Consider the following 56,647-nt stretch of genomic DNA (forward strand, 5'->3'; position numbering starts at 1 on the left):
TCCGTCTGGTACACGGCACACACCAACCGTGCCTCCGACGCGCCGTACGTCGTCAACCACGCCGACGGCTCCGCCACGGTGCGCGTCGACCAACGTGAACGTGGCGGGCAGTGGGTGTCGTTGGGCAGCTACGCGTTCACGGCCGGCCGGCCGGCCACCGTCGAACTCTCCGACGCGGCCGACGGATACGTCGTCGCCGACGCCGTACGGCTCATCACGTAAAGGACGATGGGGAACGGCCGCCCGACGGAATTGCAGGCCGCGCGCCGTAGCCCCGGGGCGGACGGCTCGTTGCACAGGCCATGACCCAGTCTGCCGAGAACGAGCCCATCCTCCGGGGTCCCGGGCGTGACCTGCTGGACCTGCCCGGGGTCCCGGGACTGTCGCACCTGCTGGACGAACGGGTCCCCGCCGCGTCCGAAGAGGCGCGGGAGCGGATCCTGGCGCAGCGGCGATGACAGGGGACCGCCCTCGGGTGTTCGACTTCCACGTCCGGCTCGCGCCGGCACCCGCCGCGTCCGACCGCCTTCTGGAGTTGCTGGACGCGTGCGGCATCGACCGTGCGGTGGCGTGCGCCGGCGGCACCATGCCGCCGGCTCAGCTCTCCCGGTTCCTGGTGGAGGGCGGGCACATCGAGACGGACGCGGACAACGACGCCGTCCTCAAGGCCTGTTCGGAATCGGGTGGGCGCCTCGTCCCGTTCTTCTTCGCCAACCCGCGTCGTTCGGCGGACGTCTACCGCGAGCGGGCGGCCGAGTTCCGCGGGGTGGAGATCTCGCCGGCGGTGCACGGGGTGCCGTTGGACGACCCTCGCACCGCCCGGCTTGCCGAGGTGGCACGGGATGCGGGCCACAGCGTATACACGGTCTGCCTGGACCGGCCCGGCAGCCGGGTGGCCGACCTGGTCGCGCTCGCCTCGGCCCATCCGGAGGTCACCTTCGTTCTGGGGCACGCGGGCATCGGAAGTCTCGACCTGTACGCGGTCGAGTTGATCGGCCGCCAGGAGAACGTGCTGCTGGAGACCTCGGGCGGGTACACCTGTGTGACCCGTGCCGCGGTGGAGCGGCTGGGCGCGGACCGGGTGCTCTTCGGGTCCGAGGCCCCCCTTCAGCACCCCGAGGTGGAGCTGGCCAAGCTGCGGTACGCGGGGATCGGTGACGACGACCGGCAGCGGATCGCATGGCGGAACGCCTGCCGGCTGCTGGGAATGGAGTGGTGATGGCGGCCCGGACGAGCGCGGTAGGCCGCGCGGAACCACGGCCGGGGGCCCCGCGGCCGACGGGTGGGGACAGCCGGATCGCGGTGGTGGGCGCCGGGATCGCCGGCCTCACCCTGGCTCTCGCCCTCGGCAGGGCCGGCAACCGCTGCGAGGTCTACGAACAGGCGGGGCAGCTTCGCGAGCTGGGCGCAGGGGTGCAGATCGCGCCCAACGCGGCACGGCTGCTGCGGCGCCTGGGGCTCGGCCGGCGATTGGACGCGATGGCCGTACGGGCGCAGGCCGTGGAGATGCGGCGCTGGGACGACAGCCGGCTGCTCAGCCGGAGCGAGCTGGGCGCCGCGTGCGAAGCCCGTTACGGTGCCCCGTATTACCTGGTGCACCGGGCGGACCTGCACCGGGCGCTGCTGTCCGAGGTCGAGGCAGATCAGCTGCACCTGGGCAGCAGATGTGTGCGCGTGGAGGAGTACGACGACGGCGTACGGCTGCACTTCGCGGACGGCTCGGCCCACGAGGCCGATGTGGTGGTGGGGGCCGACGGCATCCGTTCGGTGGTGCGCGAGGCGCTCGCCACGGACCGGCCGCGCTTCTCCGGCCAGTCCATGTACCGAGGCCTGGTGCCGGCCGAGGAACTGCCCTTCCTGCTGGACGAGCCGAAGGTCCGCCTCTGGTTCGGGCCCGGACAGCACTGCGTCTGCTACCCGGTGGCCGCCGGCAAGTGGATCAGCGTCGGAGCCACCGCCCCGGCGGGCGACCGAGCGCCCGAATCCTGGACGGCCGAGGGGCGGACCACGGAACTCCTGCGCATCTACCGGGGTTGGCACGAGGAAGTGGGCCGGGTGCTGGGGGCGCTGCGAGCCGTCGGCCGCTGGGCCCTGCATGACCGCGACCCTTTGCCTCGCTGGTGCGGCGGCAGGATCGTGGTGGCCGGGGACTCGGCCCACCCGATGCTCCCCTTCATGGCACAGGGCGCCAATCAGGCGATCGAGGACGCGGTGGTGCTTGCCGGCTGCCTGGCCGGGGCCGGTCCGCGGGACGTCCAGGCCGCGCTGGCCCGGTACGAGCGGCTCCGCAAGCCGCGCACCGACCGCATCCAACGGATGTCGCGGGCGAACGCACGGACCTTCCACCTCGGCGACGGGAAGCGGCAGCACGAGCGCGATCTCTCACTGGACCGCCGGCGCCACAACGATCAGGAGTGGCTGTACGGCTACGACGCCGGGGTGCTCGATGAGTGAGGGGGCGCGAAGACGGGGAAACGCCGAGCGGCGTCCTCTCGGCGTTTCCCCTGTCAGGTCTCGCTCTGGGCGATTTCCACGTACTCGATGATGGCGCCGCCCGGATAGCGCACGGTCAGGCTCCGGCCGACCGGATTCTCAGCGGGTCCGTCGACGATCTCCCCTCCGTGCAGGTCGGTGATGCGCAGGGCTCTGTCCATCGAGTCGGTGATCGAGGTGGCGTGGGTGCCTCGGCAGACGGAGAGCGCTTCCTCGGAGCCGGTGAGGAGCAGGTAGTTGCCTACTCTGACGATCTCCACGCCGCGATGGCTGACGCGCGGCCGCGGCTGTTCTCCCGTGAGATCGACGAACATCGGCAGGGCGGTGTCGATGTCGTCGACATATACACGGGCGAGTGTTTCGGATACCGGCATGGAACGTCTCCTCCTGGATTTCTTCCGCGTTCTGTCGGTGCGCCGGGGGAGTGCCGGTCAGACGCGGCTGCCCCGGCCTGCGCTCGTGTGCAGATAGACGGGCTTGAGCAGGCCCTCCTGTTCGGGTTGGCGATCGAGGGTCATCGTCGTGCCCGGCGGGACCACGCTGATGCGGGAGCGCATGCCGAGCCGTGCGGAGATCTCCGTGCTCAGGGCATCGGTCCGCTGCCGGAGGGCGGCTGTTCCGCGGTCCGTCGACTCCAGAGCGAGTGTCAGCTGATCACGGTCGACCTCGCCGGACCAGAACACCGGCCCGCAGCCGCGCAGTGAGCCGTAGACGACATCCTCGACATCGATCGGGAACAGCCTCCGCGTACCGACCATGAACGCGTCCGATGCCCTTCCATGGACCAGCATTTCGGGCCGGCCGGTGTCGCACGGGCAGGTCGGGTCGGTCACGGTCACGATGTCGCCCATGCGGTAGCGCACGATCGGCATGGCGCGGCGGTGGTACGAGGTGACGACCAGTTCGCCCGTGCCACGGGGCGAGCACTGCCCGCTCTCGGTATCCAGGACCTCGAAGAGGAAGTGGTCCGACCAGAGGTGGAGGGTGCCGTACGCGCAGGCGCCGCCCAGCGTCGTGGTCTCGGTGGAGCCGTAGTCCGGGAACAGGGCGATGGACCACAGCTCTTCCAGGAACCGCTTCTTCGCGGGGCTGAGCAGTTCGCCGTTGACCACCGCCGCTCTCAAGTCCGGGAAGTCCTGCGCCGGGTCGAGGCCCGTTTCAAGAGCGCGGCGAGCGGCGAGTATCAGCATCACGGGCATGGCGTAGATGACCGTTGCCCGGTAGTCGCGCAGGAGACGCAGCACCCGGCCGAACGGCATCAGCTCGGTGCGGCTGCCTGCCGGGATCACCGTGGCACCGGCTCGTCTGGCGGCTCCGTGCATCTGGTGGGCCGTGGTGAGCATCGAGTAGGGCGTTTTGACCAGGACCACATCCCGCTCGGTGAGACCGACGCCGTTGAGGAGCATCCGCCCCAGCCACTCGTCGATGTCCCCTTCGGTGAAGTACGTCGGGGTGGGTTCCCCGGTCGTTCCGCTGGACTCGTGGACTACGGCCACCTCGCTCCGGGCGACGGCGAGCAGGCCGTCGGGGTAGGCGCGGCGCAGGTCGTCCTTCGTGGTGAACGGAATGCGGGAGAAGAGGCTGTCCGACCAGGATGTGGGGTCGATTCCCGCGGCCCGGTACTTGTCCCGCAGATACGGTGAGTGGTGATGCGCGTGATTCACGATGGCGGCCAGCGGACCGTGTTCGGTCATGCGCGGTTCCTCCTCTTGCGTGGGTGCGGCAACCGAGGTGTGCTGGACGCGGATCGGGACATCACTGTTCAATGATCAGCTCATCCACTTTGACCCCGACGTGGCGGCCGGAGTCCTGAGTGAAACCGAAGACCCTGTCACCGGGCTGGAGCTCGGTGATGTTGCGGGGCTTGGAGTCGGTTCCGAAGATCCGCACATGCCAGTCCTCCTGCATGATCGTGATGATCTCGGTGCCGTCGTCGGCGCGCGCGATGATCTCCAGCATCGGACGTCGCTCGATCTTGACGCGGCCGACGGTGACGGGACGGGCCGTTCCGTCGGTCCTGACCGCGAGCACCTCCATGCCGGCCCGCAGATCGGACAGGTACCAGGTGCGGTTGTCCGGTGCGAGGACGTACATGTGCAACGCGCCCGCGTTGACCCGGAACGGACGTGTGGGCATGTAGGGCAGCGCGTGCGTCTCGCTGGTGGCGAGAACACCGCCGCTGGAGAAGCAGCCGAGCAGCACGCCCTCGTCGAGCCCCAGGTATGAGGTGAAGTCGAGGCAGGCGCGATCGCCCATGCCGGCGTGCCGTGTCTCGACGACGGTGAGCTGCTGCAGCCGCTGGCTGTGCGTGCGCTGTGCGGCGACGAGTACCTCGTGCAGACGGTGCACTGCGGCGAGATCGTCGCCTTCGACGAGTACACCGTCGGCTCCGATCTCCAGGACGCCGAAGACCACGTGTGCCTCCGCGCTGTCCCGCACACCCATGACGGTCTGGCAGCCGCGGTTCTGCGCGTCCGCCAGGACGATCTCCAACGGGATCTTCGTCGAGTCCTTGAACGTCACGACCAAGAGGTCGACCAGGCCGGTCAGTTGTACGGCCAGTTCCAATGACGCCGGGTCGACGACGTCGACCGACGCGCCCGTACGGATCCCGATACGGGACTTGTTCTCGATGAACCAGTTGCCGGCGACCGTGTCCGCGTCCAGCACGAGGACGTCGTAGGCCTTGCCGATCCGGTCGAGTTCTTCCTGCGACGGGACACCGGCGAACAGCTTGACCTTCTGCAGGCCCTGGGGGACCAGCGCCAGTTGCTCTTCGTCGACGACCACGCCGCCGCCGGAGTGCAGCCGCTGTACGGCGTCGAGGATCTCCGCGCCGCCGGGCCGCCCGGTGGCCCTCCGCAGATCGTGCCAGGTGAACTTCCTGCCGCGGGGCAGAGGGGCTGGTACGGACGGAGGCGCCGGTGCCGCGGCCGGAGCAGCGGCCGGGACGGTCTTCTTGGGTTGTGCCTTGACCAGCCGGCCGTTCTTGGCACGCTTGGGATCGCTTCCGATCACATCGGTCGTCATGTCTGCCTTCTCTTCGACGGGCGGGATGAGACTGTCGTCGTGCCGCTCAGACGACCGCGGAGGGGGTGTCCGACATCAGGCATTCCTGGTAGGAGCTGTAGGCGCGGTCCACGGAGTGGCTGTCATGGATGAGCCTGCCGAGATGGCGGGTGAGGACGGCCGGGTCGGGCGACGTGAAGATGTTCCGGCCCATGGACACGCCCGCGGCGCCCGCGCCGAGCGCTTCGGAGACGAGGGTGAAGAGCTTGCGGACATCACCGTGTGCGGCTCCGCCCGCGATCACGACCGGGACCGGGCAGCCGTCGACCACCGACGCGAACGTGTCGGGGTTCCCGGTGTAAGGGCACTTGACCAGGTCGGCGCCGAGTTCGGCGGCCATCCGGGCGGCGTGGCTCAGTTTCCCGGGATGGAGCTGGTCCTCCGGCGAGCTGCGGACGTAGACCATCGCGAGCAGGGGAATGCCCCACAGCGCACATTCCCCGGCAGTCCTGGCGGTGTCCACCAGCTGCTCCGGCTCGGTCTCCGTACCGAGATTGATGTGCACGCTCACCGCGTCCGCGCCCAGCCGCACCGCCTCGGCGACGGAGCACACGGCCACCTTGCGGTTGATGTGCCCGCCCAGCGATGTCGAGGCGCTCATATGCACGATCAGCGCTGTATCCGGCCGCAGTCGGTGTTGCACCGCGGACACCAGACCCTTGTGCAACACGACGGCGTCGGCGCCCCCGGCAGAGATCCGCTCCACCGTTCCCGCGATGTCCCGGAGACCCGCGACCGGACCGTCGCTCACGCCATGGTCCAGGGGGACTATCAGGCATCGTCCGGCTTCGGACAGCAGGCGACGCATACGCAGACTCTTCCCACCGGTCAAAGCTGCTTCCTTCACATAGGGCGTGGCCTCAAGACGTCAGCTCGTGGGTTTGGTGACTGTTTCTCATGGTGCGAGGCGACCTGCGGTCGATGATGCGATTTCCTGCGGGGGTGGTTCACCGGAGCCGGGGAACTACCCCCGCGTCGCAGGAGTCTCTGCGCGCTGGCGTCGTCGGGGGTTCAACGAGCGACCGGTGACGGCGTCACGCACGGCTTCCTGGGACGGTGCGGGGAAGCCGGACGTCGTCGAGGCCGTACGGATGCCGGCGCAATGGTCCGGATCACGTCTTGCCCGGGGCAGCCGCCCGGCAGCAGACAGAGGTTGGGCCCAGATGCCGGGCAGCAAGAGCGGCTCGACCGACAGGCGCTCGTCGCAAGCCGGCCGGACGTCGTCCTCCACGTCCCCAAGGACACCATGGGATACGAAGCCGACGAGGACCTTCTCGCGCTCCTCGGCGCCGGAATCAACGTCATCACCGGATGGGGAACGTACCGGGACCTGAACCACCGCGGAGCCGCCGCGTCGTTCACAGAGCACGCCGAACGCGGTGGAGCGTCGTTCTTCGTCACCGGACTCAACCCGGACTTCGCCCTGGAGCGCTATCTGCAATCCCCCACGGGCCTCTGCTCACGGATCGCCCACATCCTGGTCCGAGAGCACTTCGTGCTGAACGGGGCGGAGAAGACCACATTGGAGTTCCCCGGCATGGGCCAGCCCGTCGACCAGCCATTGAACGCGGGTGCACGACGCTTGGTCGAGGAGTATTTCGCGCCATCTCTACGCATATCCGCGAGTGTTCTGGGACACCCGCTGGAGCAGCTACAGACGACCGCAACGAGCAGCACAGCAGATCACGACATCAAGCTCCCCGAACACATCGTGAAAGCCGGGACGCGCGCCGGGGCCGCGATCCGGCTGGACGGTCGCAGCGGCGGCAAGCCCTTTCTGCGCCTTCGAAGCCAACTACTGCCTCAAAGCCGAGGGCTCCGCCGGCGACGCCATGGGCGGCCGGGAGATCGAGATCAAGGGCGAGCCGTCCTTGCGTTCCACGGTCACAATTGAGCTGTCGCATCTTTACGACGGACAGGTAGCAACCATGCTGCGGGCCATACCGTACGTAGTCGACGCCCCGCCGGGAGTTCTGGAAAGCCCGGTTCCCGAGATCCGCTATACCGCGGATTTCCTCGAATAATCGGTATGGCCTCTGTACGGGCGGAGCGCACGGTGCACTTGGGGAGCTCACTCACCGACTCGCGACCGAGTGGCTCACCGGGCGGTACCGCCGCTGGCCGTCTGAAGCTGGGTCCCGCCCCCTGCGCGGCTGCGATCTTCTGCTCGTCGTACGCGCTCAGTATCCGCATCACGGTGGCGGAGGACGGATGCGGGCGTCCGTCGGCCGGACGGTGCATGAGGGGGTGGCCCCGTCGTCAGCGAGGTGTCCGCGGGCGCGGTCGCGGGGGTGTTCGACGTCCACAACGCGCCAGCGTCGACCCCGGACGCCGGTGAGGGGCGGGCCGTGAGGCGTGCCGCAACGATGGGGCGTGGTCCGGTCCGAGGGCTTCGCTCACCCTGGACGCCGGCCCCGAGTTCACCGGGGAGAACTCCGCGCGGGACAGGGCCGGATGCGGCGGTTCGTAAAGATTCTGCGGGTGAACGCCTACGTCTTTCATCGTCTGTACTGGGGATGGCGGCAGGTGCGAGGTTAAGCAATAGTCATGGCTGATCCTTTTGCACTGAGTCCCGTGAACCTTTCCAAGACATCCGGGGTGCCTCGCAGAGACCGGCCGGTAGGACCAGGCGCCTGGAGGCGTGCCGTCGGTCCCCGGCGGCTGGCCTTGTGGGCTGCCTGGTGGTCGGGGCGTTCCAGGGGTTCTGGGGGTGCCCGTCGGTGATCCGCCGGCGCGGTATATGGGGGTGTGGGGGCTGTGGTGTCACAGGGATGCGGCTTGCTCTGTCAGGAGTGCCACGTCGGGGTGGGTGCTGTAGGGGCGCAGTACCTGACGCATGGTGGTGAGGGAGGCGGTGGCACGGGTTGATCGCAATCCGGGGTAGTCGCCGAGGAACCGTTTCCAGGCGGTGATGGATTCTTCGAGGTTTCCCTGGAGGAGTTGTGATTCGGCCAGGAGGGCTGTGGTCAGTGCCCTGGCCCGGCGTGCCTGCGGTGCTCGGGTGCGCAGAGAGGCGTTGAAGGCCCGGTCGGCCGCCAACCAGCTCGCACAGTCCTTCCCGCGGCTGCTCAAGGCCAACGGACTCAGGTTGCACGTGACCGACCTGGACGCCGTGGTCGGCACGAAGATTCACGATCTGTCGCCCTACTTCGAGGTGATGGGGCCGCGCGGGACGATCCTTGAGCCTGCCTGGCCCGGCGAGATGCTGACGGACTACTGGACCAAGAAGGACTGACGACTCAGGACTCGGCAGGCATCTCCAGCCGTTCGGCGGGTGCGCAGGGACAGTGCGGTCGGTCCAGCGCACGCCGGGGTGAGATTCCCGGGAACCGGCCCGGCACCAGGCCCCGCTCGCCAGGATGGTGCGGGTGACGGCCATCTCCTCAGACCTCTGGCATCACTACGGCCGCACCCGCGCCGAGCAAGACCGCGCGGTCCCGGGACATTCCGCTGTATCTGGAGCCAGGACAGCGGCCCCGGCCCGGAAGTTCTGGGTGACCTGTCGGGGCGGGTCGTCGGTGACCTCGGCACCGGGGGCCGCCCGGCACGCCGCTCATCTCGCCGTCCATCACGAGCCCGCGCAGGTCATCGCAGTCGATGCCCCGGGCGCGCAGTACGAGAGCGCCACCGGGCTGTACGGCCACCTCACGCCGCGCCTGCGCCTCGTGCGGTCCGGCGCCGTAGAGCACCCGCACGTGACGGTCGATACTTACGACATGCTCTACCGGGTCGTCGGCGCGCTCGACTTCAGCGGCCTGCGCGGGCTTCTGTCGGCGGTGGTCTCCGTGCGACACGGCCCATCGTTGAGCAGCAAGAGCGGGAGCGTGGACCCGGACCTCGATCAACTGAGATATCTCCACGAAACGTCGGCAGCCGCCGCTCCATCTCGTGAAGTCACCGGTACGCGGTCGTGCGGGTCGGCATCCCTGCTTCGCGCCTGCACGAAGGCGCAGGTGAGGTCTTATCCCCCTCGTCACGGACTGGCGGGTGCATCCGGTCCGGTGGTCGTTGACGGGCTGGAGGAGTGCTCTGGGCTCGCTGCGAGTGTCGCTGTCCGGGCGGCCACGGTGTGTGGGTTGTCAGATGATGGTCGGCATTCCAATGTTGGAGACGCGCTGACTAGGGCGTCGCGGTGTGCCTATGTTCAATGCCTGGGTGTCGAGTTGGACTGGTGAAGGGGCGGGGCGGGTGTGAAGAGGGTGGCAGCGGGGGACGGGCCGTCCTTGGGAAACGTGGGTGAGGTGGGGCGGTATGCGGTGCTGTCTATGGGTTTTGCGTTGACGCGCACCGAGGACGGTGATTCGCCAAGGCTCGGCCTGGACCTTCTGGAGAAAGCCCCCGATCACGCTCTGAGGGTTGCGGAGGCTCTGGGGGAATTTCGGTACGTTCCGTACTCGACTGTGGTTCCCGGCAGGGCGGCCGACTACGGGGACGTGGTCGAGCGGGCCGTGGTCGCCGAGGACGTCGATGTGCTGGTCGTGCATATCGTCGGCCACGGTGAGGTGGCCGAGGGCAGCAGCGAGAAGTTATACGTCCTGGACGGCAATGGACAACGTCTGAGCCGGCCGGTGGGAGCCTGGATCGACCGGATCGAGGACCATCCGGAGCAGCATCGGCCGGTGACGCTGTTCGTCCTCGACGTCTGTTACGCCGGTGAGGTGGCTGTGACGTCCTGGCACGCGCGGATGGACGTCGCCAACCGGAGGGCGTGGGTGCTGGCGGCCACCGGTCCCAAGGACCCGGCGTTCGGCTATCGGCTAAGCCGGGCTCTGGTGAGCGTTCTGGGGAAGTACCGCAATGGCGAGGTGCGCTTCGACCCCTCGGTGCGGTACATCCCTCCCGGCACGGTGTGGCGGGAGATCGAACGTATGGTTACCGAGTTGGCCGCTCAGGACGGAGGTCTGCCGCAGACCATCCTCACCAGCCTCGTTCCTGGCCATGCGGACCTCTCCCATCTCCCCTTCTTCCCCAACCCCTCCTTCGATCCCGCCCACAGAACGGGTGGCGGCACCGTTGCCGGGCTGCCCGGCGAGATCGGCCGGCTGGCGGACTGGGCGGCGGACCCGCAGCACTTCATGCTGCGCGCCGGTGGCACCGAGCCGGTGGACCGCGATCGGGACGAGGGCTACTTCTCCGGTCGCGCCGAGGAACTGCACGACCTGTCCGGCTGGCTCGACGACGAAGCGGCCGCACCGGGGGTACGCGTCGTCACCGGCAAGCCCGGTGCTGGGAAGTCTGCTCTGCTGGGCGTCCTGGTCTGCGCCGCACACCCGGCACTGCGCCGGCATACCAAGCATTTGTGGCGTGCTCTGGGCGATCGGGCCCCAGGAGAGAACGAGCGGATAGTGGTGGTCCATGCACGCCGTCTGAGCGTCGAGCAGATCGTCGCTTCGCTCGCCCGCCAGTTACGACCCATCAGTGATCCCGAGAGTCGGCTGTCCGTACATTCCGCCTCTTCCGAGCCTGCCGCGGAGCATGAAGGGTCCGCCGCGAATCCGGTGGATCATCTGCTGGGCCTGCTGCCCTGTGACGGACGCCCGGTCACCGTGATCGTCGACGCCTTGGATGAGGCGGTCCGCCCCAAGGACATCACCACCGTGCTTGTGCTCCCGCTGGCGCGGCGTGCGCAGACGCCGGGAAGCAGGCTGCGGTTGCTCGTCGGCACACGTGACGACGAGCGGTTCCACAGCCTCCTGGCCCTCGCTCGTGACGGTGGCGTGTGCACGGACCTCAGTGCCGTCCCGCCGGAATCGGTCTGCCGGGACGTTACCGAGTACGTCAGCAGGCTCCTTGCGGCTGACGGCCCCTACGCCCTTGGTGTGAGGCGAGCGGCCCGCGAGGCTCTGGCGCGGGCCATCGCCGGGAGGTTGACCGGACCAGGCGAAGGGGACAGTTCGGCCGGGGACACCGGGGGCCTCCAGTGGGGGGAGTTTCTGACCGCGGGTCTCTATGTGCACTACGTCCTGGCTGCCGAGGAGCCGCGCGATACCCCGGAAGCGGCCGCCGAACTGGGCCGGGCCGTCCCCCGCAGCCTGCCCGAACTCATGGAACTGGACCTTCGGCGCCACACCGGCCAGCCCCTCCTGCGTGCTGTGCTGACGGCTCTCGCCTTCGCCCAGGGCCGGGGGATGCCCGAACGCGTCCTCGCCTACACCGCCGCGGCCTTCACCACCGTCCTCACAGACGACGGCCCCCTCGCCCTCCAGGACATTTACGCGATCCTGGACCAAGAGGCGCGCTTCTACCTGCGCCGCGACGTGGACAAGGACGGCACCACGCTCTACCGGCTCTTCCACGAAGGACTCGCCGAATGGCTCCGGCACAACCCGCCCCGTAGTCAGCCACCGCGACAGAACTGCCCCGTCATCGGCGGGGTGGTACTCCGGCCTGCAGAAGGGGGAATCGTAGACTGTGGTGCGCCCCATGACGGTGCCGGTCAGAAGCCGTGGCATATCCGCGCTGCGGAACGACTCTACGAGCAGTTCCTGAACAGTGTGCCCCTCGACGGTGCGGGCCGGAGGCTGTGGCATCTGGCCGCCCCCTACCTGTGGCGACACACCGCCCAGCATGCTCTCGCCGCCGGGCGTCTGGACGACCTCCTCCAGGACAGTGACTTCCTGGTGCACGCGGATGCGTACGCCCTGGCGGACGCCCTGTCCCATGCCGGTTCGGAGCAGGCCAGACTCAACGCCGCCGTGTACCGGGCGTCCTGGGGCGTCCACCACACTCTGCCGCCCGCCACGCGCCGTCCGATCCTGGCCCTGGACGCGGCACGCTTCCGAAACCAGCGACTGCAGGCCGATCTGCTCGGCGACGCCGACTGGCACGTGCGATGGGCGACCGGAAGCCAGGTCTCGACAGCACTGGTCCGTACTCTCGTCGTCCACACCGGCTCGGTCCTTTCGGTGACAGTGGCGGAGCTGGAGGGACGGCCTCACGCCATCACCGTCGACAGCGCGGGGTGGGTGCGGGTGTGGGACCTGACGACCGGAATCCAGACCCGCCAACTCACCGACGACACCGGCCGGGTGAATTCGGTGGCGGTGGCGGAGTTGGAGGGTCGGCCTCACGCCATCACCGCTGGCGACGACGGGTGGGTGCGGGTGTGGGACCTGACGACCGGAATCCAGACCCGCCAACTCACTGGCCACACCGGCCGGGTGAATTCGGTGGCGGTGGCGGAGTTGGAGGGTCGGCCCCACGCCATCACCGCTGGCGACGACGGATGGGCGCGGGTGTGGGACCTGGCCACCGGAAACCAGACCCACCAACTCACCGACGACATCGAGTGGTACACCGGGGTCACTTCGGCGGTGTTGGCGGAGCTGGACGGCCGACCCCACGCCATCACCGTGAACACCGTAGGGTGGGTGCTGGTGTGGGACCTGACCACCGGAGCCGAGCCCCGCCTTCTCACCAGCCGGGTTGCTTCCGTGGTGATGGTGGAGTCGGAGGGCCGCCCTCACGCCATCACCGCCGGCTTCGAAGGGGCGGTGTGCGTGTGGGACCTGACGGCTGGAATCCAGACCCGCCAACTCACTGGCCATACCGACCGGGTGAATTCGGTGGCGGTGGTGAAGTTGGAGGGCCGGGCTCACGCCCTCACGGCCGACCGCGAGGGGTGGGTGCGGGTGTGGGATCTGACGACTGGAATCCAGACTGGCCAACTCACCAGCCACACTGACCGGGTGAATTCGGTGGCGGTGGCGGAGCTGGAGGGTCGGCCTCACGCCCTCACGGCCGGCCGTGAGGGGTGGGTGCGGGTGTGGGATCTGACGACTGGAATCCAGACTGGCCAACTCACCAGCCACACTGACCGGGTGAATTCGGTGGCGGTGGCGGAGCTGGAGGGTCGGCCTCACGCCATCACTGCCGGCGACGACGGGTCGGTGCGGGTGTGGGACCTGGCCACCGGAATCCAGACCCGCTGCCTGACCGGCGCGGGCATTGCGGTGGCGGTGGCGGAGTTGGAGGGTCGGCCTCATGCCCTCACGGCCGGCCGTGAGGGGTGGGTGCGGGTGTGGGATCTGACGACTGGAATCCAGACCCGCCAACTCGCTGGCCACACCGGCCGGGTGAATTCGGTGGCGGTGGCGATGCTGGAGGGTCGGCCCCACGCCATCAGCGCCGGGTACGACGGGTCGGTGCGGGTGTGGGACCTGGCCACCGGAATCCAGACCCGCTGCCTGACCGGCGTGGGCATTGCGGTGGCGGTGGCGGAGTTGGACGGCCGACCCCACGCTGTGACCGCCAGCAGCAACGGGCCGGTGCGGGTGTGGGATCTGACGACCGGAGGTCAGACTCGCCAACTCACTGGCCACACCGGCATGGTCCTTTCGGTGGCGGTGGCGATGCTGGAGGGTCGGCCTCACGCCATCAGCGCCGGGTACGACGGGTCGGTGCGGGTGTGGGACCTGACCACCGGAATCCAGACCGACCGACTCACTGGCCACACCAGCTGGGTCAATTCGGTGGCGGTGGCCGAGCTGAAGGACCGACCCCACGCCATCACGGCCGGGAACGACCGGTCGGTGCGCGTGTGGGACCTCACCACGGGAGCCTGTCTCACCATGTATCACCTCTCTGCCGAAACGAGCGCCGTGACCGTCACCGCCGACGGCACCGTCGTTCTCGGTGTCGGCCACGACGTGGTCGCCCTCAGCCTCGCCCCTCTCGCCCGGAGGCTCCTATGACCAGCCCCGCCGCTGCCCCCCTTCGTATCGTCGCTGTACACGGCGTGGGCAACAGCTTCGGCCCTGAGGTGTCCGGGACCCGCCTCGAAGAGTTGCGCACGCTCAAGGCCCGCGCCTGGACACGGCAACTGACCAGCGGTCTCGGCGTCGCCGTAAACCGGTTCGATCTAGACTTCGCGTACTACGCGGACAAGCTGGTTGCTGGTCCGGTAGCCCAGGGGACAGAGAACCCCGACCTCCTGGACGACCCACTGGCACAGGAGATGCTCACGGCATGGGCGCGGGAGCTGGGGGTCCCCGAGGAGGTGTCGCAGGGCCACGCCACCGTGCCCCTGCGCGGACTGGCATCCTGGGTGGCCCGCAGGTTCGACCTCGCCGAAGGACCCTTGCGCGTCTTCATCCGGCTGCTGTTCCGCGAGGTAGCCGCCTACCTGCGCACCGCGGACGCCCCGGAACGCGCAGCGGCGCGCGACGAAGTGGCCAGGCGGATAGCCCGGCACAAGCCGAGCATCGTGATCGCGCACTCGCTGGGCTCCGTCGTCGCCTACGAAGCCCTGCACGCCCACACGGAACTGCAACCCGAACTGTTCCTCACGCTGGGCTCGCCCCTGGCACTGCCCCGCGCCGTCTTCGAACGCCTCATCCCCGCACCGCAGGGCGCCGGCCAGACACGGCGGGGAACCCGCCTGCCCAGCGGAACACGATGGGTCAACATCGCCGACCCCGGTGACCCCGTGGCCATCCCGCCCCAACTGGGAAGATTCTTCGACGGGATCGCCCTGGACCACACCACCGTCATCAACCCCCTGTTCGGCTTCCACCACGCCGAGAACTACCTACGGTCCGCGACCACCGCCGCCACCATCGCCCCCTACCTCGAACTATGACCCGCCACCGCGCCTGGGTCGTGCGATCTGCCACGGCCGGGGCCAGACCAGGCGCTCGACCTTCAGGCTGAACCGGCTGATCGAAGAGTCCATGCGGCGTTGGGAGGCGCCGGTGGGCGACACGGAGGAAGACTTAGCGAGACCTCGGCCCGGAAATGCCCCGGAACTGCTGGTCAGAGCTGGGATACCAGTAGGAGTTATCGGGATCAGGGGAGCATCTCGACATACCGCTCAGCGGTGCGCTGCGAAGGGCGCCTGGCGGGCATATTTCCTGGTCAGGCGCCCTTCTCTTGCGCCTAGAAGAAGCCCAGCTTCTTCGGCGAATACGACACCAGGAGGTTCTTCGTCTGCTGATAGTGGTCCAGCATCATCCGGTGGTTCTCGCGCCCGATCCCCGACTGCTTGTAGCCGCCGAACGCGGCATGCGCCGGGTAGGCGTGGTAGCAGTTCGTCCAGACCCTGCCCGCCTGGATCGAACGGCCCGCCCGGTAGGCGGTGTTCATGTCCCGCGTCCAGACGCCCGCGCCGAGTCCGTACAGGGTGTCGTTCGCCGTCTTGATCGCGTCGTCGAAGTCGCTGAAGGACGTCACCGCGAGGACCGGGCCGAAGATCTCCTCCTGGAAGATGCGCATGCGGTTGTGGCCCTCGAAGATCGTGGGCTGGACGTAGTAGCCGCCGGCCAGTTCGCCGCCGTGGTCGATCCGCTCACCACCCGTCAGGACCTTGGCGCCCTCCTGGCGGCCGATGTCCAGATACGACAGGATCTTCTCCAGCTGGTCGTTGGACGCCTGCGCGCCGACCATCGTGTCGGTGTCCAGCGGGTGGCCCGGCACGATCGCCTCCGTGCGGGCCACGCCCGCCTCCAGGAACTCGCTGTAGTGGCCGTCCTGGATCAGCGCGCGTGACGGACACGTGCACACCTCGCCCTGGTTGAGGGCGAACATCGTGAAGCCTTCGAGTGCCTTGTCGCGGAAGTCGTCATCCGCGGCCCAGACGTCGTCGAAGAAGAGGTTCGGGCTCTTGCCGCCGAGTTCCAGGGTGACGGGCTTGATGTTCTCGGAGGCGTACTGCATGATCAGCCGCCCGGTCGTGGTCTCGCCGGTGAACGCGACCTTCGCCACGCGCGGGCTGGAGGCCAGTGGCTTGCCGGCCTCGACGCCGAAGCCGTTGACGATATTGACCACGCCCGGCGGCAGCAGATCGGCGATCAGGCTCATCCAGAGATGGATGGAGGCCGGGGTCTGCTCCGCGGGCTTCAGCACGACGGCGTTCCCGGCGGCCAGCGCGGGCGCCAGCTTCCAGGTCGCCATCAGGATCGGGAAGTTCCACGGGATGATCTGGGCCACCACCCCGAGCGGCTCATGGAAGTGGTACGCGACGGTGTCGTCGTCCAGCTCGCTGAGCGTGCCCTCCTGGGCGCGCAGCGCCCCCGCGAAGTAGCGGAAGTGGTCGATGGCGAGCGGGATGTCGGCCGCGAGGGTCTCCCGGACCGGTTTGCCGTTCTCCCAGCTCTCCGCGACCGCCAGTTCCTCCAGATGCTCCTCCATCCGGTGGGCGATCCGGTTGAGGATATTGGCGCGGTCCGACGCCGAGGTCTTCGCCCAGCCGGGGGCCGCGCCGTGCGCCGCGTCCAGGGCGCGTTCGACATCGTCCGCCGTGCCACGGGCGATCTCGGTGAAGGGGCGGCCATTGACCGGGCTGGGGTTCTCGAAGTACTGGCCACGGGCGGGCGGTACGTACTCCCCGCCGATCCAGTGGTCGTAGCGGGACTTGTACGAGACGATCGCGCCCTCGCTGCCGGGCGCTGCGTAACGGGTCATCTCTGTGGCCTCCCGGATTCCGCGCCGCCCGCCGTTGGACGGCGCCCACGCCCGACCCTAGGGAGCCGGAGGTTGCGACGACGTTGCACCGCCGACGTGCTCATCCATTCAGTGGCGGATCCCGTCGGTTCAGTGGAACTCGTGGGTGCGGTGCCATCCGTCTGTCCGGCGTGTTCCGCCTCTCTCTCACACTCCGCGTCGACCTCGCCCGGCGCCCCCTTCGGTGCCCGTGCGGTGATCTCCCGGCCGGCCGCGGCCCGTAGGTCACCTCCGCTGCCACGTGTCGAGTTCCCGTACCCGCGCGAGCGCGGCCGGCCGCTGCTGTACGGGGAGTACGGAGGCGAGCGTCCGCCATACCGGAAGGTCGTCCTCGCCCCAGGGGCTGTACGCCCAGTCGGCCAGCAGCCCCGGGTCGCCCCGGGCGATCAGCGCGGCCCGCAGCTGGTCCGCGAGCCGTCGGCGCAGCCGTATCACCGTGGGTGCCCGCGAGGCGGGCAGGAGCGGTCCGGCGTACGCGCTCATCGCGGAGGTCACGGCGCCGGAGGCCAGCCGCCGGGTCACCGTGTCGTAGTCCGACTCGACGGGCGCGGCCAGCCGGTAGGGCCGTGAACGCAGCAGCCCGGGGCCGAGCAGCCCGCGCAGCCGGGAGAGTTCCGCGCGCAGCGTGACCGGCGTGACCGACTCGTCCTCGTACAGCTCGACGAGCAGTTCGTCCCCCGCGATGCCCTCGGGGCGGCGCGCGAGCAGCGTCAGGATCTCGCTGTGCCGGGGGCTCAGCCGCAGCTTGCGGCCGGCCGCCACCAGCAGCGCCTCGTCACGTCCCAGCGCCGTCAGCCGTACGGCCCCGGCGTCGGGCGGCGGCGCGAGCAGCGCGAGCTGCGATTCGGCGGCCCGCGCCACCGCGCCCATGAACGCCAGACTGTGCGGATGGGCCAGCGGGTCACCACCCGTGATGTCCACGGCGCCCAGCAGCCGCCCGCTGTACGGATCGTGGACGGGCGCCGCCGCGCAGGTCCACGGGTGCGCTGGCCGCTGGAAGTGCTCGGCCGCGAAGACCTGAACGGGCCGGTCCACGGCGATGGCGGTGCCCGGCGCGTTCGTGCCGGTCACGGCCTCCGACCAGCGGGCCCCCGGCACGAAGTTCATCCGGTCCGCGAGCAGCCGGGTCGCGCGGTGCCCCTCGACCCAGAGCAGTCGGCCGTGCGCGTCGCACACCGCCATCAGATGCTCGCCGTCCATGGCGTAGGCGCCCATCAGCTCACGGAAGAGCGGCATCACGCGGGCCAGCGGATGGGCGTCGCGGTACGCGGCGAGCTCGTCGTCGGACAACTCCACCCGGGCCGTGCCCTCCAAGCTGACCCGAGCGCGCGCGGACCGCCGCCAGGACGCCGCCACCACCGACCGCACCGGGTGCTCGACCCGCCCCGCGGTCGCGTACGACTCGTACGCGCGGCGCAGCGCCCCCCGGCGCTTCACCGGGTCGGCGCCCGCTTCCAGAGCCACCCAGGTGTCGGTCAACGCGGCCTCCCCGGTCGGACGTCACCGGACGTGACCATCGTCGCCCCGGCGGCCCGGCCGGGCAAGCGTCCCGCCGGGCAACCGTCCTGCCGGGCAGCCAGCCGCGCCGTACGGACCGCCTCATGCCTCCATGAGCGCGTCCACCGTGTGGGCGTCCTCGGCGAGAGCGTCCGCCAGGGCCGCCGCGGGATCGGGGCCGCCCGGACCGGCCGGAGCCCACCGGCCCCGCTCCTTGCGGTACGGCCACCAGCGCCCGTCGCGGCCGTACCGCAGCTGCGCCGACGCCTCGGCCACGGTCCAGCGCCCGCCGCCGCCCGCCCGCAGTCGCGGCCGGTCCCCGTCCTCCCAGGCCGCGTCGAGCACCGCCGTGGCCCGTGCGAGGGCCTCGGGCTCCGGGGTCCAGGCGTCCTCCAGTACGGCGAGGGCCGCCGCGCCGCCGTACCGCCAGGCACGTATCGCGAGGTCCAGCTCCACCGGCCGCCGGCCGGAGCCCGCGGCGAGCCGCGCGACCAGCCGCCGGTCGGACGTCGTCGCGGCCAGCCGTACCGCGTCCTGCGCAGGCGTCAACTCCGGCTCCCCCGGCTGCTGTTCATGGCCGGGCTGAAGTGCTTCCGACAGCAGCCGCAGCGCCCGCGCCGCCGCGTCGGCGGCGAGGAACTCCAGGGCGTCCGCCTCGACCCCGGCCGGCGGCGCGACCTCTGTGTCCAGGGCCGGGGGCTGTCCCGGCTCCGGCGGCAGCGGCGGGGGAGCGGGCAGCGGAGGCAGCAGGTCGCGTGCCGCGAAGGCGGCCACGGCCGGTACGCCCACCTCCTCGTCGCCCCCGGCGCCGTCGTCGCGCGTACCGTCCCCGGGCTCCTCCTTCGTACGGGCGGCGCGCGCGACGCTGCGCACCTGAAGCTCGTCCAGCAGCCGGCGCTCGCTCCTGCCCCGCATCAGCAGCAGGACGAACGGATCCTGGTCCAGCAGCCTGGCCATCTGGTAGCAGAGCGCGGCGGAGTGCGGGCAGTGGTCCCAGGCGTCGCAGTCGCACTCCGGCTCCAGATCGCCTATACCGGGGAGGAGTTCGACCCCGGCGCCCGCGGCGTCCTCCACCAGATGCGGCGGCATCTCGCGGTCGAGCAGCGCCGCGATATGGCCCGCGCGGTCGACGGCCATGTCCAGGAAGCGGTCCCACTCCTCCTCGCTCAGCTGCTGCAACAGCACATCGCTGCGCTGGGCGGTGCCGTCCCGGTCCTGGACGACCGCCGTGATCCGTCCCGGCCGTACGGACACCGCGCCGACGGCGCCCTCGCGGGCGTGCCTGCGCCCCCGCTTCAGCTGCTCGCCGTCGAGCGCGGTGTCCTCCAGGGCCTTCAGCCACGCCTGGCCCCACCAGGTCCGCGCGAAGGCCCGGCCCCCGGCGGGCGCCAGGGCGGCGAAGGTGCGCTCGTCGCCGTCCGGCGAACCGCCCACGGAGCTGTCCATCGGGCCCTCCACCGCGCTGTCCATCGCGTCGTCCATCGCGCCGTCCTCGGAACCGCCGTCGTACATACCGCTCATCGGGCGCTCCCTCGCAGCTCCACCAGATCCGCCAGCTCGGCGTCGGTCAGTTCGGTCAGTGCCGCCTCGCCGGAGCCCAGTACGGCGTCGGCCAGCCCCTGTTTACGCGCCAGCATCCCGGCGATCCGGTCCTCGATCGTGCCCTCGGTGATCATCCGGTGCACCTGTACGGGCCGGAGCTGCCCGATGCGGTAGGCGCGGTCCGTCGCCTGCGCCTCGACGGCGGGATTCCACCAGCGGTCGAAGTGCACGACATGCTCGGCGCGGGTCAGATTGAGCCCGGTGCCCGCCGCCTTCAGCGACAGCAGGAAGACCGGCACCTCACCGTCCTGGAAGCGGTCCACCATCGCCTCGCGCTCGGCGATCGGCGTACCGCCGTGCAGCAACTGGGCCGGCACACCGCGCTCCGCCAGATGCCGCTCCAGCAGCCGCGCCATCTGAACGTACTGGGTGAAGACCAGCACGCTCGCGTCCTCCGCGAGGATCGTGTCGAGCAGTTCGTCCAGCAGCTCCAGCTTCCCGGAGCGGCCGGTGAGACGGGGCCGCTCCTCCTTCAGATACTGCGCCGGGTGATTGCAGATCTGCTTGAGCGCGGTGAGCAGTGTGACGACGAGCCCGCGGCGTTCCATGCCGTCCGCCTCCGCGATCGCGGCGAGGGTCTCCCGTACCACCGCTTCGTACAGCCCTGCCTGTTCCCTGGTGAGAGAGACCGCGCGGTCGGTCTCGGTCTTGGGCGGCAGCTCGGGCGCGATGCCCGGGTCGGACTTCCGGCGGCGCAGGAGGAACGGGCGGACCAGCGCGGCGAGGCGTTCGGCCGCCGCCGGGTCGTTGCCGCTCTCGACGGACTCCGCGTAGCGGGTACGGAACGTGCCGAGGCGGCCGAGGAGCCCGGGGGTCGTCCAGTCGAGGATCGCCCACAGCTCGGAGAGGTTGTTCTCCACGGGGGTGCCGGAGAGGGCGACCCGCGCCCTGGCACCGATGGTGCGCAGCTGCCGGGCGGTCGCGGAGTACGGGTTCTTGACGTGCTGCGCCTCGTCGGCCACGACCATGCCCCAGTCCGTCCCGCCGAGTCTCGCCGCGTCCAGCCGCATGGTGCCGTAGGTGGTGAGGACGAACTCGCCGTCCACCAGGCCCTCCAGGCTGCGCGAGGCGCCGTGGAAGCGGCGCACCGGCGTGCCGGGGCCGAACCGTTCGATCTCCCGCTGCCAGTTGCCCATCAGGGACGCCGGGCAGACGACCAGGGTCGGGCCGGCCGCCGACCGTTCGGCCTGCCGGTGCAGATGGAGCGCGATCAGCGTGATCGTCTTGCCGAGCCCCATGTCGTCGGCGAGACAGCCGCCGAGTCCCAGCGAGGTCATGCGGTGCAGCCAGTTGAGCCCGCGGAGCTGGTAGTCGCGGAGCGTCGCGGCGAGCGCGGCCGGCTGCGCGATCTCCTGTTCCACGCGTTCCGGATCGGCGAGCCGGTCGCGCAGGGTGGCGAGCCAGCCCGTCGCCCGTACCTCGACCCGGCTGCCCTCGACCTCGGTGGAGCCGGTCAGTACGGCTTCGAGCGCGTCGACCGGAGTGAGCTTGCGGTCCTGGCTCTCGCGGGCGCGGCGGACCTCCGCCGGGTCGATCAGGACCCACTGGTCACGGAGCCGGACGACGGGACGGCTCGCCTCGGCGAGTTGGTCGAGTTCGGCGCGGGAGAGCCGCTGATCGCCCAGCGCGAAGTGCCAGTTGAAGGAGAGGAGGGCATCGGCCGACAGGAAGGCGGGCAGATCCGTCGCCTGTCGTGGCGATCCATCGGTTGCGGCTGTGCCGGACCCGGTCTCTTCGTCCGCCGGGCCGATGACGGCGCGGGCCGTCAGCGTGCGCGCCAGCTCTCTGGGCCAGTGCACCTGGACGCCGGTCGCGGCGAGCGCCCCGGCCGCCTCGCCCAGCAGTTCGGTGACCTCCTCGTCCGCCAGCTCGATGGCGTCCGGCACGGCGGCCGAGAGCAGCGGGGTGAGGGGCGGCCAGGCGCGGGCCGCGCGGCGCAGCGCGAGCAGGGCGTCCATCCGGGCGCGCGGGCCGAAGGCCGCCGCCGAACCCGACCACACGTCGGTGGCGTCGGAGACCACCGAGGGGTCGCTGACGCTGTGCATCTGGAGGACGGCGCGGAAGACGGAACCGGGCGTGCCCGACGCGCCGGCCAGGCCCGGCAGCTCGACGCGCAGCGAGAGCCGTACCCCCGCGTCATGCCCCGCCGCCACATCCGTGGCCCAGTCACGCAGTTCGGGAAAGCGCCGGGGCGCGGTGGCGGCGAAGGCGGGTCCCGCCGCGACGAGCGTGGCGGCCGGTGTGCGCGGCAGCCCGTCGACGACCGCGTCGAGGAAATCCCTCAACAGCCTCTCGGGCCGGGGGAGAAGGACCGTATCCGTCCGGTCGGCGGCCGGGTCCGCCGCGGCGCCGAGCGGTACGGCGTGCGCGCTGGGCGGCATGGAGGCGGCCAGCGCGCGGATCCGCTCCAGATCCTCGGCGGCCAGCGGTCCGGCCCGCCACGCGTCGTGATCCGTACCGGTCAGGCCGGGCAACAGCAGTCCACGGGCGGCGAGTTGCAGAGCCAGGAGCGCCGCCGTACCCCAGAAGGCCGCCGACGGCGACGCGTTCGCCGAGGCGCGCGCCCTGGTCAGCGCGGGGAGAGCGGTGCCTACGGGCGTCAACAGCGCCCTGACCATGAGAAGGTTGCCCTCGGTGTCGACGACGGCCAGTTCCTCCAGGGAGCCCGGCGCGGACGGCGGCTCCGCGCCGTCGGGCTGCCAGAACGCGATCCGTCCGGTGCGAGCCGGATCCGCGGGGAGAAAGACGGTGGAACAGGGGGCGAGTTCGGCGGTCCGGGAGAGCGTTGCCGCGGGGAGCCTGTGCACAGCGAAGACGCATTCCTCAAGTTTGACTAATGCGAGTCGGAGCCGCCGAGGGTACCTCACCGCGAAGCCACGCGGGGACGGCGCCGCGGTGACCTGACTCACTCCCACGACACCCCCGGGTGTAGCCAGCACCACCTCCACACCCCGGACAGCACCCACTGTTTCCGGGTGGTGGCCTCATGGCTGCCCGGTATCACGCACCCCTACGTTTCAGGAGGGCCGGCGCAGTCCGCGCGGCCCTCTCTCCTCGCCCACCTCGGCCTACAGACCGGAGACCGACATGCCCCAAGCCGCCGCCATCCCCGTCGCGGAGCCCATACCCGACCCCGCAGTCGGCCGCGCCGGCGGCAGCGACTTCGCCCCCCTCCTGCGTACGGTCAGGGAGCAGGGTCTCCTGGAACGCCGGGGCGCCTGGTACGCCCGGGGCATCACCGTCAACTTCCTCTTCCTGGCCGCGATCGTCGCCGGAATGGTGCTCCTCGGCCCCTCCTGGTGGACGCTGCTCCTCGCGCCGCCGCTGGCCGTCGTATCGGCGCGCATGGCGTTCGTCGGCCATGACGCGGGACATGCCCAGATCACCTCCGACCGGGGCAGGGGCCGCTTCATCCAGCTCGTCCACGCCAATCTGATGCTCGGTATGAGCCAGGAGTGGTGGAACGACAAGCACAACCGGCATCACGCCAACCCCAACCACATCGACAAGGACCCGGATGTCGCCGCGGACATCCTCGTCTTCACCCAGCACCAGACCGCGGGCCGCACCGGACTGCGCCGCTGGCTCACCCGGTACCAGGCCTGGCTGTTCTTCCCGCTGACCACGCTGGAGGGCATCGCCCTCAAGGTGTACGGCTTCCAGGCCGTCTTCTCCCGCGGCGACGACCGGATGCCCGCCCGCCGGCGGGTGACCGAGGGAGCGCTGCTCGCCGCCCATGTCGTGGCGTACGTGACCCTGTTGCTGACCACGATGACCGTCGGCCAGGCCCTTGTCTTCGCGCTGATCAACCAGATGCTCCTCGGTCTCCATCTGGGCATGGCCTTCGCGCCCAACCACAAGGGCATGGAGATGCCCGACCCGGAGAACAGCGAGGGCTGGGGCCATCTCCGCCGTCAGGTCCTGACCTCGCGGAACGTCCGCGGCGGACTTCTGACCGACTGGTTCCTCGGCGGTCTGAACTATCAGATCGAGCACCATCTCTTCCCCAGCATGCCGCGCCCCCATCTGCGGCTCGCCCAGCCGGTGGTGCGCGCCCACTGCCGCTCGCTGGGGCTCCCGTACACGGAGACCGGACTGATCGAGTCGTACCGCCAGGCACTCGGCCATATGCATGAGGTCGGCGAACCGCTGCGCGCGGGCGCATAGTGGAACTGGCGGACGCCCGTATGCGTTCACTGGGCAGGAAGCGGCCTGGCCGCGAAGGAGGCGTCGAGATGTCGACACGTACGAAGATCGCCATCGGGGGAGTGGCCGTTGGCCTTCTTCTGATCCCGCTGATCGGTTTCTGGTTCTCGCTGCTGGTGGTGCTCGGCGTGCCCGCGGCCGCGTATCTGATGCTGGACCCGTCGCAGCGCCGCAGGCTGCGGAGGATCAGCCGTAAGGAGCTCGGCCGCTGACCCGGCCGGACTGAATGACCGCGTGCGGGGTCCTGGACCGGACGGTTCGGGGCTCCGCACAGGCATGCCGATCCGGGGGCACGTGGGGTCCCGCGCCGTGGGGTCCCCGTGCCGTGTGGTGTCAGGCCGGGCGTACGGCCATGCCGTCCAGCGCCTTGAGCAGGTCCGGCAGCTCGGCGCCCCGGCCGACCGGCAGCACTTCCCCCGGCTCCTCGTCCAGCAGGACGAACGCCATGTCGTCGGTCCTGGCGACGAAGGACCAGCCGGGGCCGTCGGCGCGCAGCGTCCGTGCCTCGCCCGGGGCGAAGCCGGACCGGACCCGGCCGAGCGGCGGTGGCGTCTCCAGATAGCCGCGCAGCTCCTTGAGCACGCGTCGCACCCCCTCGTGGGCGGGCGCCGGTGCGCTGTCGCCGTACGCGGCCCGCGGTTCCCTGCCGTCGAGCTGTTCCCGCCAGGCGGTCCACTGGAGGGCGATGCCGTCCGCGCCGAGACGGCGCTGAGCCGGGCCCCAGGTCTCCGTGTCGGGCGGCGCGAGAGGTGGCCGGAGGCCGTCCTCCCCGGCGCCGGGTTCCGGTTCCGGGTCGTGCGGAGCGGGTACGCCGGACGCCGCGACCGCGAGGGCGACCGGCCAGCCGGGCAGCGCGCAGACCACGGTCTGTTCGCCCGGCGACAGGTCGTGCTCCATGCCGCAGTCCCAGGCCGCGATCGCGACGGCGACCAGGGACACGTCGTCCACCACCACCGTCCAGCGGGCGCCGTCGCCGTCCTGCCCCATGACCAGCCCGTATCCCCGGTCGTACGCATCGAGACCGAGGGCGGCACACGCTTCCGGGTAGTCGTCGCCGAGTACGGCGGGGAACCGCGCCGGTGTGAGCAGCGCGGCGGTCAGCACATACAGTGCGTCGTCGTCCACGGAGTCTTCCGTTCCGGTCACCGCGCCTCCCGAACCCATCGGTTGTCGGCGCACCCTAGCCAGTGGGTAACCCGGACGTCGAGAGCGCGGTACGACCAGGCTTTTCCGGCCCCGGCCCCGGCCGTGGCACTGGACCCGGCCCCGGCCGGAGCGCTGGCCCTGGACCCGGCCCTGGTCTCGCTATCGGTATCGGTCCGGGCCGGTGGTCAGGCGGCCGGCAGGCCGAGCAGGCCACGGGCCACGGTCTGCGGCGACTCGTCCCGCTCGCGCGCCAGCGCGATGACCGCCCGGCAGGCGAGTTCGCTGACACCGAAGGAGAGGGCCTCCGGTGAGACCCAGCCCGCCGCCTCGTCGATCCGCTGCTGATCGTCCTCCGCGCACGCCGACACATAGGTGGCGGCGGCCTCGAATATGTTGTGCGGCCGGGCCGGGGGCCGCTTCGCGGCCGGGACCGCGGCACGGTCCGACACGAGGATCCTGCGCAGTCTGCTGAACACGGGGTCCACCTTCCCTGCTGCCTTGCCTGGTGCGGGCCGTACGATCGCCCGGGCCGCCCTTCCAACGTACGGTCTTCCCACGTACGGTCGGCGGGACCCCGGCAGCAGAGGCCCTTCGCCGGCAGGTGCTTTTCCCGCAGGTCTTTCCGGGCCCGGAACGCGTGGCTCAGCCGTGGCGTACCGCCAGGGCCAGAAAGCGGGAGTCCTCGTCGGTGTACGACTCCAGCCGCCAGCCCGAACCGGCCAGCAGCGGACGGAGATTGGGCTCCGCGCGCAGATCCTCGTCCGTGATCCGCCGGCCCTGCCGGGCCGCCAGCGCCGCCCGGCCGAGGGGATGGAACAGCGCCAGCCGGCCCCCCGGCCGTACGACCCGGGCCAACTCCCGCAGATTCTCGTCGGGTCGCGGGAGATGGGCGATCAGCCCCGCGCCGAACACCGCGTCGAGCACCGCCGACCCCACCGGCAGCCGGCTCACATCGGCGAGCAGCAGCTGCCCGGCGGCGTGTCGGCCCGCCCGTACGGCCGCGTCGAGCATCTCCGGGGTCAGATCGACACCCAGGACCGTGCCCCGTACACCCACCGCGTCCCGCAGGGGCGGCAGGGCGCGGCCCGTCCCGCACCCCGCGTCCAGTACGGCGTCACCGGGGCGCAGCCCGAGGTCGGCGACGGCGGCGGCGTAGGCCGGACCGTCGTCCGGGAAGCGCACGTCCCAGCCCGCCGCCCGGGAGCCGAAGAATTCCTGCACATGTGCGTGGTCATGGGCCATGGGGAAATGATCCCCGGCGAGGCCGTCGTACAGCCACGTGGGCCCGCCCCACTTCCCGTCGGCTGATCCCGGGGGTAACTTGTCCCAGAGGTTCCGGAGGTTCCGGACATCCGGGATATCCCGGATGTTCCGGAGTCTTGGAGGCCCCAGGAGGCTTCTCGCGGATATTTTTCCGAGAAATCTTCACCGGTCCCCGTCGAGGATGTCGAAAACACGGCGCGTGCTTCTACCTGTCAGTGAGAGAGAGCGCCGAGAAGGGCGCGACAGTGAGGAGACCGTCATGAAGTACATGCTGCTGATGCAGTTCAGTGAGCAGACCGCTGACTTCCCGCCGATCACGGAGTGGACCCAGGACGAGGTCAGGGCTCATATCGCTTTCATGCATGACACGAACACCAAGCTCTCCGAGGCGGGCGAGCTGGTCACGGCGGAGGGACTGGCCGGTCCCGATCAGGCCAGGATCGTACGGGCGGGCGGTGACGGCTCCGCTGTCGTCACGGAAGGGCCCTTCCCCGAGACCAAGGAATTCCTGGCCGGTTACTGGATCGTGGACTGCGACAGCGCGGAGCGGGCGGTGGAGCTGGCCGCGTATGTGTCGACAGCGCCAGGACCCGGCGGAAAGCCGCTGAACATGCCGATCGAGGTGCGCCAGGTGATGGCGGGACCGCCGGAGGAGATGTGAGCGCTGACTGATACGACCCCCCGCCCGGTGGAGCCCGAGCCCGGTCCGGCGACGGATCCGGGAACCGGCGGGGAGCCGACGGCCGAGGACCTGCTGCGCACGCTGGCGCCGCAGGTCGTCGGCGTGCTCACCCGCCGGTTCGGGGACTTCGACGCGGCCGAGGACGCGGTGCAGGAAGCCCTGCTGGCGGCGGCGACGCAGTGGCCCGACGAGGGCGTGCCCCGCAATCCGCGCGGCTGGCTGATCCAGGTCGCGAGCCGCCGGATGACGGAGCGGGTACGGGGCGAGCAGGCGCGCCGACGCCGCGAGGACCTGGCGGCGAGACAGCTGCCCGGGGACCGGCGGACGGCGCCTGCCGCGGACAGTGACGACCCGGTGGACCGGGACGACTCGCTGGTCCTGCTGTTCCTGTGCTGCCATCCCGCGCTGTCGCCCACAGCCGCGATCGCACTGACCCTGCGCTGCGTCGGCGGCCTGACCACGAGCCAGATCGCCCGTGCCTTCATGGTGCCCGAGACGACGATGGGGCAGCGGATCAGCCGGGCGAAGCAGCGGATCAAGACGTCCGGGATCCCTTTCCGGATGCCCGGGGGCGGGGAGCGGGCCGGCCGGCTCGACGCCGTACTGCATGTCCTCTATCTGATCTTCAATGAGGGATACGCCACCAGCGAGGGCCCCGATCTGCAACGTGCCGAGCTGTCCCGGGAAGCGATCCGGCTGACCAGGGCGGCCCATGAACTGCTCCCTGATGACAGCGAGGTGGCCGGTCTGCTGGCGCTGATGCTGCTCACCCATGCCAGAAGCGCGGCACGCACCGGCCCGGCCGGTGAGCTGATCCCGCTGGCGGAGCAGGACCGGAGGCTCTGGGACGCGCGGGCCATCGAGGAGGGCACCACGCTCCTCACGGCCACCCTGCCCAAGGGGCCCCTCGGCCCGTATCAGGTCCAGGCGGCGGTCGCCGCCGTCCATGACGAGGCGGCGACGGTCGAGGACACCGACTGGCCGCAGATCCTCGCCCTGTACGGAGTGCTGGAGCAGCTGTCCGCCAATCCGGTCGTATCGCTGAACCGGGCGGTGGCCGTCGCGATGGTGCGCGGCGCCGACGCAGGGCTCGGCATCCTCAAGGCCCTTGACACGGACGGCCGGCTGGCGGGCAATCACCGGCTGTATGTGGCGCGGGCCCATCTCCTCGAAATGGCCGGCGACCGGCAAGGCGCGCTGGACAACTACCGGGAGGCGGCGCACCGTACGACCAGCCTCCCGGAACGGCACTACCTCACGCTGCGCGCCGCCCGCGTCGCCGCTCCGGAGTGAGGGGCGCCTCCTTGGGGGCCCGGGGCGCGGACCGTGTCCGGGATCAGCCGGCCGGTGCGTCCTCGCCCCCGCTGTCGCGGTCGCCCTCGGCGGCGGCCCGAATCCGTTTGCGCTCCCGCGAGGCGCGCAGATTGGCCGCGTTGCCGCAGATGCGTACGTCGTGCCAGACACCGCTGTTGTTGCGCGACGTGTCGTAGAAGGCCGACGCGCACGCGCTGTTGCGGCAGATCTTGAGACGGGGCCAGGTCCCGGCGCGCTGGGCCAGCAGTGTCTCCGACCAGAGAGCCGACTCCAACCAGCCGCGCCCCCGGCCGACCGGGAGCAGCCGCACCTGCCCCGCCTCGTCGGGGGCGAGCCGCACCGCCACGCCGCGACCGGACACGGGGCGGGGCGCCGCGCCGGGATCCTTGCCCGAAGCAGGGGCCGTGGTGGTGAGCAGCCGCTCGAAGGATTCCCGCAGACCGCGCAGGGCCCGCGGGTCGGACGGGGACAGCGCGCAGTCGGGGGCGTCGAGGCCGTGGATACGGGCCCACTCCCCGGCGGCGCCGGTCAGCCACTGCTCGGCGGTCTCGCGCTCGGCCAGCAGATCGGGCGCGTACTCCCTGATCGCGCGGGTGTTGATCAACTCCTGCACCAGAGCGAGTCCGGCAGGCGCCTGGCGGACCCGATATCGCTCACTGGCTACCCATGACATAACCGAATCGTACTTGACTATGTCGTGGCGGGCGAGCACGCTACAGACAGAGGCTATTGGATTACGCCTCTGTCTATTTCGTGAGGAGAGAGCGACATGACCACCGTCAGTGGAGCAACCGCCCTGGTTACCGGAGGACAGCGCGGCCTGGGCCGGGCCTTCGTGCGGGAGCTGCTGGAGGCGGGGGCCGCCAAGGTCTACGCCACCGCCCGTACGCCCGTCGCCGAGAGCGACCCGCGGATCGTTCCCCTGCCGCTGGAGGTGACCGACGGGGACTCGGTCGCCGAACTGGCGCGCGCGGCCGGCGATGTCTCCATCGTCATCAACAACGCGGGGATCTCCGGCGGCGGTCCGCTCACCGACGTCGGCATCGAGGAGGTCAGGGCTCTCTTCGAGGCCAATGTGTTCGGTGCGCTGCGCGTTGCCCAGGCGTTCGCCCCGGTGCTGGCGGCCCGTGGTGGCGGCGCGCTGGTCGATATTCACTCGGCGCTGTCCTGGGCCGCCGGGGCCGGTGTCTACGGTGCGACAAAGGCGGCTCTGTGGTCGCTCACCAACTCGCTCCGGCTGGAACTGGCGCCCCAGGGGACACAGGTGGTGGGTGTCCATCTCGGGTACACGGACACCGACATGATCCGCAGGCTGGACGTCGCCAAGAACGATCCGCGGGATGTGGCCCGCGAGGTCGTCGCCGCGCTGGAGAAGGGCGAGAGCGAGGTTCTCGCCGATGAGGTCAGCCGTGCCTTCAAGGCCGCGCTGTCCGGACCTGTCGAGGGGTTGAGCATGCGGCCGGCGGCCTGACGCTGATCGCGGCGCGGGCTGGGCGATGAGGCGCAGGCGGGCGGGCTTGGTTGCGTGCGTGGGGAGGAGCGTGCGGCAGGGGCGGGGCGTTCGGCACGGAGCCGGGCCGAACGCCCCGCTCGTACGTCAGTCCGCGATGTCCGCGTACGCCAGCACCTTGTCGATCTTCACCCGTACCACCAATTCCCCCGGCACCCCGTTGCGCTCCCCGAACTCCTCCGCCCGCTCCTCCCCCATGTACCGCGCGGCGACCCGGGTCGCCCACACGCGCAGCTGATCCGGCTCCTCGTGGATCTCGGCCCGACCGTTGATCACCACGAAGGAGAACGGGGGACGTTCGTCGTCGACGCACAGCGCGATCCGGCCGTCGCGCAGCAGATTGCGGCCCTTCACGGTGTCCTTGCCGGTGTTGAAGACGAGATCGTCGCCGTCCAGTACGAACCAGACGGGCGCGATGTGCGGGCTCCCGTCGGCCCGTACGGTGGACAGCTTGCCGGTGCGCGTACCTTCCGAGACGAAGGCGTGCCACTGCTCCTTGCTCATGTTTGTCGCCATGTCGTCATTTTCCGCCGCAGGCGCGGCCGGCGCGACGCGACGCCCCGGGGACCGCTTGCCCGGGAGCGGCCGGTGCGGAAGGCTACGAGCGTTGCGGGACCTTGGGGAACACCTGAACGGGGAGGAACGACAATGCCGTTGGAAAAGGGACTCGACTGGTTGCTCGACGACCTGACCGAACGGGTCGAGCACATCAAGCACGCGCTGGTGCTGTCCAACGACGGCCTGGTGACAGGGGCGAGCAGCGGGCTGGCGCGCGAGGACGCGGAGCATCTCGCGGCGGTCTCCTCCGGCCTGCACAGCCTCGCGCGGGGATCGGGGCGGCATTTCCGGGCCGGCCAGGCCCGGCAGACGATGGTCGAGTTCGACGAGGCGCTGCTGTTCGTCACCGCCGCCGGTGATGGCAGCTGCCTGTGCGTACTGACGGCGGCCGAGGCCGATGTCGGCCAGGTCGCCTATGAGATGACGCTGCTCGTCAACCGGGTCGGTGAGCACCTGGGTGTCGCGGCGCGGCAGCCGGGAGGCACCAGTCTGAGCGGTCTGTGAGGGCTCTGGCGGGGAGTTGTCCACAGGTTCGGCGAGGAATGCCGCTGTCGCGCTACGGTCGTCACCGAGAGTAGTTACGCCTCACGGGGGAGGACCACCAATGTCCGTCAGCGATGCTCAGTCACCGGCCCGGAACCACGATGCCGGTGAGACGAACACGACCGCCCCGGCCGCGACGGCCGGAGCGGTGGAGACCGCGGGGAAGGGGCACCGGGCCGTCGGCGCCGACCGGGCCGCGCGGGAACTGGAGCTGCGGCGAGGCGAGTTCGAGCTCGCCGCGCGGCTCGGCCACATCCGCACCATCACCACCGCCGGCGCGACGACCGCCGGTTCGACCGCCGGGACGACCCAGGGCCGACGGCAGGTCACCCGGCAGGAGATCGACCGGCTGCGGGCGGCGGAGGGATTCCCGGACACCCTGCGCGAGCGGGTGCGGACCGTGGGCACGGCCGAGGGGGCGGCGCTGATGCCCGTCAGTCCGGGGCGCTTCACGCAGCTGGCCCGGTCGGGGTTCCTCGTGCCGGTGCGGTTCTACCTGAACCGCTATCGCGCGGTCGTATGGCTGTATCTGGCCGACGAGCTACGGTCCTTCGCCGCGAGGGAGCCGGCGCTGCTCACCGGACGGTTTCCTCGGCCGCTGCGGGCCGGCTTGGAGGCGGGGGAGGACTGGCGTCCGCGCAACTGGCGGGGCCGGCGTATCGGCCAGTTGCTGCGTGAGAGCGGGGACCCCTGGGAACGGGCGGCCATCGCGGGCTGTGTGCTCGACCCGGTCCAGCTGGCCGAGCTGGTGGCCGATCCGTACGAACGCGCCTGTCTGGAGCGGCTGCGGCCGGATCTCGGCCATGGCCGGCCCGAGTCGGAGGCGGCGCGGACGGCGGTCCAGCGACTGCTGGTGGCGGATCATCCGGACGAGATCCAGTGGCATCGCGCCAGTCTCGACACCCTGCTGACGGCGGCCCGGCACACCCGCCCCGCTCCGCGCCCCGGCGACTCCCCGCCGCATGCCGGAAGTCCTGCCCGGCGCTACGACGGGACAGGACCGGCAGCCGCACCGGCACCCGGGCCGACAGGACCGGCGCCCGGGCCGGCGGCGGTGGCGCACGAGCCGGCGCGCGCGGGCGGGCACCGGGGACTCCTGACCCGGCTGAGGGTCAGGAGGGAGAGAGCCCACCGCGCCAGGGGGCAGGGGGCGGTGGTCAGGAGGTGACGCGCAGGACGAGCTTGCCGCGGGTCCGTCCCCGCTCGCCCCGGCGGTGTGCCTCGGCCGCTTCCGCCAGCGGAAGGACGTCCTCGACCTCGACCTTGGTGACGCCCTTGTCGATCAGCTCCGCGATCCGGGCCAGGGAAGCGCCGTCGGGCTCCACGAGAAAGGCGCTCGCGCGCACTCCCCGGGCGAGGGCCGCGTCGTGAAGCCCGGGGGAGATACCGGAGGGTACGGCGACGACCACACCGCCGGGCCGCAGGGTCTTGAGCGAGCGGGTGCTCGTCGCGTCGTGCTCGTCCCCGACGAGATCGATCACCACATCGACATCGCGTACGGAGTCCTCGAACCGGACCGAGGTGTAGTCGATGAGTTCATCGGCGCCGAGCGAGCGCAGCCAGTCGTGCTTGGCGGCGCTGGCGGTGCCGATGACATGAGCGCCGAGGTGCTTGGCGAACTGCACCGCGAAGTGGCCCACACCGCCCGCGGCGGCGTGGACGAGGACGCGCTGTCCCGCTTCGACCCGCGCGGCGTCGGCCAGCGACTGCCACGCGGTGAGCGCGGCCAGCGGCACCGCGGCGGCCAGGTCGTGGCCGACCGACACGGGCTTCCGGGCGAACTGCCGTGCGGGCGCGGTCACATACTCGGCGTAGGCGCCGGCCTGCCGGGGGAACCACGGCATGCCGTACACCTCGTCGCCCACCTGAAGGGTGTGGACACCGAAACCGACCTCCGTCACCACGCCGGAGACATCCCAGCCCAGCACGAAAGGAGGTTCCCCCAGCACGCCGGACATCCCGCCGCCCGCGCGGGTCTTCCAGTCGACGGGGTTCACACCCGCCGCGTGGACCCGGACCTGTACCTCGGTCGGCAGTGGTTCCGGCCGGGCCAGCTCGGTGAGCCGTAGTACCTCGGGTCCGCCGAAGGCGTCCTGGGTGATCGCGCGCATCGTTCTCGCGTTGCTGCTCATCACGGTTCTCCTGTGGTGCGTGCCGGGCGTCTGCGCTCCCGGCGGCTGCTGTCCGACGTCCGCAAGCTATCCCTGGGGTATTGGTTTCCCGCAAGGGTGATTACTATCCCCAGGGAAGTATCCAGCTCAGAGCAGTGTGGAGGGACGCGCGATGGCCATCACCTGTACGACGGGCCGACACGCCGAGCATGACGTCTACGCGGCCCAGTGCCCGTGCCGGGACGTGCTCGATCTGCTGGCCAACAAATGGGCCGCGCTGGCGATCGGCGCGCTGGAGGAGGGGCCGCGGCGCTTCGGCGCGCTGCAGCGACGGCTCCAGGGCGTCAGTCCCAAGGTGCTCACGAGCACCCTGCGCCGGCTGGAGGACCACGGCTTTGTCGACCGCACGGTCTATCCGGCCGTTCCGCTCCATGTGGAGTACGCGCTCACCGCACTCGGTGTGAGCGTCGCCGAACCGCTCGGGCAAGTACGGGCCTGGGTGGAGAACCATCTCGACGAGATCAGATCGTCCGGCACGGAGGAGGCCGCCTGTGTCACTGCCGGAGGTGACTCACCACATTGACCACCCGGCCGTTGGGATCGGTGACGAAGAACCGCCGTACCCCCCACGCCTCGTCGCGCAGGGGGTAGACGATCTCGGCGCCGCTCGCGACGACCGCCGCGTACACCGTGTCCACGTCGTCCACCTCGATGCTCAGATCGGGGACGACGGCGACGGACTCGTCGTGCCGCATCAGCGTCAGCTGCGCGCTGGGCTGGGACGGGGAGGCGAGCGTCATGACCCAGCCCAGGTTCATGACTTCCTCCAGTCCGAGGAGCCCGTAGAAGTCCCGGCTCTCCTGCATGGCCTCGGACCGAATGTCGGGTACGACTCTGCGGACGGACATCGGTGGCTCCTGTCGGTGACTGCGGGCGGTTCCGCCTGCCCCATCCTTCCCCCAAGCGGGGCCCGTTGTCCGTCGTCAGGGCCGGGCGTCGCCGGTGACGATCGTGCGTTCCGCGGAGAACTTGCCCCAGTTGCCGTCGGGCAGCTTGGCACGGATCTTCACCCGGTAGGTCTCACCGGCCTTCTTGCTCGCGTAGACGCTGTAGGTGGCCCGGCCCGTGGGAGGCTCGCCGCCCCAGATCAGCGTCGTCGCGAACTTCCCGTCGAGATAGATCTGGTACGAGGGGACCTTGCCGCCGGTCTTCGGCGCCAGCCAGGACAGATCCACATAGTGGGCGCCGTCGGCGGCGTGTGTCGTGGCCCGGAAATCGATGGGCGCGGTGTCGGGATCGTCGCCGGGGCCGCGCGGGGTGGTGATCTCCACGGCCCGGCTGGCGGGCGAGGTGTTGTCGGCCGCGTCCCGCGCGGCGACGGTGAAGCTGTAGCGGGTCCCCGGCCGCAGCTGGGTGATCCGCGCGCCGGTCGCGTCCCCGTCGACGCTATGGATCTTGGAGCCGCCCTGGTAGATGTCGTACGAGCTGACGCCCTGGTCGGCCGCCGCCGCGGCCCAGTTGAGCCGGGCGCCACGGGCGCCGTCGCTCGTGCCCGTCACTCCGGTCGGCCGGGCCGGGGCCTTCTTGTCCTCGGCGACCGCGGCCGGTGTGGTGACGGCCAGTTCGCCGCTGGGCGGGGAGACGGTGCCCTCGGCGCCCCGCGCCCGGACGCTGAAGGTATAGGCGGTCGACGGCTTGAGTCCGGTGACATCGATCATGGTCTGATCGGCCGGCACATCCTTGATCTTCGTCGTGCCCCGGTAGACCTCATATCCGCTGACTCCGTCCTTGCCGGGGGCCGGCTTCCACATGACATGGACGGAAGTGGCGCTCCCGGCCTGGGCCGTGACGCCGGCCGGGGCCGAAGGCGCCTTCGCGGCCTCGTCGTCGGAGCCGCACGCGCCCAGCGTGAGGATGGCGGCGGACGCGAGGGCGGCAAGGCTGAAGGTCCTTCTCATGGCCGTGTCCTCCACCTGGGGGGCAATGGTCTAGACATATATGACACAGGTGTCGGGTTCACATCAAGGGGCAGGCGGTATCCGATGACGGATCATCACGACTTCCGCGCGCCATGGCCATCGGCCGGACGGCGGCTTCCTCACGGCGCCCGGGTGGCATCGCCTCGGACGAGGGGCCTCGCGGCGGGCGGCGGCGTGGGTGTCAACTCCGTACTCGCGGGACCGGTGCGTACGCCCGGCGCGGAGGAGTCGAGAGAGGGGCTGATCGACTCGATCGTTCCCTGACCGGGACACCTTCCGGTCCCGGTCAGGGAACGATCGAGTGGCGACGCGGGGAGCTGGTCAGACGATCCGGTGGACCAGCTGGTTGGAGAGCTCGTAGCGGGCTCCGACGATGGCCAGCTTGCCCTGGGACACCCTGGCCGCGAGGTCGGGCTCGGCGGCGAGGCGGGCCTGGACCATCTTGACGTTGGCGCTGACAGTGGCGTCGACGCGCGCGTCGCCGTGCTGGGAGTGATCTATCGCGGGCTTGATCTGGTCGGCCAGATACTGGATGTGGGCCGGCAGCCGCTCGCCGGTCTCCTCCGCCTCGACCGCCGCGGCGACGGCGCCGCACGACTGGTGGCCCAGGACCAGGACCAGCGGGATCTCCAGCTCCAGCACGCCGTAGGCGATGCTGCCGAGGACGGCCTCGTCCAGGACCTCACCGGCGGACCGTACGGTCATCAGGTCGCCGAGGCCCTGGTCGAAGGCGAGCTCCGGCGGCACCCGGGAGTCGATGCACCCGAGGACGACGGCGAACGGGTGCTGCCCCGTGACCAGGGTCTGTCGCAGGGTCTCGGTCTCGTGCGGGTGCTGCTGCCGGAAGGTACGCCAGCGCTTGTTGCCCTCGGAGAGCTCGTGAAGTGCCTGGTCGGGAGTTGCCGGGCGGGCGCTGCTCGGCCGGGTGACGGCCGCGCCCGCGGAGGACGCGGTAAGGGTCACTCCCGCCGTGGCGGCGGTTCCCGCGATGGCCGCGCGAAGCAGCGTCCGGCGGGGCGTTCCCGTGGCCATGGGGGGTCTCTGTGCGTGTCTGGTCAATATCACGGCCGGAGACTATCCGTGACAGCCTTGGCCAACGATTTCACTTGGTGATTTGTTGACCCGCTCTTGAGCCAACTGTGGCTCAAACAGCACGGGTTCAGTGGGCGCTCGGTGTCCGTTCCGCCGCAGTTCAGCCGTCACGCCCGACCGGCGAGGCCGCCCGTCTGTGGTTGCATGGTTCGGTGAATCGACAGACGATGCCTACGGCCGATGACATCCCCATGTGTGATGTCCGGCGTCGCGGCAGGGATGATCTCGACGCGTGCGTGCGGGTCCTGACCGAGGTGCACAAGGCCGACGGATACCCGGTGAACTGGCCGGAGCACCCCACGGGCTGGCTGGCCCATCCCGCCCAACTGGATGCCTGGGTAGCAGAGTTGGACGGCCGGATCGTCGGTCATCTCGCCCTCGGTCCGGCGGGCGAGGGCGATGTGGCCCCCGCGCTCTGGAGCAGCCGCGCCGGCACCACCATCCGCGAAACCGCCGTGGTGAGCCGCCTGTTCGTCGCCCCCTCCGCGCGCGGTCACGGGATCGGCGCCCTGCTCATGGCCCAGGCCGCACGGGAAGCGAGACACCGTGGTCTGCACCCCGTCCTGGACGTGGTGTCCACCGACGCCGCCGCGGCGGCACTTTACGAACGCATGGGCTGGAGCTTGCTCGCGGTCGTCGATCAGCGCTGGAGCCCGGATCAGACGGTCACCGTCCGCTGCTACGCCGCCCCCGCCTGATCCAGCCGCCGCAGTGCCGCTTCGAGTTGCGGGGCCACATGGCGCCAGGCCCAGGCCCGTTCGTCGGCCCCGTGACCACGCGGTACCCCTTCCGTCAGCATGATCAGATAGAGATAGCCGCGGTAGAGCGCCATCCGCAGCCGGGCCGACGCCCCGAACCGCGCCCGGCCGCCCGCCGCCTCGTACCCGGCGAGGAAGTCGGCGTCGTCCTCGATCTCACCGAGCAGGGCCAGTGAAACGAAGTCCGCGAGCGGATCGCCCCAGAACATCCGCTCGCCGTCGATGATTGCGCTGACGCTACGGGCTCCGGGCGCGCCGTCGAGCAGGATGTTTCCCTGCCACAGATCGAAGTGGACCGCGACGGGGACCGTCACCTCGTCGAGGACCTCCGACGCCCCGGTCATCAGGCCATGGATCGCGTCGGGCGTCCGCGGCAGCCGTGCCCCGTAGCGGACGGCGTCCTCCAGCAGTCGCTCCACCATGACCGTGAACGCCTCACGCCAGCTGCCCGCGAGCGGGCCGAACGGCCGTGCCGGATAGCCGAAGCCCGGGCCCGTCACCGTATGGGTCCGGGCCACCAGCCCGCCCAACTCGCGGCGCAGCCACGCGCGTTCCTCCGGGGCGAGCGTCCCGTCCAGCTCCTGCCACGGCGTACCCGGACAGGCCGACATGATCAGAAACGCCCCGGTCGCGGCGCCCGGATCGGTCTCGTACCGCACCACGTCCGGCACCGGTACGCCCCCGGCCGCGCCCACCGCCGCATAGAACTCGACCTCGCCGCGCAGCAGATCACGCTCGTACCCGAGGCCCGGGAGTGACACGGACGGGGGAATTTTCACGACCCACCGACGGCCGTCACGCAGCGAGACCAGGAAGAGCGCGTTGTACGTACCGCCCGACAGCGGCTCGCACGACACCACGTCCTGGGGCGGTATCCCGGCCACGCGGACCGCCGTACGCGCGGCCCCGGCCGCCGCCGAGGACACGGACACGGACTCGGACCCGGCCGCCATGCGCTCAGTGCCCCAGGCGGCGCGTCGAACTGCGCACCACCAGTTCCGGCTGGAGGACGACGGAGCGATGCGTGTGACGCTCCGCGTCCGGGCCCGTCTCGTCCATCAGCATCTCCGCCGCCGCGCGCCCCATCGCGTCGGCGGGCTGCCGGACGGACGTGAGCGGTACGACGGCCGCCGCCGCGAACTCGATGTCGTCGTAGCCGACGATCGACACATCGCCCGGCACGTCCACCCCGGCGCCGTACATCGCCTGCAACACGCCCAGCGCGAGCAGGTCATTGGCGCAGAACACCGCGGTCGGGCGCTCCGCGAGCCCCAGCAGCCGGGCCCCGGCGTCGATTCCGGACGCCACGTCGAGCCGCGCCGACTCCACCTGCCGCAGGGCCTCTTCGGGCAGACCCGCCTCGCGCAGCGCCGTCAGCGCCCCGGTCCGGCGATCCCGGCACTGGGGGAGCGACATCGGGCCGCTGATATAGGTGACAGAGCGGTGCCCGGCGGCCAGCAGATGCCGGATGGCGAGCGCGCCACCGGCCACATCGTCCACCGATACGGAGCACCCCTCGGTGGCGGGCACCGCCCGGTCGACATGAACGAACGGAATGCCCCGGCGTGCGAAGTCCCTTACGTTGACCCCGGTCGTGTCGGCCGGGGTGAGCAGCACCCCGCGCACCCGCTGCTCGGCGAAGAGCGCCAGATACTCCGCCTCCTCGGCCGGGCTGCCCGCGCTGTTGCAGAGCATCACCCCGAGCCCCGCCTCACGCGCGGCCCGCTCGGCGCCCTTGGCGACGGCGACGAAGAAGGGGTTGGCCATGTCGAGCACCAGGATGGCCAGAATGCGGCTGGTACCGACCCTGAGCTGGCGGGCCGTCTCGCTCCGTACGAAACCGAGCTGGTCTATCACCGCCCGCACCCGCACCCGGGTCTGCTCCGAGACCTTCTCGGGCCGGTTGAGCACATTCGAGACGGTGCCGACCGAGACCCCCGCCAGCCGGGCCACGTCCTTGATACCGACCGTCTGTGCCACGCGTCCTGCCCGTTCTGTCACATCTCGTTGGTTCCCCTGACCGAGTGGACCATCCTAACGGGGGACATGGCCCCGCCCGGATATATCACCCACAGGTATGTCACCACAGGAATGTCCTCCGGAGGGCAGGCGTGTCCCCGGCGGCAGGTCACCGCCGCGCTCCCGCGCCGGCGAGCAGCGCGGCGGCCCGGTCCCAGTCCGCCCGGTCCCCGGCCGGCTCGTACCGGCGCGGCTCCAGCGTCGCGCGGAGCAGGGCGCGCAACTCCGCGAGACCACCCCGGACGACGCCCGCGGCGCGCGCCTGGACGAGTACGTTGCCGAGCGCGGAGGCCTCGGCGGGACCCGCGACGACGGGCAGCCCGCAGGCGTCCGCGGTGAGCCGGCACAGCAGTTCGTTGTGGGCGCCGCCGCCGACGACATGCACGGTGTCCACGGCGCGGCCCGACAGCCGCTGGGCATCCTCGATCGCCCGGCGATGCGCCAGCGCCAGGGAATCGAGGACACAGCGGGTGATCTCGGCCGGAGTCTCCGGCGCCGGTCCCCCGACGCGACGGCAGGCGTCCCGGATACGGTCCGGCATGCCCCCGGGCGCGAGAAACGCCGGATCGTCGGCGTCCACGAACGACCGCAGCCCCGGCACCCCGGCGGCCTCCCGCAGCAGCCGGTCGAGCCGCTGAGGTGTCCCCTCGGCCTCCCAGGTGCGCAGACACTCCTGAAGCAGCCACAGGCCCATGATGTTGCGCAGATAGCGGACCGTGCCGTCGACGCCCAGCTCGTTCGTGAAGTTGGCGCTCCTGCTCTCCTCGGTGAGCACCGGGGCGTCCAGCTCCAGCCCCGCCAAGGACCAGGTGCCGGTGGCGACATAGGCGAACCGGTCCCCGGAGGCGGGCACCGCGGCGACCGCCGAGGCGGTGTCATGGGAGCCGACGGCCGTCACCGGCACCGGGCCGGTCAGCCCGGTCCCGGCGAGCACCTCCGGGAGCAGCCGTCCCGCCGGATCGCCCGGACCGCGCAGCGGCGCGAAGAGCGTCAGATCGATGCCGAGCGCGTCGGCGACGGGCCGTGACCACTCCCGGGTCCGGGGGTCGATGAGCTGGGTGGTGGAGGCGTTGGTGAGTTCGGTTCCCGCCTCGCCGGTGAGCCAGTACGCGATCAGATCGGGGATCAGCAGCAGCCGGCGCGCGGCGCCGAGCGCGGGACTGCCCTGCGCGGCGGTGAGCTGGTACAGCGTGTTGAACGGCAGGTACTGGAGGCCCGTGGCCCCGTACAGCGCGGACGGTGACAGCACCGCGCCGACCTTCGCCGCCTCGCCCTCCGTACGGGTGTCCCGGTAGTGCACCGGATTGCCGAGCAGCGCGCCGGTGGCGTCCAGCAGTCCGTAGTCGACGGCCCAGGTGTCGATCCCGACGCTCGCCGGCGCGCGCCCCGCCGCCGCGCCGGCCGCCCGCAGCCCGTCCAGCACGCCTCCGTACAGCGACAGGATGTCCCAGTGCAGCGTGCCGGCGGTCCGCACCGGCCGGTTGGGGAAGCGGTGGACCTCCTCCAGACGCAGCGTGCCGGAGCCCCGGCCGGAGACATGCCCGACCATGACACGGCCGCTGGACGCGCCGAGGTCGACTGCGGCGAAGGGAAGCGGTTCGGTGGATGGCACGGCTGACCTCGTCGGAACTCGTCGAACAGCGGGGGGAGACAGCGGGGGACAACGGTTGGAGCGAGGGCGACGGACACGCTGGGCCGGGCCGGTGGACCGGCCCGGCCCCACGCGTCCGCCAGGACATCAGCGCAGGAACGCCGCCGCGACCCCCGCGTCCACCGGGACATGCAGCCCCGTCGTATGGCTCAGCTCGCCGCCCGTGAGGGCGAACACCGCGTTGGCCACGTGCTCGGGCAGCACCTCCCGCTTGAGGATCGTCCGCTGCGCGTAGAACTCGCCGAGCTTCTCCTCCTCCACGCCGTACACCGCCGCGCGCTCCGCGCCCCAGCCACCCGCGAAGATCCCGGAGCCGCGCACCACCCCGTCGGGGTTGACGCCGTTGACGCGGATCCCGAGACCGCCCAACTCGGCGGCGAGCAGCCGCACCTGATGGGCCTGGTCGGCCTTGGTCGCGGAGTAGGCGATGTTGTTCGGGCCCGCGAACACCGCGTTCTTGGAGGCGATATAGACGAGGTCACCGCCGAAGCCCTGAGCGGTCATCACCCGGGCGGCCTCGCGCGAGACCAGGAACGAGCCGCGCGCCATGATGGAGTGCTGGAGGTCCCAGTCCCGGGCCGTGGTCTCCAGCAGCGGCCTGGAGATCGAGATCCCCGCGTTGTTGACGACGAGATCCACTCCGCCGAAGGCGAGCGCCGCCGCGTCGAACGCGGCCTTGATCTGCTCCTCGTCGGTCACGTCCACGCTCACCGCGACGGCCTTGTCCGCGCTGCCCAGTTCGGCCGCGACGGCGGTCGCGCCCTCGGTGTTGAGATCGGCGACCACCACACACGCGCCCTCGGCGACCAGCCGGTGCGCGATGGCCCGGCCGATCCCGGAGCCCGCACCCGTCACCAGCGCCACCCGGGAGGCCAGCGCCTTCGGGGCCGGCATCCGGCGCAGTTTGGCCTCCTCCAGCTCCCAGTACTCGATCCGGAACTTCTCGGACTCCTCGATCGGCGCGTACGAGGAGACGGACTCGGCGCCGCGCATCACATTGATCGCGTTGAGATAGAACTCCCCGGCGACCCGGGCGGTCTGCTTGTCCTTGCCGAACGAGAACATGCCCACGCCCGGCACCAGCACGATCGCCGGGTCCGCGCCGCGCATCGGCGGCGAGTCCGACGACGCGTGCCGCTCGTAGTACGCCCGGTACTCCTCGCGGTACGCGGTGTGCAGCTCCGCGAGCCGCTCCCGTACCCGCTCCAGCGGCGCGCCGGCCGGCAGATCGAGGACCAGCGGGCGGACCTTGGTGCGCAGGAAGTGGTCCGGGCAGGAGGTGCCCAGGGCCGCCAGCCGTGGGTGCTCCGCGCGGGAGAGGAAGTCGAGGACCGGTTCCGTGTCCGTGTAGTGGCCGACCTGGGGCCGGTCGGTGGAGGCGAGACCGCGGATCAGCGGGGCGAGCGCCGCCGCCCTGGCCCGCCGCTCGGTCTCCGGCAGCGCCTCGTACCCCTGCTGGACGGGTCCGAACGGCTCTGGCACGCCCCGCTCGGCGAGAAACGTCTCGGCGGTACGGATGATGCGCAGGGAGTTGCGTTCGCACTCCTCGGAGGTGGCGCCCCAGGCGGTGATGCCATGGCCGCCCAGCACACAGCCGATCGCCCGCGGATGGGCCTCCTTGACCGCGGCGATGTCCAGGCCCAGCTGGAAGCCGGGGCGGCGCCAGGGCACCCAGACCACGGTGTCGCCGAAACACTCGGCCGTCAGCTTCTCGCCGTCGGCCGCACAGGCCAGGGCGATCCCCGAGTCCGGGTGGAGATGGTCCACATGCGGGGCGTCGACCAGCCCGTGCATGGCGGTGTCGATGGACGGGGCCGCACCGCCCTTGCCGTGCAGGCAGTAGTCGAACGCGGCGACCATCTCGTCCTCGCGCGCCACCCCTGGGTAGACCCCGGTCAGCGCGCGCAGCCGGTCGACCCGCAGCGCGGCCAGTCCGCCGGCGGTGAGCGTGCCCAGGTCGCCGCCGGACCCCTTGACCCACATCAGTTCGACCTCGTCACCGGACACCGGATCGGTGGCGGATCCCTTGGCCGAGGTGTTGCCGCCGGCGTAGTTGGTGTTGCGCGGATCGGCGCCGAGCCGGTGCGAACGGTCGAGCAACTGGGCTGCCACAGGATGGATATGGGGCTGGTCGGTCATGATGTCCCTCTGTGAGGTGCGGTCTTCGCAAGGGCGGGGGTACGGGGTGAGCGCTCAGGCTCCCCAGCCGGCCTGGGTGCCGCCGATCCGCTCGGCGACGATCTTCTCGCCGTAGCCGGAGGCGTGATAGGCGGCGACGGGGTCGGCGTCCGCGCCCAGTTCGGCGCGGACCTCGGCGACCAGCGGGCGTACGTCGGTGTTGAAGGCGTCCATCAGCGCCGCGTTCGCCGCCAGGACGTCGCCGGAGCGCTGCGCGGCGTCCAGTGCGTCGGCGTCCACCAGCAGCGCCTTGGCCGTGGCCTCCTGGACGTTCATCACCGACCGGATGATCGCGGGGATCTTCTCCTCGATGTTGTGGCACTGGTCGAGCATGAACGCGGTCTCCGCGGTGAACCCGCCGCCCCTGATCACCTCGTACATGATCCGGAACAGCTGGAAGGGGTCCGCGGCCCCGGCCATCAGATCGTCATCCGCGTAGAAACGGGAGTTGAAGTCGAACCCGCCGAGCTTTCCCTCGCGCAGCAGCAGCGCGACGATGAACTCGATGTTGGTGCCCGGCGCGTGGTGGCCGGTGTCCACGACGACCTGGGCCCTGTCGCCCAGTTTGAGGCAGTGCGCGTAGGCGGTGCCCCAGTCCGGGACGTCCGTGGCGTAGAAGGCGGGCTCGAACAGCTTGTACTCCAGCAGCATCCGCTGCCCCTCGCCGAGCCGCTCGTACACCGCGGCGAGGGCCTCGGCCAGCCGGCCCTGGCGGGCGGAGATGTCGTCCTGGCCCGGGTAGTTGGTCCCGTCGGAGAACCACAGCTTCAGATCGCGCGAGCCGGTGGCGTCCATGACGTCCACGCACTCCAGCAGATGCCCCAGCGCCTTGCGCCGGACCGCGGCGTCCGGATGGGTCACGGACCCCAGCTTGTAGTCGTCGTCCTGGAACACATTGGAGTTGATCGCCCCGATGCGCAGGCCCAGTTCGCGCGCCTCGGCGGCGAGCGCGCCGTAATCGTCCACGCGGTCCCAGGGGATGTGCAGGGCGACCGTGGGCGCCACGCCCGTGTGCGCGTGCACCCGGGCGGCGTCCGCCAGTTTCTCCTGTGGAGTCCGCGGCACGCCCGGCTGTGTGAACACCTTGAAGCGGGTGCCCGAGTTCCCGAACGCCCACGACGGCGTCTCGACAGCCTGTGACTTCAGCGCGTTCTTCACAGCGGACACGGCGGATCGACCCGTCATCTCTCAGCGCTCCCGTGGTGCGGACTCGGCGGGCGAGTCGGTGCAGCGATTCCTTATGAATCGTTTCATCGCGGTGAAGCTATGGGAGTCCCCGGTGCGTGTCAACCCTTTCCGCGCCACCTTGGGTGACGCGAGACGCACCCCTCGAATTCACCGGAAAATGTCGCGCACAGCCCATTGACGCCGTCGGTAGTGGCCGTTTAGCTTCCGTGCAACCTCATTGAAACCTTTCACGGCGGGTCGCGCTACGAGTCCCCACCGCTGAGGAGCCCTCATGAACCAGCCCGCCACGGGCCCCGCCCCGGTCCTGGCCCTCAAGGATGTGAGCAAGTCCTTCGGTGCCGTACGGGCCCTGCGGGACGTCTCCCTGCAGCTGTTCCCCGGTGAGGCACATGCCCTCGCCGGGGAGAACGGCGCGGGCAAGTCCACCCTCATCAAGACACTCGCCGGGGTGCACAGGCCCGACGCCGGCGAGGTGGTGCTCGACGGCGAGACCGTCGTCTTCCACGGCCCGGCCGACGCCAGGGACGCCGGAATCGCCGTCATCTACCAGGAGCCGACGCTCTTCCCCGATCTGTCCATCGCCGAGAACATCTTCATGGGCCGTCAGCCGCGGCGCGCGCTCGGCCGTATCGACCGCCGGGCCGTACGGGACACCACCACGGCCCTGATGAAACGTCTCGGCGTGGAACTCGACCCGGACCGGCCCGCCCGCGGGCTCTCCATAGCCGACCAGCAGATCGTCGAGATCGCCAAGGCGCTCTCCTTCGACGCGCGCGTCCTCATCATGGACGAACCCACCGCGGCGCTGACGGGCAGTGAGACCGCCCGGCTGTTCTCCGTCGTACGGACCCTGAGGGCCGAGGGCGCCGCGATCCTGTTCATCTCCCACCGGCTGGAGGAGATCTTCGCGCTCTGCCAGCGCGTCACCACCTTGCGCGACGGCCGCTGGATCTCCTCCGAGCCGCTGGCCGGACTCACCGAGGACGACCTCGTGCGCTCCATGGTCGGCAGGGATCTGGGCGAGCTGTACCCCAAACAGTCCGCGGACGTGGGGGAGACCGCCCTGGCGGTGCGCCGGCTGACCCGGGAGGGCGTGTTCCGCGACATCTCCTTCGAGGTGCGCAGGGGCGAGATCGTCGCCCTGGCCGGACTCGTCGGCGCGGGCCGCAGCGAGGTGGCACAGGCCGTCTTCGGCGTCGACCGGGCCGACGCGGGCGAGGTGGTGGTCGACGGACGTACGCTCCCGGCCGGTTCACCGACCGCCGCGATGGACGCCGGCCTCGCGCTCGTCCCCGAGGACCGCAGGCAGCGCGGCCTGGTGATGGACATGTCCATCGAACGGAACATCGCCCTCACGGGACTCGACCGGCTCGGCAGGGGCGGCATGGTGCGCCGGGTCCTGGAGCGCGGCCGGGCCGCGGACTGGGCCGTACGCCTCCAGCTCAAGTACAACCGCCTCGCCGATCCCGTCGGCGTACTCTCCGGCGGCAATCAGCAGAAGGTCGTCCTCGCCAAATGGCTGGCGACGGATCCGGCCGTACTCATCGTCGACGAGCCCACCCGCGGGATCGATGTCGGCACCAAGGCGGAGGTGCACCGGCTCCTCTCCTCCCTGGCCGCGGAAGGACTCGCCGTCCTCATGATCTCCTCCGACCTGCCCGAGGTGCTCGGCATGGCCGACCGGGTGCTGGTGATGCACGAGGGCCGGCTCACCGCCGAGATACCGCGCGCCGAGGCCACCGAGGAATCCGTGATGGCGGCCGCCACCGGGCGCAATGAGAGGGCGGCGGCATGACCACCCTGATGGACAAACCCACCACGAGCACCAAGGACGACGGCTCGGCGCGCTCGCTCGTCGACGCCGTGTTCCGGGCCCGCGAGATCAGTATCGCGGGGGCGCTGGTACTGCTCGTCCTCGGCACCTGGATCGCCAACCCGCGCTTCCTCGACGACCAGGGCGTCAAGGACCTCCTCCTCAACGCCTCCATCCTGGTCCTGCTCGCCGTCGGCCAGTCCGTGGTCGTCGTCACCCGCAATATCGACCTCTCGGTCGGCTCGGTCGTCGGCCTCTCCGCGTTCGCCTGCGGCAAGTTCGTCGCCGGCACCGACCACGGCGTACTCACCGTCATGCTGCTGGGCATCGCCCTCGGCGTGGTCTGCGGACTGGTCAGCGGCGCCCTGGTGAGCTTCGGCCGGGTCCCCGCGCTCGTGGTCACCCTCGGCATGCTCTACATCATCCAGGGCCTCGACTACTGGTGGGCGCAGGGCGAGCAGATCAGCGCCAACGACGTCCCCGACCCGGTCCTCGGCCTGGGCAGCGGCAGCGTCCTCGGCATCCCGTATCTGCCGCTCATCGCCCTGGCCCTGCTCGCCGCCACCGCGTACTACCTGCGCGGCTACCGGTCGGGGCGCGAGCTGTACGCGATCGGCTCCAACCCCGAGGCCGCCCGGCTGGCCGGGGTACCGATCCGCCGCCGGATCCTCGGCGCGTACGCCTTCTCCGGCGCCGTGGCCGGATTCGCCGGCGCCCTGTGGCTCGCCCGCTTCGGCACCGTCGTGGCCGACAACGCGCACGGCTGGGAACTGACCGTCGTCAGCGCCGTGGTGGTCGGCGGTGTCGCCATCACCGGCGGGACCGGCACGGTCTGGGGAGCCGCGCTCGGCGCGCTGCTGCTCACCACCATCGGCAGCGCGCTGGTCGTCCTGAAGGTCGACTCGTTCTGGCAGGGCGCCATCACCGGCGCGCTGCTCCTCGCGGCCATCACCGTCGACCGGATCGTGTCCCTGCGTATGACAGCCGCACTGAGGAAGAGGAGCGCCCGACATGGGAATGGCGCCTGACACACAGACCGTGCCGCGGCCGCCCGCCAAGGCACCGGTGCCCCGCGCCGCGACGGCCGGCGAGTTCGTCAAGTCCGTCGGACTGCGCTGGGACACGGCGGTCGGCGCCCTGCTGGTGGCGGTCTTCGTCGTCGGCCTCGGCACCACCGACGGTTTCGCGTCCGGTGAGAACCTCGCCTTCGCCTTCAACGACATCGCGGAAGTCGCCCTGATCGCACTGCCCATGACCCTGCTGGTGGTGGCCGGACAGGTCGATCTGTCCGTCGCCTCGATGCTGGGTCTCGGCAGCGCGCTCACCGGCGCCCTGTGGAACGCGGGCTGGGCGTTCGAGCTGATCGTGCCCGTCGTCCTGGTGGTCGGAGTCGCCGGCGGGCTCCTCAACGGCTGGCTGGTCACCCGCGTCGGTCTGCCCTCGCTCGCCGTCACCATCGGTACGCTCGCCCTCTACCGGGGTCTCGCCTCGGTCGCGCTGGGCAGCGACGCCGTCACCGACTTCCCCCAGACGTACGCCAGTTGGGCCGTGGACACCACCACGATCCCGGGCACCTTCATCACGTATCCCATCGCCCTGTTCATCACGCTGGCCGTGGCCACCGCCGTACTGCTGCACTCCACCGCCTTCGGACGGTCGCTGTTCGCGATCGGCGCGCAGGAGGAGGCCGCCTACTTCGCCGGGATCAGGGTCAAGCGCTTCAAGCTGATCCTCTTCGTCGTCACCGGGCTGTTCTCCGCCTTCGCCGGGATCGTCTTCACCCTCCGCTACGGCAGCGCCCGCGCCGACAACGGCCTCGGTTTCGAGATGCTCGTCATCGCCTCCGTCCTGCTCGGCGGCGTCGACTTCGACGGCGGCAAGGGCACGCTCTTCGGCGCGGTCGCCGGTGTCCTGCTCATCGGAGTCCTCAAGAACCTGCTCACGCTGAACGATGTGCCGAACGAGGTCCAGGTCATCGTGACCGGACTGCTGCTCGTCGCGTCCGTCCTCACCCCGCGGGTCATCGCCGCCGTGATCGAACGCCGGCACCGGCGCGCGGCAGGCGCGGCCCCCGAGTCCTGAGCTGTACGCCGCAACCCGCGACGCCGCAACGCGTACCCCGTATCCAGTACTCCACAACCTCCCCGCACGTCCCAGAGCTCGCCGTACCTCCCGAAAGGCACATGCCCGCCATGATCATCCGTACCGCCGCCCGACGCCGTGCGGCCGCCACCGCCGCCACCGTCTGCGCTCTCGCCGTCGCACTGACCGCCTGCTCCGGCACCACCAAGGACAGCGCCGAGAAGGACACCACGAACGCGGGCACCGCGGCGAAGGCCGACCCGAACGCACCCCTGAAGAAGGGGCTCAAGCTCGCGTTCCTGCCCAAGCAGATCAACAACCCGTACGAGAAGATCGTCGACGAGGCGGGCATCGCCGCCGCCAAGGAGTACGGCGCGACCGGCAAGGAGGTCGGACCCTCCGACGCCAGCGCCTCTTCCCAGGTCTCGTACATCAACACCCTCATCCAGCAGCGCCAGGACGCCATCCTGATCGCGGCCAACGACCCCAACGCCGTCTGCGGCCCGCTCAAGCAGGCCATGAAGAAGGGCATCAAGGTCGTCGCGTACGACTCGGACACCGCCAAGGACTGCCGCCAGCTCTTCATCAACCAGGCCAGCTCCGAGGAGATAGGCCGCAGCCTCGTCCAGCACCTGGGCGAACAGATCGGCTACCAGGGCAAGATCGCGATCCTCTCGGCCACCCAGAACGCCACGAACCAGAACACCTGGATCGAGTTCATGAAGGACGAGCTGAAGCTGCTCAAGTACAAGAACATGCAGCTCGTGAAGGTCGCGTACGGCGACGACGCGGACCAGAAGTCCTTCCAGCAGACCCAGGGCCTGCTCCAGGCGTACCCCGACCTCAAGGGCATCATCTCGCCGACCACGGTCGGTATCGCCGCCGCCGCCCGCTACCTGGGCGACTCCTCGTACAAGGGCAAGGTCGTGCTCAACGGCCTGGGCACCCCGAACCAGATGCGCAAGTACGTCAAGGACGGCACCGTCGAGCAGTTCTCGCTCTGGAACCCCGAAGAGCTCGGCTATCTGGGCTCGTACGCCGCCGCGGCCCTGGCCTCCGGCCAGATCACCGGCGCCGAGGGCGAGAAGTTCAAGGCGGGCAAGCTCGGTGAGTACACCATCGGCAAGGACGGCGAGGTCATCCTCGGTGAGCCGACCGTGTTCAACAAGCAGAACATCGACAAGTTCGACTTCTGAGCGGGCGGTAACCGTGCGACGCGTCTGTTTTCTGCTGAAGGTCCGGCAGGACCGCACAGCCGAGTACCGCGAGCGGCACGCCTCCGTCTGGCCCGACATGCTCCGGGCCCTGACGGAGTGCGGCTGGCGGAACTACTCGCTCTTCCTGCGGGACGACGGGCTGCTCGTCGGCTATCTGGAGACCGAGGACTTCGAGGCGGCCCGGGCCGCCATGGCCGCCACCGAGGTCAACGCCCGCTGGCAGCGCGACATGGCGCCCTTCTTCGAGGCCCTCGACGGCGCCGGCCCGGACGAGGCGATGCGCCCGCTCACCGAAGTGTTCCACCTCGCCTAGACGAGTAGGTCCGAAGTCCCGTCCGCCCGGGGGCGGACGACTCTCCTTCGGGCTTACTCGTTCGACTGAGCGCCTTCGGCGAGGTCGTCGTGGACGAGACCCGCGTCGCCCTGGACGGCGTTCTCTCGTTCATGTACCAGCGGAAGCCGGTGGGCACCACGCCCTCGCCCCTGCGGGTCATCGACTTCCGGCTCCCGTCCTGAGGCACCACCACGTCCCGAGGCACGAAGGAAACGCCATGACCGCACGCACCCCCGCCGTCGCCCGTAAACCCAGGATCGGCCTGGTCGCCGGAGGACTCGGCGCCTACTGGCCGCAGTTCCCCGATCTGCTTCCGCAGCTCCAGCGCTCCGCGGACCGCGTCACCGTACGGATGCGGGAGTTCGACGCCGAGGTCATCGACGTCGGCTTCATCTCCGACGCGCAGGAGGGGGCCGAGGCCGCCGAGAAGCTGCGCGCCGCCGACTGCGATCTGATCGTCGGCTTCCTCACCACGTATATGACCGCCACCATGCTCGTGCCCATCGCACAGCGCAGCGGCGCGCCCGTCCTGCTGATCAACCTCCAGCCCACCCCGTCCATGGACCACGCCTCCTTCGACACCGGACAGTGGCTGGCCTACTGCGGCGCCTGCCCGCTGCCGGAGATGGCCAACGCCTTCGAACGCGTCGGCGTACCGTTCCGCTCGGTCTCCGGCCATCTGGAGGACGAGCGCGCCTGGCGGCGCATCGGCCGCTGGATCCGCGCCGCCGGGGTCCGCTCGGTGCTGCGCAACGGCCGGCACGGTCTGATGGGCCATCTCTACCCCGGTATGTACGACGTCTCCACGGACCTCACCATGGTCCCCGGTCAGCTCGGCGGCCATGTCGAGGTCGTCGAGTTCGATGATCTGCGGGTACGGGTGGAGCAGGTCAAGGACGACGACCTCGCCGCGAAACTGGACGAGACCCGCGAGGTCTTCGCACTCGCCGACTCCGTGGTCGAGGAAGACCTCCGCTGGGCCGCCCGCGTCGCCGTCGGCCTCGACCGGCTGGTGGAGGACTTCGACCTGGACTCGCTCGCGTACTACCACCGCGGACTCGACGCCGAGGTCCATGAACGGCTCGGCGCGGGCATGATCCTCGGCTCCTCGCTGCTCACCGCACGCGGGATCCCGGCCTGCGGGGAGTACGAACTGCGCACCTCCCTGGCCATGCTCGTCGCCGACCGGCTCGGCGCGGGCGGCTCGTTCACCGAACTCCAGGCGCTGGACTTCACGGCCGGGGTGGTCGAGATGGGCCATGACGGCCCGGGGCACCTCGCCATCAGCGCCCGCAAGCCCCTGCTGCGCGGACTCGGCGTCTACCACGGCAAGCGCGGCTGGGGAGTCTCCGTCGAGTTCGACGTACGGCACGGACCCGTCACCCTGGTCGGGCTCGGACAGAGCCGCGACGGCCGCTACCGGCTGGTCGCCGCCGAGGGCGAGGTCGTCCCCGGCCCGCATCTGGAGATCGGCAACACCACCTCGCGCGTCGACTTCGGCTGCGACCCGGGGGAGTGGACCGACGCCTGGAGCGCGAGCGGGGTCGGCCATCACTGGGCGCTGGCCACCGGCGCACTGCTGCCCGAGCTGCGCGCCCTGTCCGGGCTGACCGGCCTGGAGCTCGTGGAGGTCTCCGTCTGATGCGTCGTCCGGTGGGAATCAAGGACGTGGCCGGCGCGGCCGGTGTCTCGGTGGGCACCGTCTCGAATGTGATCAACCGCCCGGAATCCGTGACCGAGGAGACCCGCCGGCGTGTCCTGTCCACCATCGAACGGCTCGGGTATGTACGCAGTGAGTCCGCGCGCCAGTTGCGCGCGGGCCGCAGTCGCATTCTGGCCATGCTCGTGCTCGACATGGCCAACCCGTTCTTCGTGGCGGTCGCCTCGGGCGCGGAACGCTCCGCCCGCGCCGCCGGGCTCGGCGTGATGCTGTGCAACAGCGCGGAGAGCCCGGCGGAGGAGGCCACCTACCTCAACCTCTTCTCCGAACAGCAGGTACGGGGTGTGCTGGTCACCCCGGCCGATATGACCGGACGCAATCTCGACGCGTTCCGGCGCCACGGCATCCCGTTCGTCCTCGTCGACCGCATCGTGCCCAGCGCGGACGGCTGTTCGGTCTCCGTCGACGATGTGGCCGGCGGCGCCCTCGCCGTACGTCATCTGCTCCGGCGCGGCTGCCGCGAGATCGTGTACGTCAGCGGTCCGATGCATCTGGCGCAGTGCCGCAACCGCCGCGAGGGCGCGCTGATCGCCCTCGCGGAAGCGGGGCTGCCGCCCGAGGCGCTGAGACATGTCGAGGCCGCGCGGCTCGACGTCGCCGCGGGCCGGGACGCCGGGGCGCGGCTGCTCGGTATGGAGTCCCGGCCGAGCGCGGTATTCTGCGCCAATGACCTGCTCGCCCTGGGCGTGCTGCAGACGCTGTACCACGCCGGCATACGGGTGCCCGAGGATGTCGCCCTCGTCGGCTACGACGACATAGAGTTCGCGTCCGCCGCGGCCGTACCGCTGACGTCGGTACGTCAGCCCGCCTTCCAGCTGGGCGGGGCCGCGGCGGATCTGCTCATCGAGGAGACCGGCGACGACGCCGCGCGCCACGAGCACCGGCGCATCGTGCTGCAGCCCGAACTCGTGGTGCGGGCTTCCACGCTCGCCCGGCCGCACCACTGAACGGCCGGGAACGGACGGTCTGTTGAACAGCCGGGAACGGACCGTCCGTTGTACGGCCGGGAACGGAGCGCCCGTCAGCCGCTGACTTGGTCTAGACCTTGACAGGGCCCGCACAATTCCGCTTTGGTTCCCTCACCCCCATGGCGAGCGCCGGCTGCGGCTGCTCGCGCGAAGGAGTGAGTCGTTTGAGACAGCGAGTTCTTGCCCTGCTCACGGCGATGGTTTCGGCCCTCGCCCTCGCGGTATTCCTGCCCGCCTCATCCGCCTCCGCCGCGACCTGCGGCCCTGGCTGGACCGCCTCCGCCGTCTACACCGGCGGAAACGTCGCCTCGTACAACGGTCACAACTGGTCGGCGAAGTGGTGGACCCAGGGGGAGACCCCCGGGACCGCCGATGTCTGGGCCGACCAGGGAAGTTGTGACGGCTCCAGCCCCGGCGGCGGTTCCGGTGGCAACTGTGACTATCCGGCCTGGGTCGCGGGCCGCGCCTATGTCACCGGCGACATCGTCAAGTACACCGACGGCAAGTTCTACCGGGCCGAGCACGACAACCCGGGCTACGACCCGGTCATCAGCACCTGGTACTGGGAGCCGTACACCTGTGGCACGACCCCGCCCCCGCAGGGCGGATTCGTGGTCAGCGAGAGCCAGTTCAACCAGATGTTCCCGAACCGGAACTCCTTCTACTCCTACAGCGGCCTGACCGCCGCCCTCGGCGCCTACCCCGGCTTCGCGAACACCGGCAGCGACACGGTCAAGCGCCAGGAGGCCGCCGCGTTCCTGGCCAATGTCAGCCATGAGACCGGTGGGCTCGTCCATATCGTCGAGCAGAACACCGCCAACTACCCGCATTACTGCGACTGGGGCCAGCCCTACGGCTGCCCGGCGGGCCAGGCCGCGTACTACGGCCGCGGCCCGATCCAGCTCAGCTGGAACTTCAACTACAAGGCCGCGGGCGACGCCCTCGGCATCGACCTCCTCAACAACCCCTGGCTGGTGCAGAACGACTCGGCCGTGGCCTGGAAGACCGCCCTCTGGTACTGGAACACCCAGACCGGACCCGGCACGATGACCCCGCACAACGCGATGGTCAACCAGCGCGGCTTCGGTGAGACCATCCGCAGCATCAACGGCAGCATCGAGTGCAACGGGGGCAACCCCGGACAGGTGCAGAGCCGGATCAACAACTACCAGAACTTCGTGCAGATCCTGGGGACCACTCCCGGCTCCAATCTGAGCTGCTGAGCACCGCCCGAGCAGAGGCCGGTCCGACGGCGTTCGCGCCGTCGGACCGGTTTTCGCGCCGGAGAACTGATCGGCCACCGGGACCCGTACCGCTACGGAGAGTGACGCTCCGGCAGATGCGAACGGCCCCCCGCGTGGATACGCGGCAGGCCGTTGTCACCGAAGGCGCGCGGCCCCGGGGCCGCGCGCCTTCATCGGCGATCAGCCGCCGTAGCCGCCACCCTCGTGGTGCTCGCGGCCCTCGTGGTGCTCGCCGCCTTCGTGGTGCTCGCGGCCCTCGTGGTGCTCGCGGCCTTCGTGGTGCTCGCGGCCTTCGTGGTGCTCGCGGCCCTTGTGGTGCTTCTCGCCCGACAGGTTGGCGCACTTGTGGCCGAACGCCGGGTTGAGCAGACCGGCCACGTTGACGCTGTTGCCGCAGACGTTGATCGGGACATGCAGGGGCACCTGGACGATATTGCCCGACAGGACACCGGGTGAGCCGATGGCGGCGGCCTCGGCGTCGGCGTCGGCAGCGGCCATACCGGCGCCACCGGCCAGCACGGCGCACGTGCCGACGAGAACAGCTGTTGCCTTCGCGATACGCGACATCAAGAATCTCCTTGAACCGTTTGGAGCCCAGCCGCACGATGCGCGGCCTCACGCCCCTTCAACGCCCCGATTCACGCTCGGTAACGGATATCCGGCGATCCGCTCCCGATCACCGCCATCATCACCTGGTCAGCGGAGCGCCCTCAGCCCGAGCGCCTCGGCTGGAGCGTGGTCGCGTACGCACCGCCCCGGGCCAGCAGTTCCTGGTGGCTGCCCGCCTCGACGACGCGGCCCCGCTCCATCACGACGATGCGGTCCGCGTTCCGGATGGTGGACAGCCGGTGCGCCACGACGAACACCGTTCTGCCCCGGACGAGATGGGACAGCGCGTCCTGGATCAGCCCTTCCGACGCGTTGTCGAGGGCCGAGGTCGCCTCGTCGAGGACCAGGACGCGGGGATCCCGGATCAGCGCCCTGGCGATCGCCAGCCGCTGCTTCTGTCCGCCCGACAGCCGGGCGCCGCGCTGCCCCACCACCGTGTCGAGGCCGTCCGGCAGCCGCTCGATGAACTCCATCGCGTTCGCCGCGAGCAGCGCCCGGCGCAGCGCGTCCTCGTCGGCCCCGCCCTCCAGACCGTAGGTGACGTTCTCCCGGATGCTTCCCTCGAACAGGATCGACTCCTGCGGTACGACGGACAGGAAGCGACGGTAGGTGCGCAGATCCAGGGAGGCCATGTCGACGCCGTCGAGCAGGATCCGGCCCTCGGTGGGGCGGATGAAACCGATCAGCAGGTTCAGGATCGTCGACTTGCCCGCGCCCGACGCGCCGACCAGGGCCACGGTCTCGCCGGGCCGTACGGACAGCTCGAATCCGCGCACCGAGTGCTCCGTCGCCTCGGGATAGCGGAACCCCATCCCCTGGAAGTCGATACGCCCGCCGACCCGGTCGACGGACGCCTTGCCCTCGTTGCTCTCCAGGTCGGGCGCCTGAAGGACCTCACCGATCGACCGCACCGACTCCAGGCCCTTGGAAACGATCGGGGTCAGATTCATCAGCGTCGTCAGCGAGGCGGTCAGCGCCGTGAAGAAGGCGCTGATCATCACGACATCGCCGGCCGAGAGTCCCAGCCATCCGTAGTACGCGACGACCGCCGAGCCCGAGAGACAGCCGACCGCCATCGTGTTGAGCAGGATCCAGGAGAGCGATCCGAAGCGGCCGTTGAGCAGATCGAGCCGGAACCCGGCGGAGAGCACCCGCTCCAGGGTGTGGTCGACGCGGTGCAGCGCGGTCCGCTCCAGACCGTGGGCGCGGGTGATCGGGATCAGTGTGGTCATCTCGCCGACCCGCGAGGACAGCTGCTCGATCTCCAGCCGGAACTCCTCGTTGTTGCTGCGGATCCGGGAGCGCAGCCGGCGTACCAGCAGGGCCGCGAGCGGTACGACGACCAGGAACACCGGCAGCACGACGGGGGCGCGGTACCCGATCACCGCCAGTCCGCCGATCAGCGTCATGATGGCGCCGAGGCCCATGTCGGCGCTCTGCTGGGTCATCTGCTCCACGCCCTCGACGTCCCGTACGACCTTGGTCTGCAGGACGCCCGCGCTGACCCGGGCGTGGTAGCCGATGGACAGATACTGCATCCGGCGGCAGAGCGCCGAGCGCAGCTCGCGGCCCATCCGCCGGATGCTGGAGCTCATCAAGCGCGCGTACAGCAGCGCCAGCGGGAAGTTCAGCACCAGGACGAACACCAGGACCGCGGTGTTGTACCAGAGTTCGGCGACCGGACCGTGATCCACCACCACATCGATGATGTTGGCCGTGATCAGCGGGAGCAGCCAGACCGGAATGTGTTTGACGGCGAACACCACGACCGCGAGGGACAGCCGGTGGCGGTCGGGCCGGAAGAGATAGGCGAGGGTACGGAGCGGATGCTCCCCGGAGTAGTGGTGGTCCAGCGGACTGGGACGCGGGGAGTATTCGGGTTTCTGCATGGAGAGCGTATTCCTCTTTCGGCAGCGTTGGCACGCGCTCGATCGCAGACACCCAGTTTCCTCCGGCCGGCCTCCGAGGGGAAGCGCTTTCTAGGCGCGCCCGGCGCCGGACCGGGCAGCGGCTCAGGGAGTGGGACGGGCCGATCGGTGAGATGGTGGCTCCATGGCTGATCGGGGCGCACCTCCGGCTGCCGTGTCGCTGCCTGACGACTGGCCCGCCCGTCCGGGCCTGAGCCTCGCGCTCAACCGGATGGGAAGCTTCGACTGGGATCTCGCCAGCGGGCTGCTGCATCTCGACGCGCCCGCCCTCCAGATCCTGGGCCTTCGCCCGGAGGAGTACGCCGGCAGTCCGCGCAGCCTCGTCCGCCGGTTGCCGCTGTCCGAGGCCGCCCGGCTGAAGAGCCTGCTGGCGCGGGCGCTCAAGGAGGGAACGGCCGAGGTCGGGGCGTACTTCCGGATCGTCCGCCCGGACA

At 70.5% G+C, this 56,647-nt stretch carries 50 protein-coding genes and 1 pseudogene (1 of these 51 cut by a window edge); 27 read left to right on the forward strand and 24 right to left on the reverse strand.

The genetic code is table 11. The features are described from left to right. The 4 genes from ACFRKB_RS06380 to ACFRKB_RS06395 all read left to right on the forward strand — a co-directional run. Nucleotides 1-222 (forward strand): golvesin C-terminal-like domain-containing protein (locus ACFRKB_RS06380; RefSeq protein WP_463291724.1); only part of this gene is annotated, 222 nt, incomplete at its 5' end. 80 nt (nt 223-302) lie between these two features. Then, the gene (locus tag ACFRKB_RS06385) at nt 303-458 is read left to right on the forward strand and encodes a hypothetical protein (RefSeq protein WP_383103770.1); all 156 of its coding nucleotides are present in this window, start codon (nt 303-305) and stop codon (nt 456-458) included. A 17-nt stretch (nt 459-475) separates the two neighbouring features. Next, nucleotides 476-1,219 carry an amidohydrolase family protein gene (locus ACFRKB_RS06390; protein WP_383103772.1) on the forward strand — a complete coding sequence of 248 codons (744 nt, stop codon included), beginning with the start codon at nt 476-478 and terminating at the stop codon, nt 1,217-1,219. Continuing rightward, the gene (locus ACFRKB_RS06395; RefSeq protein WP_383103774.1) at nt 1,219-2,454 is read left to right on the forward strand and encodes an FAD-dependent monooxygenase; all 1,236 of its coding nucleotides are present in this window, start codon (nt 1,219-1,221) and stop codon (nt 2,452-2,454) included. Before ACFRKB_RS06390 ends, ACFRKB_RS06395 begins: the two co-directional genes overlap by 1 nt. 53 nt (nt 2,455-2,507) lie before the next feature. On the opposite strand, the gene ACFRKB_RS06400 is transcribed toward ACFRKB_RS06395, so the two are convergent. The 4 genes from ACFRKB_RS06400 to ACFRKB_RS06415 form a co-directional block, all read right to left on the reverse strand. Beyond that, on the reverse strand, nt 2,508-2,867 hold the full coding sequence (locus ACFRKB_RS06400) for a hypothetical protein (protein WP_383103776.1): 360 nt from the start codon (nt 2,865-2,867) through the stop codon (nt 2,508-2,510). A gap of 57 nt (nt 2,868-2,924) precedes the next feature. Beyond that, nucleotides 2,925-4,187 carry a phenylacetate--CoA ligase family protein gene (locus tag ACFRKB_RS06405; protein WP_383103777.1) on the reverse strand — a complete coding sequence of 421 codons (1,263 nt, stop codon included), beginning with the start codon at nt 4,185-4,187 and terminating at the stop codon, nt 2,925-2,927. 61 nt (nt 4,188-4,248) lie between these two features. After that, complete coding sequence (locus tag ACFRKB_RS06410) at nt 4,249-5,523, reverse strand: 3-dehydroquinate synthase II domain-containing protein (protein WP_383103779.1); 1,275 nt, start codon at nt 5,521-5,523, stop codon at nt 4,249-4,251. Nucleotides 5,524-5,569: 46 nt separating this feature from the next. Continuing rightward, entirely contained in the window at nt 5,570-6,409 is an 840-nt protein-coding gene (locus ACFRKB_RS06415; RefSeq protein ID WP_383103781.1) for a 2-amino-3,7-dideoxy-D-threo-hept-6-ulosonate synthase, read from the reverse strand. 399 nt (nt 6,410-6,808) lie between these two features. On the opposite strand from ACFRKB_RS06415, the gene ACFRKB_RS06420 reads away from it, so the two are divergent. From ACFRKB_RS06420 to ACFRKB_RS06435, 4 genes and pseudogenes are all read left to right on the forward strand, one after another. Continuing rightward, entirely contained in the window at nt 6,809-7,456 is a 648-nt protein-coding gene (locus ACFRKB_RS06420; protein ID WP_383103782.1) for a hypothetical protein, read from the forward strand. A gap of 1,143 nt (nt 7,457-8,599) precedes the next feature. Next, a pseudogene (locus tag ACFRKB_RS06425) lies at nt 8,600-8,797 on the forward strand (S-adenosylmethionine-dependent methyltransferase); the annotation flags it as partial. A 1,165-nt stretch (nt 8,798-9,962) separates the two neighbouring features. Beyond that, nucleotides 9,963-14,255, forward strand: a complete 4,293-nt coding sequence (locus ACFRKB_RS06430) for a P-loop domain-containing protein (protein ID WP_383103784.1) — start codon at nt 9,963-9,965, stop codon at nt 14,253-14,255. A 44-nt stretch (nt 14,256-14,299) separates the two neighbouring features. Further along, complete coding sequence (locus ACFRKB_RS06435; RefSeq protein WP_383103786.1) at nt 14,300-15,142, forward strand: serine peptidase; 843 nt, start codon at nt 14,300-14,302, stop codon at nt 15,140-15,142. A gap of 296 nt (nt 15,143-15,438) precedes the next feature. Here ACFRKB_RS06435 and exaC read toward each other — a convergent pair whose 3' ends face one another. The 4 genes from exaC to ACFRKB_RS06455 form a co-directional block, all read right to left on the reverse strand. Beyond that, nucleotides 15,439-16,962, reverse strand: coding sequence for an acetaldehyde dehydrogenase ExaC (exaC, locus tag ACFRKB_RS06440; protein WP_383103788.1), 1,524 nt, complete (start codon nt 16,960-16,962; stop codon nt 15,439-15,441). Between the two features lie 264 nt (nt 16,963-17,226). Continuing rightward, complete coding sequence (locus tag ACFRKB_RS06445) at nt 17,227-18,480, reverse strand: GAF domain-containing protein (protein WP_383103790.1); 1,254 nt, start codon at nt 18,478-18,480, stop codon at nt 17,227-17,229. A gap of 120 nt (nt 18,481-18,600) precedes the next feature. After that, nucleotides 18,601-20,010 carry an SWF or SNF family helicase gene (locus ACFRKB_RS06450; RefSeq protein ID WP_383103906.1) on the reverse strand — a complete coding sequence of 470 codons (1,410 nt, stop codon included), beginning with the start codon at nt 20,008-20,010 and terminating at the stop codon, nt 18,601-18,603. Nucleotides 20,011-20,015: 5 nt separating this feature from the next. Further along, nucleotides 20,016-22,907: a DEAD/DEAH box helicase gene (locus ACFRKB_RS06455; RefSeq protein ID WP_383103792.1), complete on the reverse strand. Its 2,892-nt coding sequence runs from the start codon at nt 22,905-22,907 to the stop codon at nt 20,016-20,018. Between the two features lie 280 nt (nt 22,908-23,187). Between ACFRKB_RS06455 and ACFRKB_RS06460 the strand changes: the two genes are divergently transcribed. After that, the gene (locus ACFRKB_RS06460) at nt 23,188-24,267 is read left to right on the forward strand and encodes a fatty acid desaturase family protein (protein WP_383103794.1); all 1,080 of its coding nucleotides are present in this window, start codon (nt 23,188-23,190) and stop codon (nt 24,265-24,267) included. Between the two features lie 68 nt (nt 24,268-24,335). After that, nucleotides 24,336-24,518 carry a hypothetical protein gene (locus ACFRKB_RS06465; RefSeq protein WP_129766350.1) on the forward strand — a complete coding sequence of 61 codons (183 nt, stop codon included), beginning with the start codon at nt 24,336-24,338 and terminating at the stop codon, nt 24,516-24,518. Between the two features lie 121 nt (nt 24,519-24,639). On the opposite strand, the gene ACFRKB_RS06470 is transcribed toward ACFRKB_RS06465, so the two are convergent. The 3 genes from ACFRKB_RS06470 to ACFRKB_RS06480 form a co-directional block, all read right to left on the reverse strand. Beyond that, nucleotides 24,640-25,452 (reverse strand): hypothetical protein, encoded by an 813-nt coding sequence (locus tag ACFRKB_RS06470; RefSeq protein ID WP_383103795.1) that lies wholly within the window; start codon nt 25,450-25,452, stop codon nt 24,640-24,642. A 185-nt stretch (nt 25,453-25,637) separates the two neighbouring features. Further along, nucleotides 25,638-25,928 carry a hypothetical protein gene (locus tag ACFRKB_RS06475; RefSeq protein WP_376579361.1) on the reverse strand — a complete coding sequence of 97 codons (291 nt, stop codon included), beginning with the start codon at nt 25,926-25,928 and terminating at the stop codon, nt 25,638-25,640. 166 nt (nt 25,929-26,094) lie between these two features. Next, nucleotides 26,095-26,694, reverse strand: a complete 600-nt coding sequence (locus tag ACFRKB_RS06480; protein ID WP_383103797.1) for a class I SAM-dependent methyltransferase — start codon at nt 26,692-26,694, stop codon at nt 26,095-26,097. 280 nt (nt 26,695-26,974) lie between these two features. Here ACFRKB_RS06480 and ACFRKB_RS06485 point away from each other — a divergent pair, with 280 nt between their 5' ends. Both ACFRKB_RS06485 and ACFRKB_RS06490 read left to right on the forward strand, forming a co-directional pair. Beyond that, nucleotides 26,975-27,376 (forward strand): YciI family protein, encoded by a 402-nt coding sequence (locus ACFRKB_RS06485; protein WP_383103799.1) that lies wholly within the window; start codon nt 26,975-26,977, stop codon nt 27,374-27,376. 27 nt (nt 27,377-27,403) lie between these two features. Then, entirely contained in the window at nt 27,404-28,690 is a 1,287-nt protein-coding gene (locus tag ACFRKB_RS06490) for an RNA polymerase sigma factor (protein ID WP_383103800.1), read from the forward strand. 43 nt (nt 28,691-28,733) lie between these two features. Here ACFRKB_RS06490 and ACFRKB_RS06495 read toward each other — a convergent pair whose 3' ends face one another. Then, nucleotides 28,734-29,384 (reverse strand): CGNR zinc finger domain-containing protein, encoded by a 651-nt coding sequence (locus ACFRKB_RS06495; protein WP_383103802.1) that lies wholly within the window; start codon nt 29,382-29,384, stop codon nt 28,734-28,736. Between the two features lie 96 nt (nt 29,385-29,480). On the opposite strand from ACFRKB_RS06495, the gene ACFRKB_RS06500 reads away from it, so the two are divergent. Then, nucleotides 29,481-30,182, forward strand: a complete 702-nt coding sequence (locus ACFRKB_RS06500) for an SDR family oxidoreductase (RefSeq protein WP_383103804.1) — start codon at nt 29,481-29,483, stop codon at nt 30,180-30,182. 126 nt (nt 30,183-30,308) lie between these two features. Here the strand turns inward: ACFRKB_RS06500 and ACFRKB_RS06505 are convergent, their stop codons facing one another. Further along, nucleotides 30,309-30,737 carry a PPOX class F420-dependent oxidoreductase gene (locus ACFRKB_RS06505; protein ID WP_383103805.1) on the reverse strand — a complete coding sequence of 143 codons (429 nt, stop codon included), beginning with the start codon at nt 30,735-30,737 and terminating at the stop codon, nt 30,309-30,311. 132 nt (nt 30,738-30,869) lie between these two features. Between ACFRKB_RS06505 and ACFRKB_RS06510 the strand changes: the two genes are divergently transcribed. Both ACFRKB_RS06510 and ACFRKB_RS06515 read left to right on the forward strand, forming a co-directional pair. Then, nucleotides 30,870-31,283, forward strand: a complete 414-nt coding sequence (locus tag ACFRKB_RS06510; protein WP_129766342.1) for a roadblock/LC7 domain-containing protein — start codon at nt 30,870-30,872, stop codon at nt 31,281-31,283. Nucleotides 31,284-31,383: 100 nt separating this feature from the next. Beyond that, nucleotides 31,384-32,490, forward strand: coding sequence for a DUF6397 family protein (locus tag ACFRKB_RS06515; protein WP_383103807.1), 1,107 nt, complete (start codon nt 31,384-31,386; stop codon nt 32,488-32,490). Here ACFRKB_RS06515 and ACFRKB_RS06520 read toward each other — a convergent pair. Next, nucleotides 32,480-33,454, reverse strand: a complete 975-nt coding sequence (locus ACFRKB_RS06520; RefSeq protein ID WP_383103809.1) for an NADP-dependent oxidoreductase — start codon at nt 33,452-33,454, stop codon at nt 32,480-32,482. The genes ACFRKB_RS06515 and ACFRKB_RS06520 overlap by 11 nt on opposite strands. A gap of 151 nt (nt 33,455-33,605) precedes the next feature. Here ACFRKB_RS06520 and ACFRKB_RS06525 point away from each other — a divergent pair, with 151 nt between their 5' ends. Beyond that, nucleotides 33,606-34,016 (forward strand): winged helix-turn-helix transcriptional regulator, encoded by a 411-nt coding sequence (locus ACFRKB_RS06525; protein ID WP_383103811.1) that lies wholly within the window; start codon nt 33,606-33,608, stop codon nt 34,014-34,016. Here the strand turns inward: ACFRKB_RS06525 and ACFRKB_RS06530 are convergent. Both ACFRKB_RS06530 and ACFRKB_RS06535 read right to left on the reverse strand, forming a co-directional pair. Further along, on the reverse strand, nt 33,988-34,341 hold the full coding sequence (locus tag ACFRKB_RS06530; protein ID WP_365975005.1) for a VOC family protein: 354 nt from the start codon (nt 34,339-34,341) through the stop codon (nt 33,988-33,990). The genes ACFRKB_RS06525 and ACFRKB_RS06530 overlap by 29 nt on opposite strands. A gap of 75 nt (nt 34,342-34,416) precedes the next feature. Then, nucleotides 34,417-35,391 carry a fibronectin type III domain-containing protein gene (locus tag ACFRKB_RS06535; RefSeq protein WP_383103813.1) on the reverse strand — a complete coding sequence of 325 codons (975 nt, stop codon included), beginning with the start codon at nt 35,389-35,391 and terminating at the stop codon, nt 34,417-34,419. Between the two features lie 153 nt (nt 35,392-35,544). Between ACFRKB_RS06535 and ACFRKB_RS06540 the strand changes: the two genes are divergently transcribed. Beyond that, nucleotides 35,545-35,676, forward strand: coding sequence for a hypothetical protein (locus ACFRKB_RS06540; RefSeq protein WP_383103814.1), 132 nt, complete (start codon nt 35,545-35,547; stop codon nt 35,674-35,676). A gap of 57 nt (nt 35,677-35,733) precedes the next feature. Here ACFRKB_RS06540 and ACFRKB_RS06545 read toward each other — a convergent pair whose 3' ends face one another. Next, a complete protein-coding gene (locus ACFRKB_RS06545) occupies nt 35,734-36,444 on the reverse strand; it encodes a carbonic anhydrase (protein ID WP_383103816.1) in 711 nt (236 codons plus the stop codon). A gap of 227 nt (nt 36,445-36,671) precedes the next feature. Between ACFRKB_RS06545 and ACFRKB_RS06550 the strand changes: the two genes are divergently transcribed. Continuing rightward, entirely contained in the window at nt 36,672-37,202 is a 531-nt protein-coding gene (locus ACFRKB_RS06550) for a GNAT family N-acetyltransferase (RefSeq protein ID WP_383103817.1), read from the forward strand. Here ACFRKB_RS06550 and ACFRKB_RS06555 read toward each other — a convergent pair. The 5 genes from ACFRKB_RS06555 to rhaI form a co-directional block, all read right to left on the reverse strand. Further along, nucleotides 37,184-38,215, reverse strand: coding sequence for a phosphotransferase family protein (locus ACFRKB_RS06555; RefSeq protein ID WP_383103819.1), 1,032 nt, complete (start codon nt 38,213-38,215; stop codon nt 37,184-37,186). The genes ACFRKB_RS06550 and ACFRKB_RS06555 overlap by 19 nt on opposite strands. A gap of 4 nt (nt 38,216-38,219) precedes the next feature. Next, nucleotides 38,220-39,242, reverse strand: coding sequence for a LacI family DNA-binding transcriptional regulator (locus tag ACFRKB_RS06560; RefSeq protein ID WP_383103821.1), 1,023 nt, complete (start codon nt 39,240-39,242; stop codon nt 38,220-38,222). A 148-nt stretch (nt 39,243-39,390) separates the two neighbouring features. Continuing rightward, a complete protein-coding gene (locus ACFRKB_RS06565) occupies nt 39,391-40,893 on the reverse strand; it encodes a rhamnulokinase (RefSeq protein ID WP_383103823.1) in 1,503 nt (500 codons plus the stop codon). A 126-nt stretch (nt 40,894-41,019) separates the two neighbouring features. After that, the gene (locus ACFRKB_RS06570) at nt 41,020-43,071 is read right to left on the reverse strand and encodes a bifunctional aldolase/short-chain dehydrogenase (RefSeq protein WP_383103825.1); all 2,052 of its coding nucleotides are present in this window, start codon (nt 43,069-43,071) and stop codon (nt 41,020-41,022) included. A 54-nt stretch (nt 43,072-43,125) separates the two neighbouring features. Beyond that, complete coding sequence (rhaI, locus tag ACFRKB_RS06575) at nt 43,126-44,295, reverse strand: L-rhamnose isomerase (RefSeq protein ID WP_383103826.1); 1,170 nt, start codon at nt 44,293-44,295, stop codon at nt 43,126-43,128. Nucleotides 44,296-44,569: 274 nt separating this feature from the next. Between rhaI and ACFRKB_RS06580 the strand changes: the two genes are divergently transcribed. From ACFRKB_RS06580 to ACFRKB_RS06615, 8 genes are all read left to right on the forward strand, one after another. Then, entirely contained in the window at nt 44,570-46,093 is a 1,524-nt protein-coding gene (locus ACFRKB_RS06580) for a sugar ABC transporter ATP-binding protein (protein ID WP_383103828.1), read from the forward strand. After that, complete coding sequence (locus tag ACFRKB_RS06585; RefSeq protein WP_383103830.1) at nt 46,090-47,139, forward strand: ABC transporter permease; 1,050 nt, start codon at nt 46,090-46,092, stop codon at nt 47,137-47,139. The genes ACFRKB_RS06580 and ACFRKB_RS06585 overlap by 4 nt, the downstream gene beginning before the upstream one ends. After that, nucleotides 47,123-48,193 (forward strand): ABC transporter permease, encoded by a 1,071-nt coding sequence (locus ACFRKB_RS06590; RefSeq protein ID WP_383103831.1) that lies wholly within the window; start codon nt 47,123-47,125, stop codon nt 48,191-48,193. The genes ACFRKB_RS06585 and ACFRKB_RS06590 overlap by 17 nt, the downstream gene beginning before the upstream one ends. A 110-nt stretch (nt 48,194-48,303) precedes the next feature. Next, complete coding sequence (rhaS, locus tag ACFRKB_RS06595) at nt 48,304-49,389, forward strand: rhamnose ABC transporter substrate-binding protein (RefSeq protein ID WP_383103908.1); 1,086 nt, start codon at nt 48,304-48,306, stop codon at nt 49,387-49,389. A 13-nt stretch (nt 49,390-49,402) separates the two neighbouring features. After that, on the forward strand, nt 49,403-49,723 hold the full coding sequence (locus ACFRKB_RS06600) for an L-rhamnose mutarotase (RefSeq protein ID WP_383103833.1): 321 nt from the start codon (nt 49,403-49,405) through the stop codon (nt 49,721-49,723). Nucleotides 49,724-49,961: 238 nt separating this feature from the next. Continuing rightward, nucleotides 49,962-51,386, forward strand: coding sequence for an arabinose isomerase (locus ACFRKB_RS06605; protein WP_383103835.1), 1,425 nt, complete (start codon nt 49,962-49,964; stop codon nt 51,384-51,386). Beyond that, nucleotides 51,386-52,411, forward strand: a complete 1,026-nt coding sequence (locus ACFRKB_RS06610; protein WP_383103837.1) for a LacI family DNA-binding transcriptional regulator — start codon at nt 51,386-51,388, stop codon at nt 52,409-52,411. The genes ACFRKB_RS06605 and ACFRKB_RS06610 overlap by 1 nt, the downstream gene beginning before the upstream one ends. A 185-nt stretch (nt 52,412-52,596) precedes the next feature. Then, a complete protein-coding gene (locus ACFRKB_RS06615; protein ID WP_383103839.1) occupies nt 52,597-53,655 on the forward strand; it encodes a glycoside hydrolase family 19 protein in 1,059 nt (352 codons plus the stop codon). Between the two features lie 201 nt (nt 53,656-53,856). On the opposite strand, the gene ACFRKB_RS06620 is transcribed toward ACFRKB_RS06615, so the two are convergent. Further along, the gene (locus ACFRKB_RS06620; protein WP_383103840.1) at nt 53,857-54,243 is read right to left on the reverse strand and encodes a chaplin; all 387 of its coding nucleotides are present in this window, start codon (nt 54,241-54,243) and stop codon (nt 53,857-53,859) included. Nucleotides 54,244-54,386: 143 nt separating this feature from the next. Next, nucleotides 54,387-56,174 carry an ABC transporter ATP-binding protein gene (locus ACFRKB_RS06625; RefSeq protein ID WP_383103842.1) on the reverse strand — a complete coding sequence of 596 codons (1,788 nt, stop codon included), beginning with the start codon at nt 56,172-56,174 and terminating at the stop codon, nt 54,387-54,389. Nucleotides 56,175-56,337: 163 nt separating this feature from the next. On the opposite strand from ACFRKB_RS06625, the gene ACFRKB_RS06630 reads away from it, so the two are divergent. Beyond that, nucleotides 56,338-56,647 carry the 5' end (the start) of a SpoIIE family protein phosphatase gene (locus ACFRKB_RS06630; protein ID WP_383103843.1) on the forward strand. 1,367 nt of this gene lie beyond the right edge of the window, so the window shows 310 of its 1,677 coding nt (coding positions 1-310); it begins with the start codon at nt 56,338-56,340; its stop codon lies beyond the right edge, outside the window.

Source organism: Streptomyces scopuliridis (assembly GCF_042790125.1).
Taxonomy (GTDB): Bacteria; Actinomycetota; Actinomycetes; order Streptomycetales; family Streptomycetaceae; genus Streptomyces; species Streptomyces scopuliridis_A.

What these genes read in the sequence shown, in the direction of transcription:
- ACFRKB_RS06555 (WP_383103819.1), bottom strand. Translation starts at nt 38,215, where the DNA reads ATGGCGGCCGGGTCCGAGTCCGTGTCCGTGTCCTCGGCGGCGGCCGGG.
- ACFRKB_RS06585 (WP_383103830.1), top strand. Translation starts at nt 46,090, where the DNA reads ATGACCACCCTGATGGACAAACCCACCACGAGCACCAAGGACGACGGC.
- rhaI (WP_383103826.1), bottom strand. Translation starts at nt 44,295, where the DNA reads ATGACGGGTCGATCCGCCGTGTCCGCTGTGAAGAACGCGCTGAAGTCA.
- ACFRKB_RS06550 (WP_383103817.1), top strand. Translation starts at nt 36,672, where the DNA reads ATGCCTACGGCCGATGACATCCCCATGTGTGATGTCCGGCGTCGCGGC.
- ACFRKB_RS06465 (WP_129766350.1), top strand. Translation starts at nt 24,336, where the DNA reads ATGTCGACACGTACGAAGATCGCCATCGGGGGAGTGGCCGTTGGCCTT.
- ACFRKB_RS06520 (WP_383103809.1), bottom strand. Translation starts at nt 33,454, where the DNA reads ATGAGCAGCAACGCGAGAACGATGCGCGCGATCACCCAGGACGCCTTC.
- ACFRKB_RS06480 (WP_383103797.1), bottom strand. Translation starts at nt 26,694, where the DNA reads ATGGCCCATGACCACGCACATGTGCAGGAATTCTTCGGCTCCCGGGCG.
- ACFRKB_RS06605 (WP_383103835.1), top strand. Translation starts at nt 49,962, where the DNA reads ATGACCGCACGCACCCCCGCCGTCGCCCGTAAACCCAGGATCGGCCTG.
- ACFRKB_RS06405 (WP_383103777.1), bottom strand. Translation starts at nt 4,187, where the DNA reads ATGACCGAACACGGTCCGCTGGCCGCCATCGTGAATCACGCGCATCAC.
- ACFRKB_RS06385 (WP_383103770.1), top strand. Translation starts at nt 303, where the DNA reads ATGACCCAGTCTGCCGAGAACGAGCCCATCCTCCGGGGTCCCGGGCGT.
- ACFRKB_RS06460 (WP_383103794.1), top strand. Translation starts at nt 23,188, where the DNA reads ATGCCCCAAGCCGCCGCCATCCCCGTCGCGGAGCCCATACCCGACCCC.
- ACFRKB_RS06420 (WP_383103782.1), top strand. Translation starts at nt 6,809, where the DNA reads ATGGGATACGAAGCCGACGAGGACCTTCTCGCGCTCCTCGGCGCCGGA.
- ACFRKB_RS06505 (WP_383103805.1), bottom strand. Translation starts at nt 30,737, where the DNA reads ATGGCGACAAACATGAGCAAGGAGCAGTGGCACGCCTTCGTCTCGGAA.
- ACFRKB_RS06625 (WP_383103842.1), bottom strand. Translation starts at nt 56,174, where the DNA reads ATGCAGAAACCCGAATACTCCCCGCGTCCCAGTCCGCTGGACCACCAC.
- ACFRKB_RS06535 (WP_383103813.1), bottom strand. Translation starts at nt 35,391, where the DNA reads ATGAGAAGGACCTTCAGCCTTGCCGCCCTCGCGTCCGCCGCCATCCTC.
- ACFRKB_RS06400 (WP_383103776.1), bottom strand. Translation starts at nt 2,867, where the DNA reads ATGCCGGTATCCGAAACACTCGCCCGTGTATATGTCGACGACATCGAC.
- exaC (WP_383103788.1), bottom strand. Translation starts at nt 16,962, where the DNA reads ATGACCCGTTACGCAGCGCCCGGCAGCGAGGGCGCGATCGTCTCGTAC.
- ACFRKB_RS06515 (WP_383103807.1), top strand. Translation starts at nt 31,384, where the DNA reads ATGTCCGTCAGCGATGCTCAGTCACCGGCCCGGAACCACGATGCCGGT.
- ACFRKB_RS06590 (WP_383103831.1), top strand. Translation starts at nt 47,123, where the DNA reads ATGGGAATGGCGCCTGACACACAGACCGTGCCGCGGCCGCCCGCCAAG.
- ACFRKB_RS06570 (WP_383103825.1), bottom strand. Translation starts at nt 43,071, where the DNA reads ATGACCGACCAGCCCCATATCCATCCTGTGGCAGCCCAGTTGCTCGAC.
- ACFRKB_RS06500 (WP_383103804.1), top strand. Translation starts at nt 29,481, where the DNA reads ATGACCACCGTCAGTGGAGCAACCGCCCTGGTTACCGGAGGACAGCGC.
- ACFRKB_RS06525 (WP_383103811.1), top strand. Translation starts at nt 33,606, where the DNA reads ATGGCCATCACCTGTACGACGGGCCGACACGCCGAGCATGACGTCTAC.
- ACFRKB_RS06620 (WP_383103840.1), bottom strand. Translation starts at nt 54,243, where the DNA reads ATGTCGCGTATCGCGAAGGCAACAGCTGTTCTCGTCGGCACGTGCGCC.
- ACFRKB_RS06610 (WP_383103837.1), top strand. Translation starts at nt 51,386, where the DNA reads ATGCGTCGTCCGGTGGGAATCAAGGACGTGGCCGGCGCGGCCGGTGTC.
- ACFRKB_RS06580 (WP_383103828.1), top strand. Translation starts at nt 44,570, where the DNA reads ATGAACCAGCCCGCCACGGGCCCCGCCCCGGTCCTGGCCCTCAAGGAT.
- rhaS (WP_383103908.1), top strand. Translation starts at nt 48,304, where the DNA reads ATGATCATCCGTACCGCCGCCCGACGCCGTGCGGCCGCCACCGCCGCC.
- ACFRKB_RS06395 (WP_383103774.1), top strand. Translation starts at nt 1,219, where the DNA reads ATGGCGGCCCGGACGAGCGCGGTAGGCCGCGCGGAACCACGGCCGGGG.
- ACFRKB_RS06510 (WP_129766342.1), top strand. Translation starts at nt 30,870, where the DNA reads ATGCCGTTGGAAAAGGGACTCGACTGGTTGCTCGACGACCTGACCGAA.
- ACFRKB_RS06530 (WP_365975005.1), bottom strand. Translation starts at nt 34,341, where the DNA reads ATGTCCGTCCGCAGAGTCGTACCCGACATTCGGTCCGAGGCCATGCAG.
- ACFRKB_RS06450 (WP_383103906.1), bottom strand. Translation starts at nt 20,010, where the DNA reads ATGTACGACGGCGGTTCCGAGGACGGCGCGATGGACGACGCGATGGAC.
- ACFRKB_RS06485 (WP_383103799.1), top strand. Translation starts at nt 26,975, where the DNA reads ATGAAGTACATGCTGCTGATGCAGTTCAGTGAGCAGACCGCTGACTTC.
- ACFRKB_RS06495 (WP_383103802.1), bottom strand. Translation starts at nt 29,384, where the DNA reads ATGTCATGGGTAGCCAGTGAGCGATATCGGGTCCGCCAGGCGCCTGCC.
- ACFRKB_RS06410 (WP_383103779.1), bottom strand. Translation starts at nt 5,523, where the DNA reads ATGACGACCGATGTGATCGGAAGCGATCCCAAGCGTGCCAAGAACGGC.
- ACFRKB_RS06545 (WP_383103816.1), bottom strand. Translation starts at nt 36,444, where the DNA reads ATGGCCACGGGAACGCCCCGCCGGACGCTGCTTCGCGCGGCCATCGCG.